Origin of the sequence: Vibrio sp. CCB-PB317, from assembly GCF_022808245.1 — a bacterium.
In the GTDB taxonomy this organism is placed as follows: Bacteria; Pseudomonadota; Gammaproteobacteria; order Enterobacterales; family Vibrionaceae; genus Vibrio; species Vibrio diabolicus.
In genome coordinates this window covers 980,418-1,038,088 of the sequence record NZ_JALGNU010000001.1, presented here as the reverse complement: position 1 = coordinate 1,038,088, position 57,671 = coordinate 980,418, and the positions used below count along the sequence as shown (strand labels likewise).

Annotated in this window: 55 protein-coding genes (2 of these 55 cut by a window edge); 26 read left to right on the top strand and 29 right to left on the bottom strand. The window is 44.5% G+C overall.

Features of this window, described 5'->3' with window-relative positions:
• Nucleotides 1-609, top strand: the 3' portion of a protein-coding gene (locus tag MTR11_RS04895; RefSeq protein ID WP_243327074.1) for a DUF1853 family protein. It extends 165 nt beyond the left edge of the window; the window shows 609 of its 774 coding nt (coding positions 166-774); its start codon lies off the left edge, out of view; it ends in the stop codon at nucleotides 607-609.
• 62 nt (nucleotides 610-671) lie between these two features.
• Here MTR11_RS04895 and pgm read toward each other — a convergent pair whose 3' ends face one another.
• Together pgm and seqA are read right to left on the bottom strand one after the other, a co-directional pair.
• Nucleotides 672-2,318: a phosphoglucomutase (alpha-D-glucose-1,6-bisphosphate-dependent) gene (gene pgm, locus MTR11_RS04890; protein ID WP_134647996.1), complete on the bottom strand. Its 1,647-nt coding sequence runs from the start codon at nucleotides 2,316-2,318 to the stop codon at nucleotides 672-674.
• A gap of 92 nt (nucleotides 2,319-2,410) precedes the next feature.
• Nucleotides 2,411-2,953 carry a replication initiation negative regulator SeqA gene (gene seqA, locus MTR11_RS04885; protein WP_005393026.1) on the bottom strand — a complete coding sequence of 181 codons (543 nt, stop codon included), beginning with the start codon at nucleotides 2,951-2,953 and terminating at the stop codon, nucleotides 2,411-2,413.
• A gap of 92 nt (nucleotides 2,954-3,045) precedes the next feature.
• On the opposite strand from seqA, the gene MTR11_RS04880 reads away from it, so the two are divergent.
• The 3 genes from MTR11_RS04880 to fldA all read left to right on the top strand — a co-directional run bounded on the left by MTR11_RS04880 (nucleotide 3,046) and on the right by fldA (nucleotide 4,729).
• Entirely contained in the window at nucleotides 3,046-3,813 is a 768-nt protein-coding gene (locus MTR11_RS04880; protein ID WP_134647994.1) for an alpha/beta fold hydrolase, read from the top strand.
• Nucleotides 3,814-3,925: 112 nt separating this feature from the next.
• Nucleotides 3,926-4,147: a DUF2788 domain-containing protein gene (locus MTR11_RS04875; protein WP_005393038.1), complete on the top strand. Its 222-nt coding sequence runs from the start codon at nucleotides 3,926-3,928 to the stop codon at nucleotides 4,145-4,147.
• 48 nt (nucleotides 4,148-4,195) lie between these two features.
• Nucleotides 4,196-4,729 carry a flavodoxin FldA gene (gene fldA / locus MTR11_RS04870; protein WP_005393040.1) on the top strand — a complete coding sequence of 178 codons (534 nt, stop codon included), beginning with the start codon at nucleotides 4,196-4,198 and terminating at the stop codon, nucleotides 4,727-4,729.
• 50 nt (nucleotides 4,730-4,779) lie between these two features.
• On the opposite strand, the gene MTR11_RS04865 is transcribed toward fldA, so the two are convergent.
• Nucleotides 4,780-5,283, bottom strand: coding sequence for a DUF4442 domain-containing protein (locus MTR11_RS04865; RefSeq protein ID WP_046874259.1), 504 nt, complete (start codon nucleotides 5,281-5,283; stop codon nucleotides 4,780-4,782).
• A gap of 200 nt (nucleotides 5,284-5,483) precedes the next feature.
• Here MTR11_RS04865 and fcrX point away from each other — a divergent pair, with 200 nt between their 5' ends.
• Nucleotides 5,484-5,933, top strand: coding sequence for a ferric iron uptake transcriptional regulator FcrX (gene fcrX / locus MTR11_RS04860; RefSeq protein WP_005382141.1), 450 nt, complete (start codon nucleotides 5,484-5,486; stop codon nucleotides 5,931-5,933).
• Between the two features lie 289 nt (nucleotides 5,934-6,222).
• Here fcrX and glnS read toward each other — a convergent pair whose 3' ends face one another.
• Complete coding sequence (glnS, locus tag MTR11_RS04855; RefSeq protein ID WP_005393044.1) at nucleotides 6,223-7,893, bottom strand: glutamine--tRNA ligase; 1,671 nt, start codon at nucleotides 7,891-7,893, stop codon at nucleotides 6,223-6,225.
• 235 nt (nucleotides 7,894-8,128) lie between these two features.
• Nucleotides 8,129-9,700: an N-acetylglucosamine-specific PTS transporter subunit IIBC gene (gene nagE / locus MTR11_RS04850; protein WP_006742711.1), complete on the bottom strand. Its 1,572-nt coding sequence runs from the start codon at nucleotides 9,698-9,700 to the stop codon at nucleotides 8,129-8,131.
• Between the two features lie 489 nt (nucleotides 9,701-10,189).
• Between nagE and nagA the strand changes: the two genes are divergently transcribed.
• From nagA to asnB, 4 genes are all read left to right on the top strand, one after another.
• Complete coding sequence (nagA, locus tag MTR11_RS04845; protein ID WP_047009534.1) at nucleotides 10,190-11,326, top strand: N-acetylglucosamine-6-phosphate deacetylase; 1,137 nt, start codon at nucleotides 10,190-10,192, stop codon at nucleotides 11,324-11,326.
• Nucleotides 11,327-11,328: 2 nt separating this feature from the next.
• Nucleotides 11,329-12,543 carry a DNA-binding transcriptional regulator NagC gene (gene nagC / locus MTR11_RS04840; protein WP_005393050.1) on the top strand — a complete coding sequence of 405 codons (1,215 nt, stop codon included), beginning with the start codon at nucleotides 11,329-11,331 and terminating at the stop codon, nucleotides 12,541-12,543.
• Nucleotides 12,544-12,624: 81 nt separating this feature from the next.
• Nucleotides 12,625-14,214 (top strand): cation:proton antiporter family protein, encoded by a 1,590-nt coding sequence (locus tag MTR11_RS04835; protein ID WP_006742714.1) that lies wholly within the window; start codon nucleotides 12,625-12,627, stop codon nucleotides 14,212-14,214.
• A gap of 230 nt (nucleotides 14,215-14,444) precedes the next feature.
• The gene (asnB, locus tag MTR11_RS04830; RefSeq protein ID WP_005393054.1) at nucleotides 14,445-16,109 is read left to right on the top strand and encodes an asparagine synthase B; all 1,665 of its coding nucleotides are present in this window, start codon (nucleotides 14,445-14,447) and stop codon (nucleotides 16,107-16,109) included.
• Nucleotides 16,110-16,257: 148 nt separating this feature from the next.
• Here asnB and rfaH read toward each other — a convergent pair whose 3' ends face one another.
• Nucleotides 16,258-16,758, bottom strand: coding sequence for a transcription/translation regulatory transformer protein RfaH (gene rfaH / locus MTR11_RS04825; RefSeq protein WP_145532364.1), 501 nt, complete (start codon nucleotides 16,756-16,758; stop codon nucleotides 16,258-16,260).
• A gap of 334 nt (nucleotides 16,759-17,092) precedes the next feature.
• Here rfaH and MTR11_RS04820 point away from each other — a divergent pair, with 334 nt between their 5' ends.
• On the top strand, nucleotides 17,093-18,481 hold the full coding sequence (locus MTR11_RS04820) for a peptide MFS transporter (protein ID WP_046874263.1): 1,389 nt from the start codon (nucleotides 17,093-17,095) through the stop codon (nucleotides 18,479-18,481).
• A gap of 43 nt (nucleotides 18,482-18,524) precedes the next feature.
• On the opposite strand, the gene hemH is transcribed toward MTR11_RS04820, so the two are convergent.
• The 3 genes from hemH to htpG form a co-directional block, all read right to left on the bottom strand.
• Nucleotides 18,525-19,487 (bottom strand): ferrochelatase, encoded by a 963-nt coding sequence (gene hemH, locus MTR11_RS04815; RefSeq protein ID WP_243327073.1) that lies wholly within the window; start codon nucleotides 19,485-19,487, stop codon nucleotides 18,525-18,527.
• 169 nt (nucleotides 19,488-19,656) lie between these two features.
• Nucleotides 19,657-20,301, bottom strand: coding sequence for an adenylate kinase (gene adk, locus MTR11_RS04810; protein WP_005393061.1), 645 nt, complete (start codon nucleotides 20,299-20,301; stop codon nucleotides 19,657-19,659).
• A 321-nt stretch (nucleotides 20,302-20,622) separates the two neighbouring features.
• Entirely contained in the window at nucleotides 20,623-22,527 is a 1,905-nt protein-coding gene (htpG, locus tag MTR11_RS04805; RefSeq protein ID WP_005393063.1) for a molecular chaperone HtpG, read from the bottom strand.
• A gap of 271 nt (nucleotides 22,528-22,798) precedes the next feature.
• Here htpG and MTR11_RS04800 point away from each other — a divergent pair, with 271 nt between their 5' ends.
• The 4 genes from MTR11_RS04800 to MTR11_RS04785 are packed head-to-tail and all read left to right on the top strand — an operon-like array spanning nucleotide 22,799 to nucleotide 25,305.
• Nucleotides 22,799-23,677 carry a transcriptional regulator gene (locus tag MTR11_RS04800; protein ID WP_006742717.1) on the top strand — a complete coding sequence of 293 codons (879 nt, stop codon included), beginning with the start codon at nucleotides 22,799-22,801 and terminating at the stop codon, nucleotides 23,675-23,677.
• Between the two features lie 10 nt (nucleotides 23,678-23,687).
• Nucleotides 23,688-24,203 (top strand): transmembrane regulator ToxS, encoded by a 516-nt coding sequence (toxS, locus tag MTR11_RS04795; RefSeq protein WP_005393067.1) that lies wholly within the window; start codon nucleotides 23,688-23,690, stop codon nucleotides 24,201-24,203.
• A 46-nt stretch (nucleotides 24,204-24,249) separates the two neighbouring features.
• Complete coding sequence (locus tag MTR11_RS04790; protein WP_243327072.1) at nucleotides 24,250-25,005, top strand: sulfite exporter TauE/SafE family protein; 756 nt, start codon at nucleotides 24,250-24,252, stop codon at nucleotides 25,003-25,005.
• Nucleotides 25,006-25,026: 21 nt separating this feature from the next.
• Nucleotides 25,027-25,305, top strand: a complete 279-nt coding sequence (locus MTR11_RS04785) for a SelT/SelW/SelH family protein (protein WP_005382088.1) — start codon at nucleotides 25,027-25,029, stop codon at nucleotides 25,303-25,305.
• Between the two features lie 39 nt (nucleotides 25,306-25,344).
• Here MTR11_RS04785 and yfcE read toward each other — a convergent pair whose 3' ends face one another.
• The 6 genes from yfcE to MTR11_RS04755 form a co-directional block, all read right to left on the bottom strand.
• The gene (gene yfcE / locus MTR11_RS04780; protein ID WP_243327071.1) at nucleotides 25,345-25,890 is read right to left on the bottom strand and encodes a phosphodiesterase; all 546 of its coding nucleotides are present in this window, start codon (nucleotides 25,888-25,890) and stop codon (nucleotides 25,345-25,347) included.
• Nucleotides 25,891-25,954: 64 nt separating this feature from the next.
• Complete coding sequence (locus tag MTR11_RS04775; protein WP_005393073.1) at nucleotides 25,955-26,164, bottom strand: hypothetical protein; 210 nt, start codon at nucleotides 26,162-26,164, stop codon at nucleotides 25,955-25,957.
• 150 nt (nucleotides 26,165-26,314) lie between these two features.
• The gene (locus MTR11_RS04770) at nucleotides 26,315-26,722 is read right to left on the bottom strand and encodes a CBS domain-containing protein (protein ID WP_005393075.1); all 408 of its coding nucleotides are present in this window, start codon (nucleotides 26,720-26,722) and stop codon (nucleotides 26,315-26,317) included.
• Nucleotides 26,719-27,069, bottom strand: coding sequence for a P-II family nitrogen regulator (locus MTR11_RS04765; RefSeq protein ID WP_005393077.1), 351 nt, complete (start codon nucleotides 27,067-27,069; stop codon nucleotides 26,719-26,721). Before MTR11_RS04765 ends, MTR11_RS04770 begins: the two co-directional genes overlap by 4 nt.
• Nucleotides 27,059-27,850, bottom strand: coding sequence for a DUF1538 domain-containing protein (locus MTR11_RS04760; protein WP_046874269.1), 792 nt, complete (start codon nucleotides 27,848-27,850; stop codon nucleotides 27,059-27,061). Before MTR11_RS04760 ends, MTR11_RS04765 begins: the two co-directional genes overlap by 11 nt.
• Nucleotides 27,847-28,581, bottom strand: a complete 735-nt coding sequence (locus MTR11_RS04755) for a DUF1538 domain-containing protein (RefSeq protein ID WP_046874270.1) — start codon at nucleotides 28,579-28,581, stop codon at nucleotides 27,847-27,849. Before MTR11_RS04755 ends, MTR11_RS04760 begins: the two co-directional genes overlap by 4 nt.
• Before the next feature lie 252 nt (nucleotides 28,582-28,833).
• On the opposite strand from MTR11_RS04755, the gene MTR11_RS04750 reads away from it, so the two are divergent.
• The 7 genes from MTR11_RS04750 (at nucleotide 28,834) to MTR11_RS04720 (ending at nucleotide 34,290) form a co-directional block, all read left to right on the top strand.
• Nucleotides 28,834-29,748 carry a TIGR01777 family oxidoreductase gene (locus tag MTR11_RS04750; RefSeq protein WP_005393083.1) on the top strand — a complete coding sequence of 305 codons (915 nt, stop codon included), beginning with the start codon at nucleotides 28,834-28,836 and terminating at the stop codon, nucleotides 29,746-29,748.
• 40 nt (nucleotides 29,749-29,788) lie between these two features.
• A complete protein-coding gene (locus tag MTR11_RS04745; RefSeq protein ID WP_047009542.1) occupies nucleotides 29,789-30,616 on the top strand; it encodes an SDR family oxidoreductase in 828 nt (275 codons plus the stop codon).
• A 479-nt stretch (nucleotides 30,617-31,095) separates the two neighbouring features.
• Entirely contained in the window at nucleotides 31,096-31,950 is an 855-nt protein-coding gene (locus MTR11_RS04740) for a co-chaperone YbbN (RefSeq protein WP_048626123.1), read from the top strand.
• Nucleotides 31,951-32,105: 155 nt separating this feature from the next.
• On the top strand, nucleotides 32,106-33,023 hold the full coding sequence (locus tag MTR11_RS04735; RefSeq protein WP_005393087.1) for an SPFH domain-containing protein: 918 nt from the start codon (nucleotides 32,106-32,108) through the stop codon (nucleotides 33,021-33,023).
• A gap of 3 nt (nucleotides 33,024-33,026) precedes the next feature.
• Entirely contained in the window at nucleotides 33,027-33,488 is a 462-nt protein-coding gene (locus tag MTR11_RS04730; protein WP_243327070.1) for an NfeD family protein, read from the top strand.
• Nucleotides 33,489-33,813: 325 nt separating this feature from the next.
• Complete coding sequence (locus MTR11_RS04725) at nucleotides 33,814-33,993, top strand: hypothetical protein (protein ID WP_074191004.1); 180 nt, start codon at nucleotides 33,814-33,816, stop codon at nucleotides 33,991-33,993.
• A gap of 114 nt (nucleotides 33,994-34,107) precedes the next feature.
• The gene (locus tag MTR11_RS04720; RefSeq protein ID WP_109168626.1) at nucleotides 34,108-34,290 is read left to right on the top strand and encodes a hypothetical protein; all 183 of its coding nucleotides are present in this window, start codon (nucleotides 34,108-34,110) and stop codon (nucleotides 34,288-34,290) included.
• Nucleotides 34,291-34,331: 41 nt separating this feature from the next.
• On the opposite strand, the gene MTR11_RS04715 is transcribed toward MTR11_RS04720, so the two are convergent.
• From MTR11_RS04715 to zipA, 3 genes are all read right to left on the bottom strand, one after another.
• Nucleotides 34,332-35,741 (bottom strand): hypothetical protein, encoded by a 1,410-nt coding sequence (locus MTR11_RS04715; protein ID WP_006742721.1) that lies wholly within the window; start codon nucleotides 35,739-35,741, stop codon nucleotides 34,332-34,334.
• Between the two features lie 510 nt (nucleotides 35,742-36,251).
• Nucleotides 36,252-38,264 (bottom strand): NAD-dependent DNA ligase LigA, encoded by a 2,013-nt coding sequence (gene ligA / locus MTR11_RS04710; RefSeq protein WP_048626121.1) that lies wholly within the window; start codon nucleotides 38,262-38,264, stop codon nucleotides 36,252-36,254.
• 90 nt (nucleotides 38,265-38,354) lie between these two features.
• The gene (gene zipA / locus MTR11_RS04705; protein ID WP_074191002.1) at nucleotides 38,355-39,311 is read right to left on the bottom strand and encodes a cell division protein ZipA; all 957 of its coding nucleotides are present in this window, start codon (nucleotides 39,309-39,311) and stop codon (nucleotides 38,355-38,357) included.
• A 251-nt stretch (nucleotides 39,312-39,562) separates the two neighbouring features.
• Here zipA and cysZ point away from each other — a divergent pair, with 251 nt between their 5' ends.
• From cysZ to crr, 5 genes are all read left to right on the top strand, one after another.
• Nucleotides 39,563-40,306, top strand: a complete 744-nt coding sequence (gene cysZ, locus MTR11_RS04700; protein WP_031780324.1) for a sulfate transporter CysZ — start codon at nucleotides 39,563-39,565, stop codon at nucleotides 40,304-40,306.
• A 164-nt stretch (nucleotides 40,307-40,470) separates the two neighbouring features.
• Nucleotides 40,471-41,439, top strand: a complete 969-nt coding sequence (gene cysK / locus MTR11_RS04695) for a cysteine synthase A (RefSeq protein ID WP_005382045.1) — start codon at nucleotides 40,471-40,473, stop codon at nucleotides 41,437-41,439.
• A gap of 300 nt (nucleotides 41,440-41,739) precedes the next feature.
• Nucleotides 41,740-41,997, top strand: a complete 258-nt coding sequence (locus MTR11_RS04690) for an HPr family phosphocarrier protein (RefSeq protein ID WP_005382043.1) — start codon at nucleotides 41,740-41,742, stop codon at nucleotides 41,995-41,997.
• A gap of 140 nt (nucleotides 41,998-42,137) precedes the next feature.
• The gene (gene ptsI, locus MTR11_RS04685) at nucleotides 42,138-43,862 is read left to right on the top strand and encodes a phosphoenolpyruvate-protein phosphotransferase PtsI (protein ID WP_005393100.1); all 1,725 of its coding nucleotides are present in this window, start codon (nucleotides 42,138-42,140) and stop codon (nucleotides 43,860-43,862) included.
• A gap of 121 nt (nucleotides 43,863-43,983) precedes the next feature.
• Entirely contained in the window at nucleotides 43,984-44,493 is a 510-nt protein-coding gene (gene crr, locus MTR11_RS04680; RefSeq protein ID WP_005382041.1) for a PTS glucose transporter subunit IIA, read from the top strand.
• Nucleotides 44,494-44,573: 80 nt separating this feature from the next.
• Here the strand turns inward: crr and MTR11_RS04675 are convergent, their stop codons facing one another.
• The 11 genes from MTR11_RS04675 to flgE form a co-directional block, all read right to left on the bottom strand.
• A complete protein-coding gene (locus tag MTR11_RS04675) occupies nucleotides 44,574-45,698 on the bottom strand; it encodes a flagellin (protein WP_053807086.1) in 1,125 nt (374 codons plus the stop codon).
• A 117-nt stretch (nucleotides 45,699-45,815) separates the two neighbouring features.
• Nucleotides 45,816-46,949 (bottom strand): flagellin, encoded by a 1,134-nt coding sequence (locus tag MTR11_RS04670; RefSeq protein WP_005393103.1) that lies wholly within the window; start codon nucleotides 46,947-46,949, stop codon nucleotides 45,816-45,818.
• Nucleotides 46,950-47,455: 506 nt separating this feature from the next.
• Complete coding sequence (locus tag MTR11_RS04665) at nucleotides 47,456-48,610, bottom strand: flagellin (protein ID WP_006743025.1); 1,155 nt, start codon at nucleotides 48,608-48,610, stop codon at nucleotides 47,456-47,458.
• Between the two features lie 423 nt (nucleotides 48,611-49,033).
• Nucleotides 49,034-50,227: a flagellar hook-associated protein FlgL gene (gene flgL, locus MTR11_RS04660; protein WP_243327069.1), complete on the bottom strand. Its 1,194-nt coding sequence runs from the start codon at nucleotides 50,225-50,227 to the stop codon at nucleotides 49,034-49,036.
• A 13-nt stretch (nucleotides 50,228-50,240) separates the two neighbouring features.
• On the bottom strand, nucleotides 50,241-52,181 hold the full coding sequence (flgK, locus tag MTR11_RS04655) for a flagellar hook-associated protein FlgK (protein ID WP_012842055.1): 1,941 nt from the start codon (nucleotides 52,179-52,181) through the stop codon (nucleotides 50,241-50,243).
• Nucleotides 52,182-52,338: 157 nt separating this feature from the next.
• Nucleotides 52,339-53,265 carry a flagellar assembly peptidoglycan hydrolase FlgJ gene (gene flgJ / locus MTR11_RS04650; protein ID WP_048626116.1) on the bottom strand — a complete coding sequence of 309 codons (927 nt, stop codon included), beginning with the start codon at nucleotides 53,263-53,265 and terminating at the stop codon, nucleotides 52,339-52,341.
• Between the two features lie 16 nt (nucleotides 53,266-53,281).
• Complete coding sequence (locus MTR11_RS04645) at nucleotides 53,282-54,373, bottom strand: flagellar basal body P-ring protein FlgI (RefSeq protein ID WP_145532375.1); 1,092 nt, start codon at nucleotides 54,371-54,373, stop codon at nucleotides 53,282-53,284.
• A gap of 43 nt (nucleotides 54,374-54,416) precedes the next feature.
• Nucleotides 54,417-55,196: a flagellar basal body L-ring protein FlgH gene (flgH, locus tag MTR11_RS04640; protein WP_006743029.1), complete on the bottom strand. Its 780-nt coding sequence runs from the start codon at nucleotides 55,194-55,196 to the stop codon at nucleotides 54,417-54,419.
• A gap of 30 nt (nucleotides 55,197-55,226) precedes the next feature.
• Nucleotides 55,227-56,015: a flagellar basal-body rod protein FlgG gene (gene flgG / locus MTR11_RS04635; RefSeq protein ID WP_005382032.1), complete on the bottom strand. Its 789-nt coding sequence runs from the start codon at nucleotides 56,013-56,015 to the stop codon at nucleotides 55,227-55,229.
• Nucleotides 56,016-56,033: 18 nt separating this feature from the next.
• Nucleotides 56,034-56,783 (bottom strand): flagellar basal-body rod protein FlgF, encoded by a 750-nt coding sequence (gene flgF / locus MTR11_RS04630; RefSeq protein ID WP_005382031.1) that lies wholly within the window; start codon nucleotides 56,781-56,783, stop codon nucleotides 56,034-56,036.
• Between the two features lie 289 nt (nucleotides 56,784-57,072).
• Nucleotides 57,073-57,671: the 3' end of a flagellar hook protein FlgE gene (gene flgE, locus MTR11_RS04625; protein ID WP_005393123.1), read on the bottom strand. 715 nt of this gene lie beyond the right edge of the window; only the last 599 of its 1,314 coding nucleotides appear in the window; its start codon lies off the right edge, out of view; its stop codon occupies nucleotides 57,073-57,075.

Below are 57,671 nucleotides of genomic sequence, written 5' to 3'. Positions count from 1 at the left end.
ACTGCAGTTCTCTCTAGTTCAGAACGATATCAGGTTATCGCGGAAGAGGTTCAGTTAAACGACATCGAAGGTAAGACTATTGGTGCTATCGACTTGATGTTGCGGAATACAGAATCAAATCAAATAGAACACTGGGAAGTAGCGATTAAGTTTTATCTTCTTTATAACGGCGTTTGGTATGGTCCGAATGCTCACGACCAGCTGCATACAAAACTGAATAGAATGCTTACTCATCAGTTGAAAATGAGCGATCGCCCGGAATTTCAAAAAATAATTCCGTTAAACGACGCTCCACAAGAACGTCTATTGATGCAAGGACGACTCTATATTAATCCGTTTACTCCAGAGCCAACTCCTAGCGAGTGCTTGGGTTATGAACTAAATCCAAGTCAGATTAGTGGTTACTGGTGCTACCAGAGCCAATGGGAGTTAATCGGTAAGCCACTTTATCATTTACACAAACCATGCTGGGCGATTGGTACGGACGATTTATCTCAACCCATTGAAAAGCCTTCAGACCGATTTGTACATGCACAAACGGAGGACGGTCAATTCTGGTTTGTGGTACCGGATTCCTGGCCCGGAAACAACTCAGTTCAGGAATATTAAAACGCAAAAGGGTTGATGCTTGCACATCAACCCTTTGTTTTCTAAATCGACTATTGAATGGTTTACAGGCCGGCAGCTGCAAACACTTGATTAACGATCTCTTGTGCTTCTGCTTCGATTTGTTTTAGGTGCTCTTCACCTTTGAAGCTTTCACAGTAAATCTTGTAGATGTCCTCTGTGCCTGATGGACGAGCAGCAAACCAGCCGTTGGCAGTCGTTACTTTTAGACCACCGATTGCAGCACCATTACCAGGCGCATGCGTGAGACGAGCCGTAATTGGATCACCCGCTAGTGTTTCAGCCGCGACCATTTCTGGTGACAACTTCTTCAGTACGTCTTTTTGAGGGCCATTCGCTACAGCTTGAATACGGTTGTATTTCGACTCACCGTGTTTCGCCGCTAGCTCTTCATAGTAGTCTTGTGGGTTCTTACCCGTTACCGCAGTGATCTCTGCCGCTAGAAGACATAACAAGATGCCGTCTTTGTCTGTTGACCATGGCGTACCATCTTTACGAAGAAAAGATGCCCCGGCACTTTCTTCACCACCAAAACCGAATTTACCAGTGTACAGACCATCAACAAACCATTTGAAGCCTACTGGTACTTCACATAGCTCACGACCTAGATCCGCCACAACACGGTCAATCAGTGCACTTGATACTAGTGTTTTACCAACCGCTACATCTTTACCCCATGCGTCACGATGGCGGTATAGGTAGTCGATACAAACGGCTAAGAAGTGATTCGGGTTCATCAAACCTTTTGGCGTAACGATACCGTGACGGTCGTAGTCAGGATCGTTACCAAATGCTAGATCGTACTCATCTTTCAATGCCAATAGACCCGCCATTGCGTATGGAGAAGAACAGTCCATACGAACCACACCGTCTTTATCGAGAGACATGAATTGGAAAGAAGGATCAATCGCTTCACTTACTAGCGTTAGGTCTAGGTTGTATGCCTGACCAATTTGACGCCAGTAATCGATGCCGCTGCCACCCAATGGATCTACACCAATCTTCAGGTTTGCTTTTTGGATTGCTTCCATATCGATAACGTTCACTAGGTCATCGATGTAGGGTTTAACCAAGTCCATCTCCACAAACAGATCCGATGCTTTTGCTTCTGCTAGTGGTAAGCGTTTAACACCTTGTAAACCTTCGGAAATCAGTGCGTTCGCACGATCTTCGATAGCTTGAGTCAACTCAGCTTCTGCTGGACCACCGTGAGTCGGATTGTATTTGATACCGCCGTCTTGTGGTGGGTTATGAGATGGTGTAATCACAATACCGTCTGCTTTTTCATCGTGCTTGATGTTGTAAGTCAGAATTGCGTGCGAGATACCTGGTGTTGGCGTGTAGCCGTTATCCTGCTGTACGATGACTTTTACGCCATTCGCAATCAAAACTTCAATCACGCTAGAAAATGCAGGTTCAGACAAAGCATGCGTGTCTTTACCGACAAACAAAGGACCTGTGGTCCCTTGCTGGGCACGAACTTCTGCAACCGCTTGAGCAATAGCCAAAATGTGGTTTTCGTTAAATGTATGCTTATCAGCGGTACCACGGTGACCTGATGTGCCGAATTGAACCTTGTGATCGGAGTTCTTAGCATCAGGTTGAAGCAAGAAGTAATTGGCAACGAGTGCCGGAATATTATGAAGATCTTCCTGCTGCGCTTTTTGCCCAGCACGAGGGTGCATAGCCATGTTTGACATCCTTTCTTTAAATACAAATAAAATTAAAAAAGCCTCATAATATCCGCTCACTGCGACACATTATGAGGCTTCTATCAGGTTTCTTAGATTGAACCTGTTACTTTTTCTATTAAGTCAGGTTGGTACCCCATGTGTGTCATCACTTGTTCAACCATCTGTCTTTTACGACTGGTATTGTTGTTCGTGATAACCCAAAACGGTGTGCCAGGAATGGCTTTTGGCTTGGTCGTGTTGCCATTTGCCAACAAGGTTTCTTCATTATCTGCAAAGTACACGCGTTTGCGCCCCTTTACATTCGTAGCCTGCGCGAAACCTTCTGGATTTAATTTATGTAAGGTCGATAGTACTAACATAAAGCGATCAATCGCTTTTTTTAGACCGGCAAACTCATCAGAAATAAGCAGCGAACGCATTTCTTTCACTACATCAACAGATTCCGTTTTACCCGCATCTTTACTTACTACAATCCCTTGTGGCTTCTCTACTACAGGCGCGGCTTCAGCTTCCTGCAACTGACCATCAAGGTTTAAAAGGCGTCGCAAAATATCCGAGGCGCTTTCACCGATATGCTTAGTTTGGCTAGCAATGTAACGGTATAGATCCTCATCAACCTCAATTGTTTTCATTCGCTTTTCACATTCTCAATGTTTAAACTCTGGGGGATTATAACGAGATCCTCTCGGATACTCCACGTTAAACCCATCACGAATAAGATAAAATGTCAGCATTACTCAACTATAAGCAGGAAGGCCAAGGCCAAACAGTTGTTTTGATTCACGGATTGTTTGGTAGTTTAAGTAATCTGGGTCTACTAGCCCGCGATCTTATTAAAGATCACACGGTGATCAGTATTGATCTGAGAAATCACGGCCTCTCTTTTCACTCAAACATTCATAATTACGCCGACATGGCAAAAGATGTGGCACAACTCCTACAACACTTAAATGTAGATCCATCTATTATTATTGGGCATTCAATGGGTGGAAAGGTCGCGATGACACTGGTGGACATTGCTCCAGAGCTCGTCAAACAGTTGGTTGTACTCGACATGGCACCTGTCGCCTACACAGCAAACCGTCACGACAATGTGTTTAACGGTTTACACGCAGTAATTAACGAAAAGCCAGCAAGCCGTCAACAAGCGATGGATATCCTAGCTCAACATGTTGAGATCGACGGTGTAAGACAATTTCTCTCTAAGTCACTATACAAAAATGGCGATAAAATGGACTGGCGGTTTAACGTACCGAGCCTTTATGAGAATTACGCACAAATTATCGGCTGGCAGGAAATTGCCCCAACAGACATACCCACTCTGTTTGTTAAAGGTGGTGATTCCGATTACTTAATGCCAGAGCACCAACCTGCGGTGCAAAAACAGTTCAAACAAGCAAAAGCACATATTATCGCTAATACTGGCCACTGGCTTCACGCCGAAAAACCGGCTGAAGTAATGAGAGTCATTCGGAAATACATTTCGAGTTAACAAATTCGAAAAGCAACAATAGATTATTGAAATAACCCTTCTTGTAGTGCATTAACTTTACCGTTTAACAGTGGTATAGTGCGCCCAAGATTTTTCGGCATGAAGGGCTAAAATGCTTTACGACTATATGGATATGCTCGAGTCTATTGGGCTCGATCTTCTTTTTGCTGCTATCTTCTTTTTCATCGGGATGGCAATAAAAGATGTGCTAAAGCAAGGCAATGTACCTGTTTTTGGTCGTCGTATTGTGTGGTTAGTCCTTTTCCTAGGCTGTGCTGGCTTTATTGCAAAAGGTGTAATTCAGCTAACTTGGGAAGGCTCTGGGTTAGGTTAAACCCTTAGTACCATCGCCAATAACAAACAATGTAAAGGTATAGACTCTATGGCAAGTGTAGGTATCTTCTTCGGTAGCGACACAGGTAATACTGAAGCCGTTGCAAAGATGATTCAAAAGCAACTAGGTAAGCATCTAGTTCACGTTCAAGACATCGCGAAAAGCAGCAAAGAAGACATTGATAACTTCGATCTTCTTCTTCTAGGTATCCCAACTTGGTACTACGGCGAAGCGCAATGTGATTGGGATGATTTCTTCCCTGAACTTGAGCAAATCGACTTCTCTACTAAGCTAGTGGCTATCTTTGGCTGTGGCGACCAAGAGGACTACGCAGAGTACTTCTGTGACGCGATGGGCACAGTACGTGATATCGTTGAGTCTAAAGGTGGCACAATTCTTGGCCATACTTCAACAGAAGGCTACGAATTTGAAGCGTCTAAAGCACTTGTTGAAGGTGACGACAGCCAATTCGTAGGTCTATGTATCGATGAAGACCGTCAACCGGAACTGACTGACGAACGTGTTGAGAACTGGGTTAAACAGATTTACGAAGAAATGTGTTTAGCTGAGCTTGAAGGCTAAATAAATCGAATTATACAAAGACCTCCGATTGGAGGTCTTTTTGTATATTTTCACAAAGCATCGGTGAGCACTTCCTCTTCACGATACTGAGGTTTCTTTCTTACATAAAGTTTGCGTTGAACCTCTGAAACCACGTTCCCCTGTTTATCTTTTACATGGGTAATAAATTCAGGAAAACACTTTTCTCCATTCCGTGTCATTTGATAAATGTTTTCTAGCATTCCTTCAGTGACCTCGAATTCTGCAAATAAATCACTTTGCCCTGGCTTAATAAAGTTAATACTCGCCTCTTTATCCCACACGTAATACTCCTCGCGTAGAATCCCCATCAGCATCAACGAGTAAATGGGATCAGTTAAAGAGAAAATACTGCCACCATACTGAGTACGATTGGCGTTTTTATTCCACCAGCGAAGTTTCAAACGCACCTTGACGGTACGAAAGTCTTCAGAAATATGTAAGATTTTAATACCAGCGCCCCAAAAAGGTGGCCAAATATTGAGTGCTAATTTTACAATTCCTGGTTTGTATATCTTCGCAAGTCGCTTATTCATCGCAGTCCGTGCCCTCTCCAAGCTCAATGTTACATAATTGTAACTGGTCAGATCTGTAATATAATCGACCTATTTCTAATTTACAAAAAGATTCTATTAACCCTTTGAAGTTCGTGGTTTAATGTTCTGAGCGCTTATCCTATAATGGTAGGAAGATTGAATTCTGTTAAATCGCTGCAGATGATCCAACGGGAAAGTATATGTCAGATAATAATCAGGCGCTGAAGGATGCGGGTTTAAAAGTAACCCTTCCAAGGCTAAAAATTCTAGAAGTACTTCAGCAGCCAGACTGCCAGCACATCAGTGCTGAAGATTTGTACAAAAAGTTGATTGATCTAGGTGAAGAGATTGGCCTAGCAACTGTTTACCGAGTTCTAAACCAATTCGATGATGCTGGTATTGTAACTCGTCACCACTTTGAAGGTGGTAAGTCAGTCTTCGAATTATCGACTCAACATCACCACGACCATCTAGTGTGCCTAGACTGTGGTGAGGTAATTGAATTTTCTGACGATCTTATTGAAGAACGTCAAAAAGAGATTGCAGCTAAGTACAATGTCACGCTAACAAACCACAGCTTATACTTGTACGGCAAGTGCAGTGATGGTGGTTGTAAAGACAATCCAGATGCACACAAACCAAAAAAATAACGGTTTGTTGATTTAAAATAAACGTCAGCTCATGCTGGCGTTTTTTGTTTCTGAGGGCGATATCTTTCAATAGCTGAATTGCCGTACCAACTTTTGTAAAGCGTCGATTAGACTTACCAATTCAAACCTTAATAAACATCATTGTTTTGCTTCCAAACCGAACATTTATCAAACGTCCCTCGTTCTTAAGCAACTCCCTACATTACCTATAACCGCCGCATTACGATAATGAGAATAAAAAAATGCCAGCATTTGCTGGCATTTTTATCGGTTTTTGCATTAATCGAGATTATTGGTTCTCAATTTTTGCCCAAGTATCACGTAGGCCAACCGTGCGGTTGAATACTAGTTTATCTGCTGAAGAATCTTTCGAGTCTGCGCAGAAGTAACCCATACGCTCAAACTGGTAGCCTTTTTCTGCTTCTGCTGACGCTAAGCTAGGCTCTACAAAACCATTGATCACAACTAATGATTCAGGGTTGATTGTAGAAGCAAAGTCTTCTGCTGCACCCGGGTTTGGAACCGTAAATAGACGATCGTACAGACGGATTTCCGCTGGTAATGCTTTATCAGCTGAGACCCAATGAATCACACCTTTTACTTTACGGCCATCAGCCGGGTTCTTACCTAGTGTGTCTGCATCGTAAGAACAGAAGATAGTCGTGATGTTGCCTTCGGCATCTTTTTCAACGCGCTCTGCTTTGATCACGTAAGCACCACGTAAGCGAACTTCTTTACCTAGCACTAAACGCTTGTACTTTTTGTTCGCCTCTTCACGGAAGTCTTCACGCTCAATCCACAACTCACGAGTGAATGGTACTTCACGCACACCCATCTCTGGTTTGTTTGGGTGATTAGCGACCGTCAAGTTTTCTACTGCACCTTCTTCAAAGTTTTCGATAACAACTTTAACAGGATCCAACACAGCCATTGCACGCGGAGCGTTCTCGTTTAGGTCATCACGAATACAAGATTCTAGTGAGCTAAACTCGATCATATTTTCTTGCTTCGTTACACCAATACGCTTACAGAACTCACGGATAGATGCTGGCGTGAAGCCTCGACGACGCAGACCTGAGACTGTTGGCATACGTGGGTCATCCCAACCGTTAACCAGTTTTTCAGTGACGAGTTGATTAAGCTTACGCTTAGACATCACTGTGTATTCAAGGTTTAAGCGACTAAACTCGTACTGATGTGGACGGCTTTCGATCGTGATGTTGTCCAGAACCCAGTCGTACAGACGACGGTTATCCATAAACTCAAGCGTACAGATAGAGTGTGTAATGCCTTCTAATGCATCAGAGATACAGTGCGTGAAGTCGTACATTGGGTAAATGCACCACTTATCACCAGTTTGGTGGTGCGTAGCAAAACGCACACGGTATAAAACTGGATCGCGCATAACCATGAATGAAGAACCCATGTCAATCTTGGCACGAAGACACGCTTTACCTTCTTCAAATTCACCAGCGCGCATTTTTTCAAATAACGCTAAGTTCTCTTCAACAGAACGGTCACGGTATGGGCTTGGTTTACCTGGCGCCTTTAGCGTGCCACGGTATTCACGAATCTGCTCTGGACTTAGCTCATCTACGTACGCTAAGCCTTTGTTAATCAATTCAATTGCATATTCGTAAAGCTTATCGAAGTAGTTTGATGAGTAACATACTTCACCACTCCACTCAAAGCCCAACCAGTTTACATCTTTCTTGATAGACTCAACGTATTCGATGTCTTCTTTTTCAGGGTTCGTATCGTCGAAACGTAGATTACATTGACCCTGGTAGTCCTGAGCAATACCGAAGTTCAAACAGATAGACTTAGCATGACCGATATGCAGGTAGCCATTTGGCTCCGGCGGGAATCGAGTATGCACGCTAGTGTGTTTACCATCCGCTAGATCTTTATCAATGATCTGGCGAATAAAGTTTGATGGACGAGCATCAGCTTCACTCATCTATAGCACCTCAAAAATATTAGTATTGTCAGAGAAAACGGAACTCTGCATCCAAGTATGGTTTTGCAGAGTACATTGTTTCTAATGATCCACAATTCTAAGCAATTAGACAACAAGAACTCGCGCTAAAACGACAATATTTATCGAGTTAGTGCGAAAGCACAGCAGATTCAAAGTGCCAAAACAAAAAAAGACCTCCCGAGGGAGGTCTTAGTCAGATATCAGTTCGATGTAATTAAGGCAGTTTTACATTCGATAGGTCTTCATTAGCACCGATTGCTTTCATTTCGCCAGCAACGATTTCAGCTAGAGGACCAAGGATAACTTGAAGGTTGTTTTCACCAAGTTTAACCACACCTTTCGCACCCAATTTCTTCAGTACTTCCTCATCAGCGACTGAACGATCTTTTAGCGTTAAGCGTAGTCGAGTGATACATGCGTCGATTGAAGTTAGGTTGTCATGACCGCCAAGTGCTTTTAAGTATTGGCGAGCTAGGTCACCACTTTTCTTCTCACCAGCAGGCGCTGCAGCTTCGCTGTCGTCATCTTCACGACCAGGCGATTTCAAGTTGAATGCGCGGATTGCGAAGCTGAATGTGAAGAAGTATAGAGCACCAAAGCCAAGACCAACTGCACCAAGTAGTAGCGGTTTAGTTGCTAGACCGTAGTTCAACAAGTAGTCAATTAGACCAGCTGAGAATGTGAAGCCGTGTAGCGTACCAAGCATGTTAGCAACAACTAGCGACAGACCAGTGAACACTGCGTGAATCGCGTATAGTGCAGGCGCTAGGAATACGAACATGAACTCTAGAGGCTCTGTGATACCAGTTAGGAATGAACAGAATGCAACAGAGAACAATGCACCACCAACTTGGCTACGTTTCTCAGCAGGAGCCGCTAGGTACATTGCAAGCGCCGCACCAGGTAGGCCGAACATCATTACTGGGAAGAAACCGTTCATGAACACACCAGCGCTCTTATCGCCGCCGAAGAAACGGTGTAGGTCACCAGATTTAACTGTTTCAGTTACTTCCTTCACTGTTGCAGTGATTTCAGGAGTGACAGAGTTAGCGAATTCAAATGTATGAGTTTGACCAGCCACAAGCGTTTTCGCTAGCGCAGGATCAACACACAGTTGTTGTAGAGCAGGAAGCGCTTGACCCGCAGCATTTGCACCAGTTACTAGCACTTCTTGACAAGACCCCATACCAAACCAGAAGAATGAGTTAAGTACGTGGTGTAGACCTACAGGAATAAGGGCTCGGTTCAGTGTACCGTAGATAAACTGACCAATAGCGCCAGAAGTTGAGATGCCATGAGCAAGCGCATCTAGACCACCTTGAATTGTTGGCCATACAATGCCACCAACTGCACCAGCAACTAAAGCGAATAGACCTGCCATAATCGGCACTAAACGTTTACCAGAGAAGAAAGCAAGCCACTCAGGAAGACGTGTAGCATGGAAAGCGTTGTAAGAGTGGCCAGCAATAATACCTGCGATGATACCACCAAAGAACGACATGTTTACTGATGCATCAATTGTTGACGCTGTCGCTGTCAGTACAAAGTACGCAACTGCACCAGCAAGGCCAGCTGCACCTTGACCATCTTTAGATAGACCGATCGCAATACCAAGGCCAAATAACAATGGAAGGTTAGAAAAGATTGAGTTACCTGCTTGTGCCATAAATGCGATGTCAAAAACATCCGGCTGGCCCAAGCGCAGTAACAAGCCTGCGATTGGCAAAGTCGCAATAGGAAGCATAAGAGCTTTACCTAACTTCTGCGCGTATCCGAGAATATTCACCTTAAGTTCCCCCTATAGGATTAGATGTTATGTTGAATGACTTATTTCAGTCGTCCAATTTAGTCATCCTCAGTTTATGACATTAATTTTGCCCCGCAAATTAAAAGCTCACCGTTTGTGATCATAATCACCACAATTTGCCCTTTCGGAAGGTTTTTGCTAGCGAGATCATAAAACTTATTTTATTATACGAAAAAATGGCGTTTTAAAGATAATATTCTCGCACTTTATGCAAGGCAGAATCAGTGTTATTTTGGTATCTAGGCGGGTAAATCACTGTAACTTTGCTCTGAAAAAGAATCATAAAAAACCATACAATTATTACTTTTCAGTTAGTTACTATGACAATAACATCGATAAAACGCGACTTGCTGTATGTGACTCGTTATCTAATTCAGTGATACAAACTAAGTACCCATATGACTAAAGCAGTCTCCACTTAGGTAACGATATAGAAATTGAATTCTCATCTATAAGGACTAGCTGACTATGTACGCGCTAAGTAACTGTAAAATTTATACCGGTAGTGATGTTCTTACCGATCATGCGGTCATCATCGAAAACGACCTTATTCAATCTATTGTGCCGGTTGCAGAGCTACCTCAGGGCATCGAAGTGAAAGACCTCGCAGGCGCAAACCTAAGTCCGGGCTTTATCGACCTGCAACTGAATGGCTGTGGCGGTGTAATGCTAAACGATGCAATCACACCGGAAACCATGCAAATCATGCACGAAGCAAACCTCAAGTCCGGCTGTACTAGCTTCTTACCAACGCTCATTACTTCATCAGACGAAGATATGCGAACTGCAATTTCTGCCGCTCGTGAATATCATAACCAATATCAAAACCAATCACTTGGCCTACACCTAGAAGGCCCTTATCTTAACGTCGCGAAAAAAGGTATCCACAACGTCGATTTTATTCGCCCGTCAGATGAAAGCATGATTGATCTTATCTGCGCAAACGCCGATATCATCGCTAAAGTAACGCTTGCACCAGAGCAAAACGATCCAGAGCATATTGCACGATTAAAAGCAGCCGGCATCGTAGTTTCTATTGGTCATACAAATGCGACCTACGCCGAAGCGCGTAAAGGCTTTGAAGCAGGTATTACTTTTGCCACACACCTATTTAATGCGATGACACCAATGGTTGGTCGTGAACCTGGAGTTGTTGGTGCAATTTACGATACTCCTGACGTTTATGCTGGCATTATTGCTGATGGTTTCCACGTAGACTACGCAAACATCCGAATTGCTCATAAAATCAAAGGTGAAAAGCTTGTTTTGGTGACGGATGCCACAGCTCCAGCAGGTGCTAACATTGATCACTTTATTTTTGTCGGTAAGAAAGTATATTACCGAGATGGTAAGTGTGTTGATGAAAACGGCACACTAGGCGGCTCAGCTTTGACAATGATAGAAGCAGTTCAGAATTCAGTTGAGCACGCGGGGATCGCTTTAGACGAAGCTCTACGAATGGCCACGTTATACCCAGCAACTGCAATTGGTGTTGAGGATCGCCTTGGCCGAGTTCGAAAAGGGATGGTTGCAAACCTGACCATTTTCGATCGTGACTTCAAAGTAAAAGCGACGGTTGTTAACGGACAATACGAGCAAAATTAAGCATGAATGGCGGACAGATTGGTAATGTAGATTTAGTAAAACAGCTTAACAGCGCTGCGGTATATAGGCTGATTGATCAGCAAGGTCCTATCTCCCGTATTCAAGTCGCAGATGTGAGCCAGCTCGCACCTGCTAGTGTTACCAAAATAACCCGCCAACTTTTAGAGCGCGGCCTTATTAAAGAGGTCGCCCAGCAAGCTTCAACTGGTGGTCGTCGTGCAATCTCTCTGACCACCGAAGTCAAACCCTTCCACTCTATTGCGGTTCGTTTAGGTCGAGATTACGTACAATTTTGTTTGTACGATTTAGGTGGCACTGCACTTGCGGAAGATCAACACGAACTGCATTACACCAACCAAGCTGACTTGATCGCTGGGCTTATCGATTTACTTAAAGAATTCGTAAACCGTTGCGAAGACAAAATTGATCAGCTCATCGCAATTGGTATTACGCTACCGGGCCTTGTAAACCCAACAACAGGCGTAGTTGAGTACATGCCGAATACCGATATCGATAATCTGGCGCTGGGTGAAATTGTTGGAGAGAAGTTTAATACCGCATGCTTTGTTGGGAATGACGTACGTGGCATGGCGTTAGCGGAGCACTACTTTGGGGCAAGCCAAGACTGTCAGGACTCCATTTTAGTTAGCGTTCACCGCGGTACTGGCGCAGGTATTATCGTTAACGGCCAGGTTTTTCTTGGCTTTAACCGCAACGTCGGTGAAATTGGTCATATTCAAATCGATCCGCTTGGTGAACAGTGCCAATGTGGGAACTTTGGTTGCTTAGAAACCGTAGCAGCGAACCCAGCCATTATCCAACGAGTAAAACAACTGATTGCTCAAGGCTATGAGTCAAGCTTGACTGACCTTGAAAACATCACGATTGAAGCTGTGTGTCAGCATGCAATGGATGGTGACGAACTTGCAAAGCAAAGTTTAGTGCGAGTGGGTAACCAGTTAGGTAAAGCGATTGCAATTACCGTTAACTTGTTTAACCCTCAGAAAATTGTCATTGCGGGCGACATTACTGCCGCACAAGACATTGTCTTCCCTGCAATTCAACGTAATGTCGAAAATCAATCTCTCAAAACTTTCCATAACGACCTTCCTATCGTGGCTTCACACATTGATAAGCAGCCAACGATGGGTGCATTTGCGATGATTAAACGCGCAATGCTAAACGGAGTTTTGTTACAAAAGTTACTTGAAGACTAAGTTTATACAACTAATTGAGTTACAATCTCGGGCTGTGTTTTCACAGCCCGTTTTTGTATATCAGGAATACAGCTCAACAGTATGGAAATTATTCTAATTACAACAGCTTTTTTAGCTGGCTTTATTGCGCTTAAATGTAGCCTCCCTCCCCTCGTTGGTTTTCTACTGGCAGGATTTGGTTTGCATGCATTTGGCTATCAAAGCAATGACGTTATCGTCACTCTTGCAGATCTTGGTGTCACTCTTCTTCTATTCACGATCGGACTCAAGCTTGATGTCAAAACGCTACTGTCCAAAGAAATATGGGGAGGAGCGACCGCCCACAACATACTGTCTACCGCTTTTTTTGCACTAGCGCTATCAGGTTTAAAACTACTGGGCTTAACTTCGCTCGCCAGTATGGATAGCGGTCAAATCCTACTTTTAGCTTTTGCACTATCGTTCTCCAGTACCGTTTTTGCCGTAAAAGCATTGCAAGAAAAAGGGGAAATGAACGCGACCTACGGCACACTCGCGATCGGTATCTTGGTTATGCAAGATATTTTTGCCGTGGTATTCCTGACTGCTTCAACCGGCAAAGTCCCAGAATGGTATGCCATTGGTTTGTTCGCATTGCCTTTCCTTCGTCCACTATTCTATAAACTGTTAGATAAAGTTGGCCACGGCGAAATGCTGGTGCTGTTCGGTATTTTCTTCGCGCTTGTTGTTGGGGCAGGGCTATTCGAACTGGTCGGAATGAAACCAGACTTGGGCGCGCTGATTTTAGGCATGCTACTCGCTGGCCACCCTAAAGCTTCAGAGCTATCCAAATCGCTATTCAATATGAAGGAGCTGTTCTTAGTCTGCTTCTTTTTAAACATTGGCTTGTCCGCTTCATTGAGCGTCAATGGCGTCGTACTCGCCCTACTATTTATCTTACTGCTGCCAATAAAAGGGCTCTTGTACTTCGTCACGATTAATCACTTTAAGTTTCGAGTACGTACCTCTTTGCTCGCCTCTTTATCGCTGTTCAACTACAGTGAGTTTGGCCTTATAGTCGCAGGGTTGGCTTACAAAATGGGCTGGATGCCAAGCGATATGCTCGCTGCGATTGCGGTTGCGGTGTCTGTGTCCTTTATTATTTCTGCGCCACTTAACCGCCTTAGCCACAAAATTTATCAACACTCCGGCAAGTGGCTGCAAGAAACAGCCGCAGAAAAGCTTAACCAGCGTGACCAACTCATTAACCCTGGGCATGCCCAGGTATTGATCTTAGGCATGGGCCGCATCGGGACAGGGGCCTATGATGAATTACGTGCGCGCTATGGCAAAATTTCACTAGGCATAGAAATTCGTGAAGATGCAGCACATCAGCACCGTTCAGAGGGAAGAAACGTGATCGCTGGCGATGCCACAGACCCAGATTTTTGGGAACGAATTTTAGATACAGGTCATGTCAAACTGGTGCTGCTTGCCATGCCTCATCATCAAGGTAACCAAACCGCACTTGAGCAGCTTAAACGCAGAAAATATAAAGGGCAAATAGCTGCTATCGCCGAGTACCCAGATCAGTTGGAAGGTTTGCTGGAAAGCGGAGTTGACGCCGCATTCAATATATACAGTGAAGCAGGTAGTGGTTTTGCTCGACATGTGTGTAAACAACTTGAACCTCAGTTCACACCAATAAAATAAGCAACCATACTAATATTTTTTAAAAGCCTTTCTATCAATAGAAAGGCTTTTTTGTATGGTTTTTATACCAAACCTTGATTCCATTCACCAAACCAGCCATTAAATTAAATAATATTTACACAACAAGGCTTTTTATCATTTTTATAATCACAAAACGTTGCTTTTTTTACTAGTAATGGCAAATTGAAGCCATACCGATTAGAAATTATTTAGTTTAGTAAGGATGTAGTATGTGTTCAGTATTTGGCATTTTAGACATTAAAAGCGATGCAGCCGCATTGCGCCCTATCGCATTAGAAATGTCGAAAAAACTTCGTCATCGTGGCCCTGACTGGTCTGGGATTTACTCTTCAGAGCGCGCTATTTTAGCGCATGAACGCTTGGCGATTGTTGGTCTAAATAGTGGTGCACAACCGCTATACAGCCCTGATAAAAAGCTCATCCTTGCAGTCAATGGTGAAATCTACAACCATAAAGAAATTCGTGCTCGTTACGAAGGAAAATACGAGTTTCAAACCGATTCAGACTGTGAAGTCATTCTTGCACTGTACCAAGATATGGGTGCAGATCTCCTTGAAGAACTAAACGGTATTTTCGCTTTTGTTCTGTACGATGAAGAAAAAGACGAATACTTAGTCGGTCGCGATCACATTGGCATTATCCCTCTTTATCAAGGTCATGATGAGCATGGCAACTACTATGTTGCATCAGAGATGAAGGCACTTGTTCCAGTATGTAAAACAGTGAGCGAGTTCCCTCCTGGTAGCTACTACAGCTCAAAAGATGCCGAGCCAACGCGTTACTATGTTCGTGACTGGAACGAATACGCTGCCGTTCAAGGTAACACCACCAGCAAAGAAGAACTGACTGAAGCGCTAGAAGCGGCTGTTAAACGCCAACTAATGACTGACGTGCCTTACGGTGTACTTCTTTCAGGTGGTCTAGATTCTTCTATTACATCTGCGGTAGCAAAACGCTTTGCAGCGATGCGTATTGAAGATGATGAAAAGTCTGAAGCTTGGTGGCCACAACTGCACTCTTTTGCTGTGGGTCTAGAAGGTGCACCAGATTTAAAAGCAGCTCGAGAAGTTGCCGACCAAATCGGTACCGTTCACCATGAAATGACTTATACAATTCAAGAAGGTCTCGACGCGATTCGCGACGTGATTTACCACATCGAAACGTACGATGTGACCACCATCCGCGCATCAACACCTATGTTCTTAATGGGTCGCAAGATCAAAGCGATGGGCATTAAGATGGTACTTTCTGGTGAAGGTGCAGATGAGATCTTTGGTGGTTACCTATATTTCCACAAAGCACCAAACGCGAAAGAGTTCCACGAAGAAACAGTACGTAAGCTGCTTGCTCTGAACATGTTTGACTGCGCGCGCGCAAACAAATCGCTAGCGGCATGGGGGGTTGAAGGCCGAGTACCGTTCCTTGATAAAGAGTTTATTGATGTTGCAATGCGCCTAAACCCAGCAGATAAGATGTGTGGCAACGGCAAAATGGAAAAACACATTCTACGCGAGTGTTTTGAGCATTACTTGCCAGAGTCGATCGCATGGCGTCAAAAAGAACAGTTCTCTGATGGTGTAGGTTACAGCTGGATTGATACGTTGAAAGAAGTCGCAGAGCAAAAAGTGACGGATCAGCAGATGGAAACGGCTCAATACCGATTCCCATACAACACGCCAACCACAAAAGAAGGTTACGTGTACCGAGAAATCTTTGAAGAGCTATTCCCACTACCTTCAGCGGCTGAGTGTGTGCCAGGTGGTCCTTCAGTAGCTTGTTCATCAGCGAAAGCGATTGAATGGGATGAGTCATTCCAAAACTGTGTAGACCCGTCAGGTCGTGCGGTGCAAACCGTCCATAACGACGCTTACTAAGCGACTAAGTAGAGTGTCATGCCCTACTCCTAATCGGTAACCATCGTTGTTTTGCTAAGCTCGCTAAACAGCGTCCCACTGCTGGTGATTACCAGCAAGATTAAAAAAGAGGTGCCAAAGCACCTCTTTTTTTGTTTGTACGTATTGGCTATTGCAAGTCTAAATCGCTGTTGTCAATGCTGACAGGCACTCGTTTAGTGATCATCTGCACTAACATGATTGAGCGTTTCTCACCATCTTGCTCTTGGAAGATAGCATCTATACCTGCAAACTGACCGCTCTTAACTCGGATTTGATCACCTGGTTTTGGCATACACTCAGAAGCGGTATTTTCATTACAGCATTTTTCTAGCTGCATCAATTCAAAGACTAAGTCACCTTGGACTTCTTTCGGTTGAGCACCAAAACGCACGAAATCAACAACCCCTCGAGTGGAGCGGACTGAGGTGAAGTTAGGTCCCTGTTCATAATCAAAGTAAGCAAACACATAACAAGGAAACAGCGGCTCTTCGACTTTTTGTCTTTTCCCGCGCAAAATCTTCTCAACTTCTACAGTTGGATAAAAGCACTCTACACCTTGGTTTTCAAGGTGCTGTTTCGCCCTAACCTGCTCCCCACGTTTACAATAAAGTAGATACCAACGTTTCATCTTTTTTACTAGCCAATTCTATTTTGTTTTTATCCTAGCATTAAGCCCAAGTTGAGTCATTGACATTCAGTTTATCTATAAAAGTATGATTATACATCGCTCGCATTAACAGTATCTTTTCAAGAGCTTACGAGAAGAAGTCCATAGACAAAAATGGAAATTAAGTTTGTAGCACAGCCAACACGCCATCATATCATCTGCAAATCCACTCAAAAACAGTCACTTAACAAACAACTTTAGTCGTAAGGCAAAATTTTATTGTTTGTCACTCATTAAATTGCAATGTATACGTAGAAGTCGTTAAAAAATGTAATAACTATTATTAGAAGAGCTTATGTCAAACCAACATCAATATTTCGGCCATCCTCGTGGCTTGTTCTTATTGTTCGGTACTGAACTGTGGGAACGCTTTTCTTACTACGCAATGCGCGCCATTCTAGTACTTTACCTTACAGATACAACGATGAATGGCGGCCTTGGCTGGTCAACCAAAGACGCACTAGACCTATACGGTATTTATACTGGTCTTGTGTATATCACACCTCTCATCGGAGGTTACTTAGCGGATAACTATCTAGGTCAACGCCGTTCAATTTTGCTTGGTGGCGCGTTAATGGCTATCGGCCAGTTTACACTCGCACTTCCTGCTGACGCTCTGGGTATTGGTTCGCTACACAGTTTCTATTTAGGTCTTGGTCTGCTTATCACTGGTAACGGCCTCTTTAAGCCGAATATCTCAACCATGGTTGGCGATTTATATAAAGAGGGTGACAACCGTCGTGACGGTGCATTCACCATCTTCTACATGGGGATCAACTTAGGTGCATTACTTGCCGGCGTCGTTTCTGGCTCTGTGACAACCTCTTACGGTTGGAAAGCAGGTTTTGTGGCCGCTGGTGTGGGTATGCTGGTTAGCCTAGTGATGCAAATGGTACTGGCTCAATCATGGCTTGGTGACATTGGCCGCGAACCGGCGGCGAAACGAGATCTAAACAACAAAAACTCAACCACGAAGCAGCCACTCACCAAAGAAGAAGTAAACCGACTAAAAGTAATTCTGGTCATGAGCTTATTCACTATTGTCTTCTGGGCAGGCTTTGAACAAGCTGGTGGTCTGATGAACATCTACACTCAACAATATACTGATCGTATGATTGGTGGTTTTGAAGTACCTGCTGCGTGGTTCCAATCGCTAAACCCATTTTTCATTATTACCCTAGCACCAGTTCTGGCGGTCCTTTGGGTAAAACTGGGGAAACGCGAACCTACGTCGCCAGTGAAATTTGCGATGGCACTATTTTTCTTGGCAATTGGCTTCCTATGTATGGTTGGCGCTGTGCTAGAACAAGGTGGAGACACAACGGTAAAAACATCAATGTTGTGGCTGGTGGGAGCTTTCTTCTTCCATACATTGGGCGAACTGTGCTTATCTCCAATTGGTCTTTCACTGGTGACCAAGTTAGCACCGCTTCGCTTAGCTTCACTCATGATGGGTGCGTGGTTTGGCTGTAATGCAATTGCAAACTACGTTGCGGGCTATGTGGGATCTCACGTAGGAGAATTGGGCGCAATGGCTATCTTTAGTGGCATTGCCGTCAGCGCTACCGTGAGTGGTGTCATCCTACTTCTATTCTCGAATACGCTCGTTCGCTGGATGCATGGTGCAGAGAATACTCACAGCACAGCAGAACAAGTCGAAGAGCAGCAAGTACAAGTCGCTTAATCGCTCTACAAAAAAGGGTCGCTTTTGCGACCCTTTTTTGTACCTAAAGCTTAGAGTGAACTAACTCAGCCATCATTTCTATATGAAGCTCACTATCGTTCAAACAAGGAATGTAGGTAAAGTTTTCACCACCTGCTTCAAGGAAAACCTCTTTACACTCTTCCGAGATTTCTTCCAACGTTTCTAAACAATCCGAAGAGAATGCTGGTGTCACTACATTGATATTTTTTACCCCTTTTGCAGGAAGTGCCTCTAGGGTTTTATCGGTATAGGGCTGTAACCACTCTTCTCGGCCAAATCGAGACTGATACGTCATACCTATCTGTTGCTCGTTTAACCCTAACGCTTCAGCGAGTAAGCGAGTCGTTTCTTCACAGTGCTGAGGGTAAACATCTCCATTATCAGCGTAACGTTTTGGAATACCGTGATAAGAACATAGCAAGTAGTCTCCCTTACCATACTCTTGCCAATGTTCACGAACTGAATGCGCTAACGCTTCAATGTATTTCGGGTGATTGTAGTAATCCCGAATAAAGCTAAAGCCCGGTATCACGGGCAGGTTTTTAAACGCTTTAGTGATTCCGTCAGAAACCGCTGCCGTTGTTGTGCCCGAGTATTGCGGATACAAAGGTAATACGATGACTTCCCCTACCCCTTGAGCCAACAGCGCTTCAAAACCTGATTGCAAACTTGGATTTCCATAAGTCATGCCAAGTTCGACTGGCATATCAAGCTTTTGAGCCAACTTTTCTGTTTGACGCTTAGAGTACACCATCAGTGGCGAGCCCTCTTCCATCCAAACTGATTGGTAGAGTTTAGCAACCTTGGGAGCTCGGATTGGAAGGATAACGCCGTGCAATAGCGGACACCAAAGCCATCGAGTCATATCTACCACTCGGTGATCATGAAGAAACTGACTTAAAAAGCGCTTTACGGCAGGAGCGGTTGGTGCGTCAGGAGTACCCAGGTTCACGAGGAGTACACCCTGTTTATTATTCTCTTTCATAACATCCTATTCATGGTAAACGGCTTAGTTCATATACTTAAATAGCCTCACAGCGCTGCATCGCTGCCACTTGAAGTCATTTAGATATATGTTTACGAGTAAACTAAAAAAAGCGACCACTTGGGTCGCTTTCAATATATCAAAATATTAAATTTTTGACTTCAGCAAATTAAGAGAGTGCTTTCTCGATATCTGCACTAACTTCAGCTACTTGCTTAGTACCATCAAACTTAAGGTACTTAGTGTTGCCTGCTTCAGCTTCTTTACCGTAGTAGTTGATTAGTGGTGCAGTTTGCTCGTGGTAAACACCTAGACGTGCACGTACTGTTTCTTCTTTGTCGTCATCACGAACAACAAGATCTTCACCAGTTACGTCATCTTTACCTTCCACTTTAGGTGGGTTGTAAACAACGTGGTAAGTACGACCAGAAGGAAGGTGAGCACGACGACCTGCCATACGCTCAACAATCACATCATCTGCAACGTCAAATTCGATAACGTAGTCTACATCAACGCCCATTTCTTTTAGGCCGTCAGCTTGAGGAATAGTACGTGGGAAACCATCCAGTAGGAAACCGTTCGCACAGTCTTCTTGAGCGATACGCTCTTTGATAAGGCCAAGGATGATTTCATCAGAAACTAGCTGACCAGCGTCGATAACAGCTTTAGCTTGTTTACCAAGCTCTGTACCTGCTTTGATAGCAGCACGAAGCATATCACCAGTAGAGATTTGTGGAATACCGTATTTTTCCATGATGAAGTTTGCTTGTGTGCCTTTACCTGCACCTGGAGCACCTAGAAGAATGATGCGCATGATTTATCCTCTTTAATATTTAAGATTTATACCGAAGCTCACAATAGCTGGGCTTCTTAGACATCAAACCCGAGAAGCACTCGCAACGATAAGTTTCGGTATAACGTATATAGGCGAGCAAAAATACACGCCTTATTACTCACATTCAAGTCGCAGATTCTATCACAGGTTCGCCGCGCAAAGAGTGTATTAAGACTAAAGAATGTTAACGATACCCTCTTTCACGCCCTATTGATTATTAACTCAACACCTGAGATGCAAAATTTTGCGACAACAAACAAAAAGCTCGCGAAATGCGAGCTTTTTGATGTACTGAGGTTATTACACCTTAGTCAAAAGTTTATTAACAGCTCCTAAGAACTCCGTTGGGTCCTCAATTGAGCCTCGCTCTGCAAGCATTGCTTGACCAAGCAGGACTTCTACCCAACGACCAAATGCCTCTTCATCCGCTTCGTCAGCCATGCGCTTAACCAGCTCGTGCTCTGGGTTTAGCTCAAAGATGTACTTCACTTCTGGCACTGCCTGACCCGCTGCTGCAAGAAGCTTCGCCATTTGAGTGCCCATTTCGTAGTCGTCCGTTACCACAACAGCAGGTGTAGACGCGAGTTTAAAGGTCGTACGAACTTCTTTCACACGATCGCCTAGGTAAGACTTCGTGCGTTCTACAACCGACTTAAACTCTTCTTCAGTTTCTTTCTGCTTCTCTTTTTCTGCTTCATCTTCAAACTGACTTAGATCGAGCCCAGCTTTTGTGATTGATTGGAACTGCTTGCCGTCAAACTCAGTTAAGTAGTTCATCAGCCACTCATCAATGCGGTCGTACATCAAGATAACTTCAATGCCTTTCGCTTTGAACTGCTCTAAGTGAGGGCTGTTTTTCGCAGCTGCATAGCTGTCTGCCGTCAAGTAGTAGATCTTATCTTGACCTTCTTTCATGCGCTCAACGTAAGCAGCTAGACCCACGGTTTGCTCCGCAGAATCCACTTCAGTTGAAGCAAAGCGCAATAGGCCTGCAACTTTCTCTTTGTTTGCGAAGTCTTCTGCCGGCCCCTCTTTCATCACAAGGCCAAACTCTTTCCAGAATGATTGGTATTTCTCTTCATCATTCTTAGCCATGCGCTCTAGCATCGTTAGCACACGCTTAGTACAAGCATTACGTAGAGACTGAGTCACTTTGTTGTCTTGTAAGATCTCACGCGAAACGTTGAGTGGCAGATCATTGGAGTCTATTAAGCCACGTACAAAACGTAGGTAAGACGGCATGAACTGCTCTGCATCGTCCATAATGAACACGCGTTGTACGTACAGTTTCAAACCTGATTTGTGGTCGCGGTTCATCATATCCCATGGCGCTTTAGATGGGATGTAAAGCAAGCTCGTGTAATCGTTTTTACCTTCTACACGGTTATGGCTCCAAACCAATGGATCGGCAAAGTCATGTGATACGTGCTTGTAGAACTCTTGATACTCTTCATCTGAGATATCCGATTTATTACGCGTCCACAGAGCTTGAGCTTTGTTGATTTGCTCCCACTTCTTCTCATCCGTTTCTTTGCCTTCGTCATCGCGAACAACAGTTTGGATGGAAACTGGGATGCCAATGTGATCCGAGTACTTGCTGATCACATCACGTAGACGCCATTCATTTAGGAATTCTTTACCTTCTTCACGCATATGAAGAATAATGTCAGTACCACGCGATTCTTTAGTGATGTTTTCGATGGTGTACTCACCTTCACCGGCTGAGTGCCATTGTACTGCTTCATCAGCGGCTAGGCCCGCAGCACGAGTTCGTACGGTGACGGCATCAGCAACGATAAACGCCGAGTAGAAACCAACACCAAACTGACCAATAAGCTGAGAGTCTTTGCTCTGCTCTTCAGACAGCTTTGAGAAAAACTCCGCGGTCCCAGATTTTGCGATCGTACCTAAGTGCTCGATCACATCATCGCGGCTCATACCGATACCGTTATCAGAAATGGTTAAGGTATTTGCGCTTTCATCAAACGACAGTTTCACGCAAAGGTCTGCATTACCTTCATATAAGTCTGGGTTAGATAGCGCTTGGAAGCGCAGCTTGTCCGATGCATCTGATGCGTTAGAAATCAGCTCGCGCAAAAAGATCTCTTTATTTGAATAAAGAGAATGGATCATTAAATGCAGTAGTTGTTTTACTTCTGATTGAAAACCACGAGTTTCTTTGTTTTGAGATACGGTTTCGCTCATGTGTGCTCCATAACATCTAAACTAATTGGCTTTTTCATGGAGATAAGTTTGTGACTTTCCCCTTGAAATTACCTTACTGAGATGTCATTTAACATGTGGCTGACAAATGTAAATTCAAGGTCAATATTGCTAAAAACGGTGTTTTTTTAGAAAAATTTAATTATCCTACCAGCCTAAAAGCATCTAAAATGTCGTGCGCACTCCATGCGCTTCGGTAATTTTGTGACATAAATCACTATAATTACAACATCATCCATCTAAGAAGAACTAAATGACTAACATCGGCACCAAATTTCTACTTGCTCAAAGGTTCACCTTTGATCCAAATAGTAATTCGCTCGCTGACCAACAAAACGGCAACGACGTTGTACGATTAGGAAGCAACGAAAGCCGTATACTTCTGATGTTGGCAGAGAGACCAAACGAAGTTTTAACCCGTAACGAGCTTCACGAGTTTGTTTGGCGTGAGCAAGGTTTTGAGGTGGATGACTCAAGCCTGACTCAAGCGATCTCTACTCTGCGTAAGATGTTGAAGGACTCAACAAAATCTCCAGAGTTTGTTAAAACGGTTCCTAAACGCGGTTATCAACTCATTTGTTCAGTGGAACGCTTAAGCCCATTATCTGCTGACTCTAATACTGACGTTGAAGAAGCCACTTCTGAAAATGAAGTGCACGCAGCGGAAATAGAAACAAGTGACGCGCCGTCAGCAGAAGCGGCGACAGACACCACGACTGAAGTAGAGCCTCAAGTAGAACCACCTAAGGCACAGCCAAAACCAGCAGCTAACACTAATAACTGGCTGCCGCGTATGATCGTTCTTTTGTCTCTGCTGCTTCCTATTTGTGTATTGCTCTTCACCAATCCTGCAGAATCCCAATTCCGTCAGATTGGTGAGTATCAAAATGTACCTGTGATGACGCCAGTGAACCATCCGCAAATCAATAGTTGGTTGCCGTCCATTGAGCAGTGCATTGAACGCTACGTAAAATACCATGCAGAAGATTCAATGCCGGTAGAAGTGATTGCTACAGGTGGCCAGAACAATCAGCTAATTCTGAACTACATTCATGACAGTCAACATTCATATGAGAATGTGACATTGCGTATTTTCGCTGGTCAAAATGACCCAACCGATATCTGTAAATAAGGAGGCCAGAATGAAGATAAAATTAGCATCTGCGGTTTTGGCCGTATCCGTTCTTTTCAGTGGTTGGTTATATTGGGGTAGCGACCTAAAAGTGGAACAGGTCCTCACTGCCAATGAGTGGCAGTCAACCATGGTGACGGTCATTACAGACAGCTTACCTGACGATCCTGTCGGCCCACTGCGTCGTGTTAATGTTGAATCAAATGTGAAATATCTCCCTAATGGAGACTATATTCGCGTAGCAAATATCAAACTATTCGCTCAAGGTTCAACGGCAGAATCCACGATTAATATCTCGGAAAAAGGGCGCTGGGAAGTCAGTGACAACTATTTGTTGGTTTCGCCTTCTGAGTTTAAAGATATTTCATCTTCTCAATCAAAAGACTTCTCCGAAGCACAGCTACGTTTGATCACTCAAATCTTTAAGCTTGATGCCGAGCAAAGTCGCCGTATTGATGTCGTGAACGAAAAAACGCTATTGCTCACTAGCTTGAACCACGGTTCTTCGGTGCTGTTTAAAAACTAACTTTGATTTGATGATAAGGGGGCAAGACGCCCCCTTTATTTTGCTTATGGATTGGTTAGATACCCTCACCCTCTTTTTCGGCTCACTTATCGCCAATACTCTGGCTTCGCTTTCTGGCGGCGGTGCAGGCTTACTTCAATTCCCTTTGCTCATCTTTCTCGGCTTGCCATTCTCGGTTGCGCTAGGGACACATAAAGTGGCTTCCGTCGCTTTAGGCTTAGGGGCAGCAAGCACACATTTAAAAGCAGGCACAATTAAGTGGAAGGTCGCGCTCTACCTTATAGTCTCTGGCAGCATTGGCGTAGTCTTAGGGGCAAACCTAATTGTCCAAATACCTGATGGTATGGCGGAAAAAATGCTAGGGAGCATGATTCTCGCGCTCGGCATCTATTCACGGTTTAAGAAATCATTAGGCCAAGAAGAAATAATACGTAACCGTCACCCAATCGGTGGGGTCATCGGCGGTGTCGGACTAATGCTCATCGGTATCATCAACGGGTCGCTGACCGCAGGTTCTGGTTTACTAGTGACACTATTTTTAGTTCGCTGGTTTGGGTATAACTATAAACAAGCCGTTGCTTACACCATGATTTGTGTCGGCCTGTTTTGGAATGGCATTGGAGGCATTGCCGTCGTTCAAGCTGGCGCTCCGATACATTGGGCTTGGTTGCCTGTTTTATTGTTAAGCTCATTTCTAGGCGGCAGTTTAGGCGCATGGGCCGCGACTCGATACAGCAACCGAGTGATTAAAATTGCATTCGAAATTCTCACGTTTGCCGTGGGCATCAAGTTGCTAGTTTAAACCGATTAAAAGGAAAGTTTCATGGATAAAGCGATCATTGATATTTATTACTGCCGCCAATGCAACTGGATGTTGCGTTCAACTTGGCTATCGCAAGAACTACTGCATACTTTTAGCGAAGAAATAGAAACGATCAGCTTACACCCAGATACGGGTGGTCGCTTCGAAATTTTCTGTAATGGCCAGCAAATTTGGGAACGGAAAAAAGACAGCGGCTTTCCTGAAGCAAAGGTGCTAAAACAGCGCGTAAGAGACATTATCGACCCAGAACGCGATTTAGGACATTCAGACACAAAATAGGGAGCAATTCGCTCCCTATATTTTTACTTAGTGAAAGCGTTAAATCATGGTTTGTGCTAGGACTTCGCCTTCTGGCGTTTTTACCGTTAGCGTATTGTCTTCTAAAGTACCAAAGCTTCTTGGTAAACCATTACGTGGAAATGTCATCGAGCCTGGGTTAAATATAACGGCTCCATCTTGCATCTCTGCGACAGGAACATGCGTATGACCGTGGGCGATGATATCACCTTCACGCAGTGGCGGCCGTTTTTCAGAGTTGTACAAGTGACCATGAGTCAAAAAGATTCTCTTACCAGATTCAAGTAGCACCCACGAGTAATCCATCATCATTGGAAACTTCAATAGCATTTGGTCCACTTCACTATCGCAGTTACCACGCACAGAAATAATTTGATCACTGTATTGGTTCAATAGCTCCGCCACCTGAGGTGGGTTGTAACCTTCTGGAATCGGGTTTCTTGGCCCGTGGTTTAGCGTATCCCCCAACAAAATCAGGTGCTCCGCACCAGAGGCTAAAAATAGCTCAATAGTTTCTTTAGTTGCTGGCAAAGAGCCATGCAGATCTGAGGCAAAAAATAGTTTCACGACATCGTCTCCTCACAAAGTACGAGGTCATTCTACGGCATTTTTATGACAGCTCAACCAACGACTACTGATAGCGCAATGATTCAATGACCATAGGCAAAATATAGAACCATGCTGCATACGCAGTTCCAACCAACACCAGTATCCAAAACACCATCGACATAAATTTTGACTTAGCTAGGTGGTGCAGCGGGTCTGGCTCTCCGCATCCTGGACATGCGTGAGCGCGCTTTGAGATTTGTTTCTCACACACAGGGCAAGAGACTAAAGGCATGATACAAATTCCTCGACAATAGACTTAGGGCGCAAAGAATAATGGTGAATTAACACATATGCAACCTAACATATATTAAATATTTTAGTTCTTTGTAACAGTCGCTGACTTGAGAAAAAAATGCGTTGATTTTTCATTTATATCAACCTATTACACTTCTTCTCGCACCATGCCATTGATGACAATATTGTTATAACTCACCATGCCAATGACCTCCCCATCTTCAATGACCGGAGCTCGGCTAATGCCAAATCGTTCAAATAGGCGCGCACAATATTTCACATTCATATCAGGGTCGACACACAAAGCGGGCTTGGTCATGATCTCATAAATATTCGTGCGCTGTGGAGAGCGATTATTCGCCAGCACCTTTTTGGCGATATCATTCATCAAGACGATGCCATATTCATCGTTGTCATCTCGCTTTTTCACCACCAGCGCTTTGACTTGGTATTTTTTAGCCAACGTTATGCCTTCATAAACTGTCATTAGCCCATCAACCATGACATAAGTAGCCGCCATTACATCTCGAACTCTAATTATCGTTTGACTGCTCATAACTCATCCTCGACCACTTTGGTCAACGTCTCTACTTGATGCGCGACACCGACTGCATCCTCAATATCGATCTGAATAGCAATGCCCTGCCCCGACTCTCGGTCGAACTCACCAACTTCATTGATGGTTTCTAATATGTGTCGAGAAAGGTGCTCCTCAACGACAAACAGCAGCACATCTTTTTGTACTTCCAGCGTTAAGCCAAAAAACGTTCGCTTTTGATTTAAACCTTGTCCACGAGCGTTATTAATCACCGTCGCACCAGTCGCGCCAGCTTCGCGAGCAGCGTCCAGTACCTTGTCTGTTTTGCTGTCTTCAACAAACGCAAGTATCAATTTAAAGCGCATTTTCTTCGTCCTCCGAGACATCTTTATTCAGCCATTGGGTTATTTGCGCATAGCCCATCACAGAGATCATAGGAAACAGACTGGCAAAGGCGATCAAGCCAAAGCCATCAATCATTGGGTTTCTTCCTGGGACGGTAGAAGCAAGCCCCAGCCCTAGTGCGGTTACAAGCGGAACAGTGACAGTAGAAGTCGTGACGCCTCCAGAATCGTAGGCGAGCGGAACAATAAGCTTTGGCGCATAAAACGTTTGAATCACAACCACGATGTAACCCGCGATGATGTAATAGTGAATAGGGTCACCGACAACAATCCGATAACTCCCTAGCGCGATGCCAATGGCCACCCCAAATGCAACGGCCACGCGTAAGCCGTTAATACTGATGCTGCCACCAGAAACTTGGTTTGCTTTTATCGCTACGGCTATGAGAGAAGGCTCAGCAATCGTGGTACTAAAACCGATAAAAAAGGCGAAGGTATACACCCAATAGTAGTCGACCCACACTAAGGCTTTTCCCACAGAGACTTTAAACTCTTGTAAAAATTCCGGTGCCGTCAGTTGCACGGCCATGGTCTCTCCGAGCGGAAACAGAGCCATTTCTAATCCGAGCAAAAAAAGAGCGAGCCCAAGAATCACATAAACAAACCCAAGCAAAACCTTCTTAAGGTTGTTAACTGGACGCCTTAACACCGCTAACTGAAAACCAAAAATAATGCTGGCGATGGGAATGACATCTCGAACGGTCGACAATAAAGTGTCTAGGAAATGTTCAATTGAAATCATGTTACGACCATTCCGTAAACCATCACAAACATCATCGGTAGCAGCGAGGCAAAAGCGATCAAACCAAAACCATCCACCATGGGGTTGCGCCCTTTAATCGCCGATGCTAAACCAACCCCTAGTGCAGTGACCAAAGGCACGGTGATAGTCGACGTCGTCACACCTCCAGAATCATAAGCAACGCCAATAATGGCTTCCGGTGCAAACCACGTCAGGACTACAACGCCGACGTAACCGCCGATGATCATGTAATGAATTGGCCACCCTTTTAAGATGCGCAGAACGCCAATAACGATAGCGATCCCCACAGAAAGTGCCACCGTTACTCGTAGCCCTTGTCCATAATCCTGCATGGATTGCTCTGAGTTTGTGATCATCCCTCCTTCTGCCGCAACTTCTGATGCTTCTTCTGCTACGGCCGTTAATGCAGGCTCGGCGATCGTGGTGCCAAAGCCTAGACAAAACGCAAAAACTAGCAACCAGAATACGCTGCCTTTTTTTGCAAAGGCTTGAGCCATACTCTCTCCGATAGGAAAAAGACCAAGCTCTAGACCAAAAATAAAAAACGTTAACCCTAAAACCACAAGCAATAAGCCAAAAAGAATGGAGATGAGATTAGGAAGTGGCTCTTGCAAAACAACTAATTGAAAAAAAGTGATAACAACAACGATGGGTAGCAGATCGCGAGCACTATTAAGGAGCGCTCGAAAAAGAGCAACAAATGCTTCCATACCTATCCTCCTTGATGGTGCAAACTGATTACGCTTGTTCCGGTAGCGATGTTTTTAGTCTGGCATAGATTTAGTTCTCCTACCGTGAACGAATTAGCGCCATGCATAACATTTAGTTACATTTTTTCAATATGTGAAGTCAGTAGCCTCGCTACAGGCTTGCCACTATCCTAGAAATAATAGTGTTGAGATGATCAAGCTCAGCACAAAACGACTATAATGTTCTAATACGTGTACATTCAAAGAGATAACATGAAGATATTACTCACAGGTGGCACTGGGTTTATTGGTTCGGAGTTGCTCAAGCTGCTATCCACTCACCAAGTTATGCTACTTACACGCTCTCCAGAGCAAGCAAAACAACGCCTCCAACACGCTGATTTGGGTAATATCGAATACCTTGACTCGCTTGAGTCATTCGCCGACCTCAATCACATTGATGCCATAATTAATCTTGCGGGTGAGCCTATCGCAGATAAAAGATGGACCAGCGAGCAGAAAGAAAAAATCTGCAAAAGTCGCTGGAAAATTACCGAACAAATCGTTGAGCTGATCCACGCCAGCACAGAGCCTCCCGCAGTTTTTATTAGTGGCTCGGCCGTTGGTTACTATGGCGATCAACAAGACCACCCGTTTGATGAGTGCCTGCATGTTAACAGTGAAGACTTTCCTCACGAGGTTTGTGCAAAGTGGGAGCAAATAGCCAAACGCGCAGAGTCTGAACAAACACGTGTTTGTCTATTGCGAACTGGCGTAGTACTCGGCCTTAATGGCGGGGCTTTGGCGAAAATGCTCTTACCTTACAAACTTGGCGTAGGCGGCCCGCTCGGGAACGGTAATCAGTACATGCCTTGGATTCACATTCTGGATATGGTCCGCGCCATCATGTACTTGCTTGAAACACCACATGCCCATGGTGCGTTCAATATGTGTGCACCTCACCCTGTGACTAACCGTATCTTTAGCGGCACGTTGGCAAAAACGCTGAAACGACCACATATCTTGTTCACGCCTAAATGGGCGATGGAACTCCTAATGGGTGAATCTTCCTGTTTATTGTTCGATAGCATGAGAGCCAAACCCAAAAAGCTCACCGAACTTGGCTTCAAATTTAGCTACTCCAGAATAGAGCCAGCACTCAAGCACTTGCTTCATGACCGGAGCTGATGAATGATCACCTCATTCAATGTTGCTTGAGGCTTAATTTATGAAAAAGTCGATTCTTATTACGGGTTGCTCAACCGGTATCGGTTACGTGTGCGCTCACGCCCTGCAAAACGAGGGATTTCATGTCATAGCATCTTGTAGGAAAGAGCAAGATGTCCAACGTCTAATTAATGAAGGGCTAACCTGCATCAAGCTAGACCTAAACAGCCCTGAAAGTATTTCTTCGGGCGTAAAGCAAGCATTAGAGCTAGCAGAAGGTAAGCTTTATGCCGTGTTCAATAATGGTGCCTATGGCCAGCCCGGTGCATTGGAAGACTTGCCCACCGAGGCTCTTCAAGCTCAATTTCAGACCAACTTTTTTGGTTGGCACCAGTTAGTCAGAGAAGTGCTTCCTCACATGCGCATACAAGGCGAAGGACGCATAATACAAAACAGTTCTGTTCTTGGCTTTGCTGCAATGAAATACCGCGGCGCCTACAATGCGTCAAAGTTTGCCCTAGAAGGCTGGACTGACACACTACGGCTAGAGCTTGCGGATACGAATATCAAAGTGGCATTGATAGAACCTGGGCCTATCGAAACTCAATTTAGAAACAATGCATTAAAAGCCTTCGAGAAGTGGATTGATATTGAATCCAGCCCTCACCGCCTCGCCTATGAAGGACAAAGAGAGCGACTCAACAAAGACAAATCTAATAATCGATTTGTTTTACCTGCAGAGTCCTGCGTCGCACCTGTTCTTCATGCATTAACTAGCGCTTCACCTAAAATTCGCTATCGAATTACTACGCCGACTAAATTATTCGCAATCTTGAAAAGGTTATTACCAACCCGTGTGCTTGATAAAATTTTGCGACAAGCTGCATAAAAAAGTTTTGTCACAATGTAATTTCATCGTAACAATGTGATGTCATTATGAGCATGTAGGTTAAAAAAACCTCAAGCAAACGAATCAATTTCTACGCAATTCAGTGAGCACTATTCAACCTAAAGTGAATGAGTTGCTTAGATTTGGTATCGCCACCCATTACGTTTTGTAGCAATGTTTTTACTACTGCGAGGCAACAATGACATTAAATCAGCTTAACTGGCTTAGTGTGGGTGTAGTGTTGACCATGTTCATCCTATTTTGATACCGCACTAACAAATAGCATTAGAACTGCGCTGCTTCGGCAGCGTTTTCTTTTTGCCTTACACCTATTCAGCAGTAACACCATTCTCTTACCGCATCCTTTCACAAAATAGAATGATTCATTATTGATGACGATTAGCAACCATCGCTTGAATTTCCCTTAAATCAACTCCATATCTATTATCAACGACAAGACACAAAGCAAGGATACTCTGATGCAATCCCCATTTATCGTTGAGATAACAGAACAGAACTTTCGCGAAACTCTTGAAGGATCAATGAACACGCCCGTTCTGATCCACTTTTGGGCCAATGCTCAACCAGAAAGCGCACAGATACTCCCTGAGTTGCAATCTCTTGCTCAACAGTACAACGGTGCATTTACGCTTGCTTTATTAAATTGTGAAGATCAGCCGGCTCTAGCGTCTCAATTTGGTGTGCAAGTATTGCCAACTATCGCGCTGTTTATAAATGGTCAAGCCGTCGATGGATTGGGTGGCCCTCAGCCAATTGATGCCATTGCAACCATGCTACAAAAGCATTTGCCAAGCCCAGATGAACAGCTATTAAAGCAAGTCAGTGAACTTCTTCAGCAAGGTGAGCATGCTCAGGCTTTAAGCATCATCCACACTTTACCGCCAGAACTGCAAGAGCGTGGCGATGTGAAACTCGCGATGGCTGATTGTTTATTAGAAACCAAACAATTTGATGTCGCCCAAGAGCTACTGAACGCTATCCCTCTTGAGTATCAAGATAACTACTACAAGAGTCTAATAGCCAAGCTCGAGCTGCATTTGCAGGCTGCAGATAGCCCTGAGTTACAACGACTAGAACAAGCATACGCAGCAGACATGGCAAACTTCGAACTTGCTTGTGAATTGGCGGTACAGTACAACCAAGTGGGTCGTGATGAAGAAGCGCTGGAACTGCTGTGGAATATTCTTAAAAAAGACTTGGGCGCCCAAGACGGTGAAGTGAAGAAGACTTTTATGGATATTCTCAGTGCGCTAGGTCAAGGCAACGCATTAGCAAGCAAATATCGCCGTCAGCTGTATTCGATTCTGTACTAACTCGCTGAAAAGCGAAACTTCAACTAAAGGCCGGATATTCCGGCCTTTGTTATATAAAAAACCAATAACCTCTTAAGGTTCTCAGAACTTCAATTGTCTATTGTCTATAAATAGGTAAAAATGAATCGGACATTATGCACTTAAGGGAATAACTCATGCCAATTGATTCACTGATTACCATCGGTATTTTCGTCGTTCTTGCTGTAGTTATCTTATCTTCAGCCATTAAGACGGTGCCACAAGGAAATAACTGGACAGTCGAACGCTTCGGACGCTACACCCATACGCTAAAACCCGGCTTAAACTTGATCATCCCATTTGTTGATAAGATAGGGCAAAAAGTCAACATGATGGAGCGCGTTCTTGATATTCCAGCGCAAGAAGTTATTTCAAAAGACAACGCTAACGTAGTTATTGATGCCGTCGGATTTGTTCAAGTCATCGATGCTGCCAAAGCGGCTTATGAAGTCAACGATTTGGAACATGCCATTAGAAATTTAACTCTCACCAATATCCGTACCGTTTTAGGCTCAATGGAGTTGGACGAAATGCTGAGTCAGCGTGACATGATCAACTCAAAGCTGCTGGCAATTGTTGACCAAGCCACCAACCCATGGGGTGTAAAAGTCACACGAATTGAAATAAAAGATGTCCAGCCACCATCCGATCTAACGGCGGCGATGAATGCTCAAATGAAAGCCGAGCGAAATAAACGAGCGGAGATTCTCGAAGCAGAAGGGGTACGCCAAGCTGAAATTTTAAAGGCTGAAGGTCATAAGCAATCGGAGATATTAAAAGCTGAGGGCGAAAAGCAGTCTGCTATTCTCCATGCTGAAGCTCGTGAACGCGCCGCGCAAGCAGAAGCAAAAGCGACTTATATGGTTTCTGAAGCGATTGCCAAAGGCGATATGCAAGCCGTCAATTACTTCATTGCTCAGGGCTATACCGAAGCGATCAAAAGCATTGGTCAAGCCGAAAACGGCAAAATCATTATGCTTCCATTAGAAGCGACCGGACTAATGGGCTCGGTTGCAGGGATAGCAGAGATGTTTAAACAACAAGATAAAGAATAACTTATGGACTTTTTCAGTTTGCTGGAAGGCGTCTCTTTCTGGCATTGGCTAGCCTTCAGTTTTGCACTTCTAGCGGTAGAGCTACTTGGGACGGCGGGATATTTTCTCTGGCTCGGAGTTTCTGCACTTATCGTTGGGGCACTAATGACCGTTTTGCCAATGAACTGGCAATTACAATGGCTTTGCTTTGCAAGTTTCAGCTTAATCACCACTTGGTTATGGTGGCGACGACAATGGTCTAAAGACAAGAAAGAAGACCAAGAAAGAGATCTGAACCAAAAGTATAAGCAGTTAATCGGACGCACACTTACCATTGAAGAGGACTTTTCTGTTGGGCTCAATCGTATCAAGGTTGCCGATACCACGTGGTCGGCACAGTCGGATCAAGCACTTCCAGCAGGAACGCGCGTTAAAATAAAAGATATCGATGGTATTATTTTAATCATTGAGCCTGATTCTAAGTAATTTATGCCAAAGTAATGGGGCATAACTATGCTCCATTACTTTAATCTAAACAACCGCTTTTATTTCATTGATTTAATTAAAATCGAACAAAAAATAAGTAGCAGAAATATTATTAATATCCTACCCTCTTCTTCCAATTATTTAATTCTTCATCATACGATAATCAATAAGATAGAAATATATCGATAAAAATTATCTTTCTAAATTTATTTTAAAAAATAAAACTTTATTGAATTATTTTTTGATCTTTTTGCCCCCCCATACATACTTAACGCATAAGCATTTAAGTTGAATGCTTTTTATTTGGTAAGTAAGAGGATGTACTATGAAGAAACTTCTCTTTTTAATGTTATGCGGTATCTTTTCTTTTTCTTCCTTTGCCTACACCAACGGAAATGGTGGTACAACTAATTTAGGACCGATAGTCGAATGTAAATTGCCCAGTGGTGATGTCACTAATATTCCAAGTGAAATGTGTCGATTTAGAGGCGGGGAATGGAACTAATATAGAAGTCAGTAGTTAGTTCAATATTAAGAAACTATTGATACCTTACTTTTCAGTAAAGTCATTATTTATCCAAGCAAGTAGATATTCAATGTCTACATTAAGGTGATGATTATGAAATTTTTAGCTGGTCTATTGTTAGCATGTTTTGCCCTAGCTCCATTAACTACTCATGCTAATGGTGCTTCAGGTGGTCGTACGCTAGCCCCAGAGATAAAGTGTGAGTTACCAAACGGTAACGTGCATATGTTACCGCCGTTATATTGCAAAATATATGATGGTCGAGAAGTAAAATAAAAAAGGAGCCTAGCGGCTCCTTTTCATTATCTCACTAAGTATTAGTGGAAGCTGTAAGGGATAAGAACTTGTAGACGTAGGTCTGTTTCATCCGCATCACCAGCACCAGCGTACTCATCGCGCTCTAGGATTGTACCGTGTAGACGGATCGTAGAACCTTTCAGTGCACCACTCTGTAGAGAGTAAGATACTGTCGCGTTAACTGCGTATTCACTTTCGTAATCCCAGTCACCTGATGCACCGCTTGCTGCAGAATCAGCACCAGTACCGTAACCAAAGCCTAGGTAGTAGTTCCAGCCGTTACCTTGGTTGTAAGATAGACGGTTGTACCACGCTAGCTCACCCGCTTTGTTCCAGTCAGACAGTGCATCCCACCACTGAGACCAAGTACCGTTGTTCATACCGTAAGTATGAATTGTACGTGGAACGAAGTCAGCACGGTTGTCTGTGTCTGTGTAGCGTAGCTCAGACATCCAAGCTAGCTTGCCGAAAGATTGATTCAAAGATAGACCAGTGTGGAAACCTAGACCATCGTATTTCACATCATCGTCAACACCGTAGAAATCAAATGCTAGAGTTGTACGGTCACTCACAGTGTACTTCAAGTAAGCCTTGTAAGAAGTGTTGTCAGTTTCGTTGTGGTAGCTAGTTACTTGACCTGCACCCCAGTCGATACCATTTGCATATTGAACGCCAGTAGCTTGACCCAAACCAAGTTGCATAAACAAGCTGTCAGTTAGGTTACCGTTTAGGCCTAGAGAGTGTAGGTAGCTCCATGAAGTATCAGACCAAAGCGCTGGCGCGTAGTCATCTTCGTGAAGTAGCCAAGGTGCTGTAAATTGGTCTGCACCAAAGTAGCTTAGGTTGAAATCACCTAGTTTAGCGTTCAGTTCGAAACCACGGTAAGTACCAGGTACGAAACTCCAAACGTTACCAATAGTACCGTTACCACCCGCTTGTAGCATACCAAAGCGCGCGTTGAAGCTTTCGTTTGCTTTGAACTTCAGTGCTGCTTTGTAAACTTTAAGCTGTTGACCATCACCTGCACCCCAGTCTAGGTTGTTACAAGTTGAAATTTCATTACATAGGTAGCCTTCGTTTGAATTGTAAAGGCTATCGTTGTAAAGGTCGCCAGAATAGTAAGCCGCAACATCTGCACCAACCCAACCATCGTGGTAGCCAGAAGTAAAGTCTAAAATTGCGTTGTAAGAAGAGTAGTTTAGACGACTCCAACGGTCACCGTTTTCACCGCCAGGCTTACCTGTTGTACGAGTACGAGAACGAGTATCAACTAGAAATAATGCATTAAGACTAGAGTCTTGCATAAATTCGTTCACTTTCTCTACGTACTCGCCACCTGCTGCACTTTCAGTAGACGCTGTAGCTGGAGCAACAGCAACAACACCAAACATTGCTGCGGTTAACGCTGAAACCTTAAAAAATTTGTCCATGGAAAAACTCCTAAAAATGGATATAGCTGTATTTTTCTATCTCACCTTTAGTTGGCCGCCGAAGGAGAGAAGTAAATTCCTGATCAAACCTCATTATTTCTAATTTGGCTTTTTTTAGTTCCTGCATACACACCGTGTATCCACGTGATTAAGACTAACTTCGCAGCTAAAAACATCCAAACGGAACTTATTTTTTTTCTAAAAAAATATGAGCCAGTCCAAAGTTCCATATAAGTTGTTGATCCAGATCTTACTTTTAACAACACCAACACAAAAAGACAGTTAAACATTGAATATCAATAACTTAAACCACACCCTAGAATTCCAACTTGAAGTCACTCGCAGACTAAAGAAGTAAAAAACCTTAATAATTCAATGGGAGATCTTGATCACTGAAAAGATAAAAAGCACAAATAACTCAATCAAAAAGCACTTAATTATGAGCAAGAAAAAGCCCCACATGCTTACCATGTGGGGCTTTTAGTTATTTTTTAGCTTTTTTGATAAGACTTAATTCATCAACTCGAGTAAGTCTTGTTCTGTTTTGATCTCGATACCCAGTTCTTGTGCCTTTGCCAACTTCGAGCCTGCATTTTCACCAGCAAACAAAATATCTGTTTTCTTAGAAACACTACCTGTCACTTTTGCACCTAGTGATTGAAGGGCTTCTTTAGCCTCTGTGCGACCTAATTGAGAAAGTGTTCCTGTCAATACAACTGTCTTACCTTCTAACGGTAGCTCTCCTACCTGCTCAGTCGTATTAATCTCTGGCCAGTGGATCCCTTGTTCAAGCAAATCTTTAACCACTGCTTGGTTCTGCTCTTCACTGAAGAAAGTCGTAATATGTTGAGCAACCACAGCACCGATGTCTTGCACTTCAATTAACTGCTGTTCGTTAGCATTTTGGATGGCTTCCAACGTTTTAAAGTGCATTGCTAGGTTTGCGGCGGTTGCCTCGCCAACTTCACGAATCCCAAGCGAATACAAAAAGCGAGGTAACGTTGTCTCTTTTGATTTTTCTAACGCATTCACAATGTTCTGCGCAGACTTTGGCCCCATGCGATCTAATACCGTTAAAATCCCCGCAGATAACTTAAATAAGTCAGCAGGAGTTTTCACCATCTCACGGTCAACAAGTTGCTCGATCACTTTATCGCCTAGACCGTCAACGTCTAACGCTTTACGAGACACAAAGTGTTTTAGCGCTTGTTTACGTTGGGCTTGGCAAACTAAGCCACCCGTACAACGTGTTACCGCCTCTCCTTCGATTCGTTCAACATGCGAACCACAAACAGGACACTGAGTTGGAAAAATAATATCTCGCGCTGTTTCTGGTCGACGCTCTTTGATGACAGAAACGACTTGAGGAATAACATCACCCGCTCGACGAATCACAACGTGATCACCGATCTTAACTTGCAGACGTTCTATCTCATCTGCGTTATGAAGCGTCGCATTACTTACCGTTACCCCGCCAACAAATACAGGCTCTAGTTTAGCAACAGGTGTAATCGCACCAGTACGACCGACTTGGAATTCCACCTCATTCAACGTCGTCATTTCTTCCTGAGCCGGGAATTTGTAGGCAATCGCCCAACGTGGAGCGCGAGCAACAAATCCAAGACGCTCTTGCACGGCAATATCGTCAATTTTAATGACGACACCATCGATCTCATAAGGAAGGGCATCACGACGCTGCAAGATATCTTGGTAGTAAGCTTTTACATCAGCCAAGCTTTCAACTCGCTTGGTCTCCGGGCACATTGGTAATCCCCAAGATTTAATTTGCAAGAAGCGTTCGTAGTGACTTGCCGCCAATTCAGCGCCTTGCACCACGCCCACACTGTATGCATAGAAGCTAAGCGGACGAGAAGCCGTAATGCGTGAATCCAATTGTCGTAAGCTACCAGCCGCAGCGTTACGTGGGTTGACAAAGATTTTTTCGCCTTTCTTCCTTGCTAATTCATTGAGCTTTTCAAACCCAGCTTTCGGCATAAAGACTTCACCACGAACTTCAAGACGATTTGGCCAGTCATTACCTCTGAGTTTTAAAGGAATGGCTTTAATCGTGCGAACATTCTCTGTGATGTTCTCGCCGGTAGTGCCATCACCTCGTGTTGCCGCCTGCACTAACACTCCGTTCTCATACAGTAAACTAACTGCAAGTCCATCCAATTTCGGCTCACAACAGTATTCTTTTACACTCTGACTGCCCACCCGCTCTTGTGCTCGCTTATGGAAACTATCAAGTTCGCTGTCATCAAACGCATTATCAAGCGAAAGCATCGGTACTTCATGTGTCACTTGGCTAAACGCAGAGAGAGGTTGTCCACCGACACGTTGACTTGGTGAATCTACGGTAATTAAATCAGGGTTCTCAGCTTCAATATCCAGGAGCTCTCGCATTAAGCGGTCGTACTCGGCATCAGGGATCTCTGGGTTATCTTCCACGTAGTAACGCACAGCGTGGTAATGCAACGACTCTTTTAGTTCTTCTAATCGCTGAAGTACTGATTCAGACATAGTAAAGCCCCGTGTATTTTCAATCGGTGAGGTTGGGAAATCCAAGAAAAAGGGCTCCATCCGGAGCCCTATTATTATTTGCTGTTAAGATTATGCGTTAGCGGCATTAAACTCAACTATTTGACGTCGATAAGACGCTAAACGGTCTGGCGTCATTAAGTTACGCTGGTCATCAAGAACGTTGCCACCTAAATCATCAGCAATTTGCTGCGCAGTTCGGAGCATTAAGTTGAAGTTCTGTTCAGCCTCGCCATAACAAGGCAATGTCATGAAGAATGAAATACCCTTCGTTGTAAACTCAGCAGGATCAGCATGCTCAAACGTACCAGGGTGCATCATATTAGCGACGCTAAACAACACTTTGCCGTTACCGGACAAGTCGACATGACGGTGGAAAATATCCATCTCGCCATAAATTAAGCCGTTTTGTTGCATACTTTCAAATAAAGCAGTACCAACAAATGGCTCTTCACCCGCACAGTGCACATTCAATACAATCACTTGCATTTCAGGTTCTGGCTTTGGCTCTTCCTTAGGCTCTGCAACGACAGGCTCACTAACCGTTTCGACTTGCTGTTCTTTCTCAGTAATATCAAACGCGGCGGGAATAGCTTCTTCTTCCACAGCAAGCTGGAATGGCTCTTCAGCTACTGGTGCTTGAACAACAGGCTCAACGTCCTCTTCTTTATCTTTTTCTGCAACAAATGAAGGGATGTCATCCGGCTCCTGCTGCGTCTGTTTTACTTCAGAAGGACCACCGAATAACGGGTCAGATTCAAACTTGTTGTCGAAAGAACTCGCCATCCCAAAATCTGGCTCTTTGCGATCTTTACGAATGATCTCAAAGTCATCTTCAGGAGCGGGAGCGAAGTCTCGTTCTTTCTCGACAAGATCATTTTTGTCCCCTTGGTCAACATCCAGCTTACCAAGCGGCTTGTTACCAAACTTTGCTTTGCCTTCTTTTTTACTGCTCCACAAACCATGAAACAGCAATGCCGCGATGGCTAATGCGCCAACAACAATGAGTACGAATCGCAATTCCTGCATTATTTACTCTCAATATACTTGTTTTTACTACTCGCAGTTCCTTGAGCAGCTACCCAAGTGCAATAAATCTGAATGATACGTTTACTTTACCAAAACTATATGTAGATTTAGAACAACTTAATGCAAGAAGTTCCGTTTTTTGTTGTGATTCTTGCCACGATTCCACTTAACAAGACGTCATTTGTCAGGGCATTGAAAGAAAAGCCCTCACAGGTACAATGAGTTTTCATTTACACGAAGCCAAAATAGACATGAAGCAAAACAATCAGCAGAGAACCGGATTCGGTTATTTTCTATACGGGATACAATTGGCACTTGCCCCTAAAATCAGACGCTTTGTCATCTTACCTCTACTTGCAAATATCTTGCTTGTGGGTGGTGCCATCTTCTATCTATTTTCAAACCTTAATATATGGATCGAAGACTGGATTGGGCAGCTGCCTGAGTTTTTATCCTGGTTAACTTACATTCTTTGGCCTTTACTCGCTCTGACGATACTCGCTACCTTCTCCTATTTTTTCAGCACGCTCGCGAACTTTATCGCCGCGCCATTCAATGGCCTCTTAGCTGAAAAAGTTGAAGAATACTTAACGGGACAAAAAGTGAATGATGATGGTTTCACTGCCGTTCTGAAAGATGTTCCTCGCGTTTTAGCTCGTGAATGGAGAAAGCTGCTTTACATCTTACCTAAAGCAATAGGCCTATTCCTGTTATTGCTCATCCCTGCCCTTGGGCAAACAGTAGGCCCATTTTTATGGTTTATTTTTACCGCTTGGATGCTCGCGATTCAATATTGTGACTACCCGTTTGATAACCATAAAATCCCATTTAACGACATGCGTTACAAATTGAAACAAAAGCAAGGTAAGGCCTATGGCTTTGGGGTATTGGTGTCTGTGTTTACGACGATCCCAATTTTGAACCTCATTGTCATGCCTGTAGCAATATGTGGCGCAACCGCTATGTGGGTGGCGGAGTTTAAGCACCAACGATAGTCGATTAGAGATTAAGGAAAGGGATCTGCGCCAGCTTTTCCCTTTTCTTTTATCGAGTTCTGGGCCAACCTAATAAGATATAACTTTTTAATCCTTTTCCCTTTTTTTCATACCGCATATTCTTCTATCCATATTCACACAACGTGTAATGAAGGAACATCACTATGAGCAAAATCTACGAAGATAACTCTCTTACTATCGGTAATACACCTCTCGTTCGTCTAAACAAAGTGAGCAAAGGCAAAGTTCTCGCGAAAATTGAAGCGCGTAACCCTAGCTTCAGTGTTAAGTGCCGTATCGGTGCAAACATGATTTGGGAAGCAGAGAAAGCGGGGCTTCTTAAGCCAGGTGTAGAGCTTGTAGAACCTACCAGTGGTAACACAGGTGTTGCTCTAGCATTCGTAGCGGCTGCTCGCGGTTACAAGCTAACATTGACCATGCCTGAATCAATGAGCCTAGAACGCCGTAAGCTACTTAAAGCACTAGGCGCTAACCTTGAGCTGACTGAAGCGGCGAAAGGCATGAAAGGGGCGATTGCTAAAGCAGAAGAAATCGTAGCAAGCAACCCTGAGAAGTACCTACTTCTTCAACAATTTGACAACCCTGCGAACCCAGAGATCCACGAAAAGACTACGGGCCCTGAGATTTGGGAAGCGACAGACGGTGAAATCGACGTATTCGTTGCTGGTGTCGGTACGGGCGGTACTATCACAGGTACAAGCCGTTACATCAAAGGTGAAAAAGGCAAAGCCATCACTTCTGTCGCAGTTGAGCCAGCAGAGTCTCCAGTTATTGCCCAAGCACTTGCTGGCGAAGAAATCCAACCTGCTCCGCACAAAATCCAAGGTATCGGCGCTGGTTTTATCCCAGGTAACCTCGATTTAGACATTATTGACCGCGTTGAACAAGTCACCTCAGAAGAAGCGATTGAGATGGCTCGTCGCCTAATGGAAGAAGAGGGTATCCTAGCTGGCATTTCATCCGGCGCGGCTGTTGTTGCAGCTAACCGACTTGCAGAACTCCCTGAATTTGAAGGAAAAACAATTGTAACCGTTCTACCAAGTTCAGGTGAGCGTTACCTAAGTACAGCACTCTTTGCAGGTATCTTTACCGAAAAAGAGAACCAACAATAATATGTGTTCAAATCAATTTTTAGTTTAAAAAAGCCCCGTTTAGGGGCTTTTTTGTTGATCCCTGCCCTACCTTTGGTAATATCAGGGTGTTTTATTTCTAGCTTCAAAATAAAGAAGCAGAACACAAAAAGGTTTCAAAGTGATTACGCACGCAAACAGTTGCGTAGTTACCAAACTTTTGACTAGTATCAGAACTGACGCGCTTTGAACTCTTCCCGTGCTAGCGCACAAGATGTAAAGCAGTTAAGCTAAAATCTAGTCACAAACTAACAAAAAAATACATTTATTGGGGTATATCACATGTACGAGAAGCAAGTAGAAATCACAGCAGAAAACGGCCTTCACACTCGTCCAGCTGCACAGTTTGTTAAAGAAGCAAAAGCATTCGACGCAGACATCACTGTGACTTCTAACGGTAAAAGCGCTAGCGCTAAGAGCCTATTCAAACTACAAACACTAGGCCTAGTAAAAGGTACTCAAGTAACTATTTCTGCTGAAGGCCCACAAGCTCAGCAAGCAGTTGACCACCTAGTTGCTCTAATGGACCAACTACACTAATCCGGTCTCCTACTCCAGAAGCCATTTTGTGAAAGCAAAATGGCTTCGTTGGAAATAGGCTCAAAACTAAGCTAAAACTATTCGTTAGCGCACCCATTATTCTCCCGTTTTATAAAGTTGACCAAACTTAAGGTAAGGCTATGATTTCAGGCATCCTAGCATCTCCTGGTATTGCAATCGGTAAAGCACTACTACTTCAAGAAGATGAAATTGTCCTAAACACAAACACTATTTCTGACGATCAAGTAGAAGCTGAAGTTCAGCGTTTCTTCGACGCTCGTAACAAATCTGCAGCTCAGCTAGAAACTATCAAGCAAAAAGCGCTTGAAACGTTTGGTGAAGAAAAAGAAGCGATCTTTGAAGGTCACATCATGCTTCTTGAAGACGAAGAGCTAGAAGAAGAGATCCTAGCACTTATCAAAAACGACAAGATGACTGCGGATCACGCTATCCACTCAGTTATCGAAGAGCAAGCATGTGCTCTTGAGTCACTAGATGACGAATACCTAAAAGAACGTGCAACTGACATCCGCGATATCGGTTCTCGTTTTGTGAAAAACGCACTGGGTATCAACATTGTTTCGCTTAGCGACATCAATGAAGAAGTTATCCTAGTTGCTTACGACCTAACGCCATCTGAAACGGCACAAATTAACCTAGACTACGTACTTGGTTTTGCTTGTGATATCGGCGGTCGTACATCTCACACTTCAATCATGGCTCGCTCTCTTGAGCTTCCAGCTATCGTTGGTACTAACGACATCACGAAAAAAGTTAAGAATGGCGATATGCTGATTCTTGACGCGATGAACAACAAGATTGTTGTTAACCCATCAGAAGCTGAACTAGAAGAAGCGAAAGCGGTTAAAGCGGCATTCCTAGCTGAAAAAGAAGAGCTAGCGAAACTGAAAGACCTGCACGCAGAAACGACTGACGGTCACCGTGTAGAAGTTTGCGGTAACATCGGTACAGTGAAAGACTGTGACGGTATCCTCCGTAACGGCGGTGAAGGTGTTGGTCTGTACCGTACTGAATTCCTATTTATGGACCGTACTGCACTTCCAACTGAAGAAGAACAGTACCAAGCGTACAAAGAAGTTGCGGAAGCAATGAACGGTCAAGCTGTGATCATCCGTACTATGGATATCGGCGGCGATAAAGATCTCCCATACATGGATCTTCCAAAAGAGATGAACCCATTCCTAGGCTGGCGTGCTGTACGTATCAGCCTGGATCGTCGTGAAATCCTTCGTGATCAGCTACGTGGCATCCTACGTGCTTCTGCACACGGCAAACTGCGTATTATGTTCCCAATGATCATCTCTGTCGAAGAAATCCGTGAGCTTAAGAAAGCGATCGAAGAGTACAAAGAAGAGCTACGCGCTGAAGGCCACGCGTTCGACGAAAACATCGAAATCGGTGTTATGGTTGAAACTCCTGCTGCTGCTGCGATCGCACACCACTTAGCGAAGGAAGTGTCTTTCTTCTCTATCGGTACAAACGACCTAACTCAGTACACGCTAGCGGTTGACCGTGGTAACGAGATGATTTCTCACCTATACAACCCACTATCACCAGCTGTACTTACTGTGATCAAGCAAGTTATCGACGCTTCTCACGCAGAAGGTAAATGGACTGGTATGTGTGGTGAACTTGCAGGTGACGAGCGTGCAACACTTCTACTTCTAGGTATGGGTCTGGACGAGTTCTCAATGAGCGGCATTTCAATCCCTAAAGTGAAGAAAGTAGTTCGTAACTCTAACTTCGCAGAAGTGAAAGCAATGGCGGAAGAAGCCCTTTCTCTACCAACAGCTGCAGAAATCGAAGCAGTGGTAGAAAAGTTTATTGCTGAGAAAGCTCAGTAATCGGTAGTACCAAGTAATTCAATACTTAATGGCCATTAGACGGCGAAAAAAGTCGTCTAATGCGCTATATTGGTATACTATAATTCGACAGAATAAAACCAAACCTTAGGAGCATGACACAATGGGTCTGTTTGACAAACTTAAGAAGCTTGTATCTGATGACAGCGCTGACGCTGGTGCTATCGAAATCATCGCGCCACTTTCTGGTGAGATTGTAAACATCGAAGACGTGCCAGATGTTGTTTTCGCTGAGAAAATCGTTGGTGACGGTATTGCTATCAAGCCAGCAGGCAACAAAATGGTAGCTCCTGTAAACGGTACTATCGGTAAGATCTTCGAAACTAACCACGCATTCTCTATCGAGTCTGACGACGGTGTTGAGCTTTTCGTTCACTTCGGTATCGACACAGTTGAACTAAAAGGCGAAGGCTTCACGCGTATCGCTGAAGAAGGTCAAACTGTTAAAGCTGGCGACACTGTAATTGAATTCGATCTAGCTCTTCTAGAAGAGAAAGCGAAGTCAACGCTAACTCCAGTTGTTATCTCTAACATGGACGAAATCAAAGAGCTGAACAAGCTTTCTGGTTCTGTGACTGTTGGTGAAACTCCAGTTCTACGTGTAACTAAGTAATTTTTACTTAGCCGAACACGAAAAAACGCTGCCATTGGCAGCGTTTTTTATTACCTGAAGTTTATGCTTTCTTACCAGATTCAACTGAGTAGACCAAGTGCCGAACTCGGCCTTTGTTTTGCCTGAGCCAATAACGCAGTTGTCGCATCTTGGAGCACTTGAGAACGCACCATTTCCGTAGATTCTCTTGCGAAGTCTGTATCTCTTATTCGACTCTTGGATTCCGTAACACTCCGATTCACGGTATTTAAGTTATCCACCGAACCATTTACACGATTCTGAAAGCTGCCAATTTCACTTCGGTGCGAATCAACGTACTTAATTGCTGCATCAATCACCCCAATTGAAAGCTGCGCCTTACCAGCCGTCGACATATCGATGTCATCCATTGTGACTAATTGACCAGTGCTTATATCAAGCTCATCCGCTAAACTGCCTTCTAACTCCACTCCTTCTGGCGTATTCATCGTAGAGGCAAAGAATTGCAGTTCATTGTTTTCCGTTACTGAGGCACTCACTACCGATTGTTGAGCATTGATGTAAGTGGCGACCTGTTCTATGCGATCACCCAATTTGAGCCCAATGGATTCCGTTTGGGTTTGCCCTTTACTGTCTTGGTATTCGACTTTTAGAGTTTGGTTATCTTTAGTGACTCGCCAATCTTTATCAACCGCATCACCAACATAATGCTGCCCTCCCATCTCTGGGATATGGCTACGCATATTACGTAACGTCAAAGAGATTGAATTAGCGTTCGCTCCAATATGGAAACTTTGTGAACCGTAAGATCCATCAAACAGGTTTTTATCCGCAAATGTTGTCGTGATCGCGACACGATCAAGCTCATCCTGCAGCGCTACGACCTCATATTGGATGCTTTGTCGGTCACTGGTATCGTTACTACCATTTGCCGCTTGAAGCCCTAGAGAGCGTAACCGTTGCAAAATATCACTGCTCTCATGTAACGCGCCTTCCGCGGTTTGCGCGACCGAATAAGCATCGTGCGCATTTCTTAAGGCGACATCAAGCCCTCTCGTTTGCACATGGAGAGTATTGGATATCTGTAAACCTGCCGCATCATCACTCGCCGAGTTAATTCGAAAACCAGAAGTGAGGTTCCGTTGTGACTCGACGTTTTGCGCTGCCGCTTGACTCAGGTGTCTCTGCGCCACCATCGCGGCAACATTGGTATTTAAAGAGACCATCTAATCGATATGAGTGCCTTGTCGAACATCCTGTTGGGACGCATCTAAATCGTTATAGCCGATAAGCAAAAAAGCCAGGGATGAGCCTGGCTTTTGTATCTTGTCTTATTAAGGTGATTAACCTAGCAGACTTAGCGCTGAGTTTGGCGCTTGTTTCGCTTGCGCAAGGATTGAGCTTGACGCTTGCGATAGAATTTGTGACTTGGTCATTTGAGTCGTTTCTTTCGCGAAGTCAGTATCTTTGATACGGCTCTTCGACGCATTCACGTTCTCGTTGATGTTATCCAAGTTGCTGATTGCATGGTTGAAACGGTTCTGGAATGCACCCAGCTCTGCGCGGTGGCTGTCTACGTATTTCAGTGCCGCATCGATGATAGCGACAGATTCTTGTGCGCCACCAACTGAGGTTACGTCGATTGTATCTACCGTTACTTTTTTACCTTCGCCTAAACCCAGCTCGCCAGATAGGCCGCCTGAAAACTCGACTTCGCCTTCGACTTTGTTGTTGCCAGCAAAGATTTGCAGTTTACCGTCTTGGTCTACTGAGGCTTTCACTAGGTCAGTTTGACCGTTAATGTAAGTCGCAAGCTCTTCGATATCGTCACCTGCTTTTGCGCTGATGTTGATTTCTTGCTCTTGACCGTAGCTGTCCGTTAGGTTGATTTTTAGGTCGTTTTTACCTTCAGCAACGTTCCAGTCTTTACCTTTACCACTTTCAGCTTGGTAGCTCACACCGCCCATCATTTTGTTGTCTGAACGCATGTCTTTTAGCTCAAGCATCACTGCTTCACCGTTATCCGCACCGATTTGGAACGATTTCGCACCGTGTGTGCCGTTTAGTAGCTTGTTACCACCGAAAGACGTGGTTTCTGCGATACGGTTTAGTTCGTCATTTAGCGCGGTCACTTCTTCTTGAATCGCCACACGCTCTGATTTCGAGTTTGAGCCGTTTGCTGATTGTAGAGACAAGTCACGCATACGTTGAAGAATGTTAGTGGTCTCGTTCATTGCACCTTCAGCGGTTTGTGCAATTGAGATACCGTCGTTCGCGTTGCGAACCGCCACATCCAGGCCACGGCTTTGTACGTTCAAACGGTTCGAAATTTGAAGACCCGCAGCGTCATCTTTTGCGCTGTTGATTTTGAACCCCGAAGACAAACGCTCCATAGAAGTTTGTTGAGCTGAGTTTGCGTTGTTTAGGTAACGCTGAGCCGTCATCGCTGATACGTTAGTGTTTACATTCACTGCCATGGTGATTTCTCCAATTGATTTTCCGGTATAGCGGTTTCCGACGTATCGGAAAACCAAGTAGTTCTCTCAAAGTTACCCCTATTAACGACACCAAATTCAGAAGCTTTAGAAAAAAATTTAAAAAAATAACATTGCGAGATTTAGCTAATAAAATTGAAGAAAAGTAAGAAAAAGTGCTCAAGTTTCCACAAATCGAGCCGAGAGGGCTAAATTGTATAGAAAACCAGCAAAAGGAAACAATTAAAGGTAAGTTCGCAGACGATAGACGTGAGAATTAGAAAAGAAAAAGCCCCTTTTCCTTTGAGAGAACTGGGGCTAGGTTGGTCGCCAGAGCCTATGTGGAGATCAAGAGAAATGAACACATTTCCGGCATACCGAGTGCAACTTTACATTGAAAATAATTGGCAGGTGAGAGATGAGAGAGCCGCTCATTCTATTATAAAGTTGCTTGCCAAAAGCCTGCATTCCCATCCACGTCTGAATGTATTGAGTACAGGCTAAGTAAACTACTGCAATAGTGACATTGCGGAGTTTGGCAACTGTTTCGCTTGAGCAAGAATCGATGTACCTGCTTGTTGCAAAATTTGTGCTTTGGTCATTTGCGTGGTTTCTTTCGCAAAGTCCGTGTCTTTAATTCGGCTGTTCGACGCGTCAACGTTTTCTTGGATGTTTGCCAAGTTGTTGATGCTGTGGCTCAGACGGTTTTGCTTCGCACCCAAGTCCGCACGTTGTGAATCCACGTATTTCAGTGCCGAATCCAGCACAGAGATAGCGTTTTGAGAACCTTGTACGGTTGTCATATCAATATCTTGTACTGATGTTCTAAGAGGTTCATCGCTCAAACCAAGCTCAGACGCCAATCCACCCGAAATTGAAATCTCACCCTGAACGTTTGGATGTGCAACAAAAACTTGTAACTTGCCATCTTCACTTACGGACGCGTTGATCATATCAGACTGACCATTAATGTACGTAGCAAGCTCTTCGATGTCGTCACCTGCTTTTGCATTAATGTTGATTTCTAGATCATCGACATTGCCGTCTTCGTCTTCACCCATACCTGGCAAAGTGATTTTTAGGTCCGATTTAGCTGGGTCAACGCCCCAATCTTTATCTTTACCGTTTTCCGATAAGAAGGTCACACCGCCCATGCGAGTATCGTCCGCACGAATGCTGGTTAGCCCCATGATCATTGCTTCACCTGAGCTCGCACCAATCTGGAATGCCGCTTCACCGAATGAGCCGTTCAATAGACGACGGCCACCGAATGACGTGGTTTCTGCGATACGGTTTAGCTCGTCAATCAATGCCATTGACTCTTCGTTGATCGCCTGACGCTCAGCCGGAGAGTTAGTACCGTTCGATGATTGGATAGCAAGGTCACGCATACGTTGCATGACAGATGTTGCCTCATTCATCGCACCTTCAGCGGTTTGTGCAATCGAGATACCATCGTTCGCGTTACGCATTGCGACATCTAGACCACGAGACTGTGCAGTTAAGCGGTTAGAGATCTGTAGACCTGCCGCATCATCTTTTGCACTGTTAATCTTATGTCCTGAAGATAAGCGCTCCATCGACGTGTTTAATTCGTCAGTCGCTTTGTTTAGGTAACGCTGCGCGGTCATCGCGGAGACGTTAGTACTAACTGTTACAGCCATTTTGCTCTCCTTTTGAGTTCGCAAGCTTTTGCGAAGCGGCCAGCTTTACTCTCATTTGGATAAGCACTGACCGTAAAAATTACTTGCTAAATCTGCCTTAAACGCAGGGTTTAGAATCTCTAAATCTGTTCTGATATTTTCAATACAATTTGTGTGCCAACTTATAAAATTTATTTCACCGCTTTTAAAAGAATCACATAAACAATAAGTTAGCGTTAGCACCAAACCATTTCAGGATAATGAGGCTCATCTTGCTTCATGGATATTGACCGCTACTTTGTTGCCGCCCGACTTGCCTCTTGCGTCATTGCCGCTTTGGGTAAAATCGTGCCGCATAGCATGACTCTCAATTTACGTCGATTTATCGCACTTAAGGCTTTGCACATAAGGCATCAAAAATCAGACAGTGTGTCTTAAGTCAGACTAAATATAGTTAAACAGAGTTAGATCTTTGGTCTTACCGAATGCTTGTTGCGATGCCTGTAACGCTCGTGAGTTTTCACTGAACTCGATAACGGCTTTAGAGTAATCCAAATCCTCAAAGTTGCTCTTCGCTTTCGCCAGAGACAAATTAAAGTCTTCGTGGTTTTGCTCTTGGATATCGAGCGTGCTCAATCGAGCGCCAGCATCAGTACGCGCTTTATTCAAATGGATAAAAGCAGCGTGAAATTCTTCTGTCATTTGGTGCAATTTGGCGGTCGCCGACGTATCCGACACCGATTTATCTGACCACGCCATTGCATCCTTGAAGGTATCGAAAATGCTGAACTCAGCCCGCTTTTCGATCTCGATGCTGTCGCCAGGCGTAATTTGACCTTTTACGTGCACTTTCAAGCCTTTGTACTCAATGCCTTTTTCTGGAGAAAACTCATCGGCATCCACGACTTTACCGTTACGCTCTAGTTGGTAACCAAATTTGCCGTTGTTCATATCGACAAATGTCACGCGATACGCCGCATCATCCTTCGTATCAACGTTAGTGGCTCTGTTTAATAGCAACTCAGAACCGTTTTGTAGATCGTAATTCGGCTGGTAGTCGCCAAATGGGTTTGGTATCTCCATAAACAGCTTGCTGCCAGGATCGTTCATTGGCATCTCAAGCATGCTGGAGACTTTCATTTTGCGCTGGTAATCGTCTCCAGCGTACTGAACACTACCGTCTTTATCGCGATAGAATGGTTGGCTGTTTGGCTTAGTGCCAGCAAACACGTAGTTACCAGATTCATCTTGCGAGTTCACTAAGTTAAGGAAGTTGTTCGCAATCTCTTCTAGCTCACGCTTCTTTGCTTGTCGGTCTTCCGCAGAAAACGCACCGTTAATCATCTCCATCGTTAAGCGCTTCGACTCGTCGGCAAAATTCTCTGCATTGGCGATATTAACTTCGTGGTTTTCTAGACGATTACGCACCAACACTATTGAGCTAAGGTATTGTTGTAGCTGCTCTTGTTGCTGACTAATATTTTGAATGTAATGCGACGCAAGGGGATCGTCGCTAGGTTTCAGTAACTTTTTCCCTGAAGCAAGTTGCTCTTGGTTATGGTGAACCTTATTCTCTTGACGACGCAAGTCATTTTGTACGGACTGATAGTTATGGAAACTAGAAATTCGGGTTAGCACTTATCTCTTCTCCTTACCTCAGTTGTAAAATGGTATTGAAGGTGTCATTCGCCGCTTGCATCACACGTGATGAAGCCATGTACGCTTGTTGAAACTTCATCATGTTGGCCGCTTCTTCATCGAGGTTAACGCCAGAGATAGAAGCAACGCGCTCTTGTGCCGCCTCATGCTCTAAGCGAGCGACAGAAGCTAATCGGTTTGCTGTAGAAGATTTCAATCCGACTTCGGTATTGAGGTTGTGATAAACATCAATCAAAGTACTGGATTTTCCGTCCATCATCTTGTCTGTTTGGATCTTCTGCATTTTTCTCAAGTTGCCATTACCACCTTCCGAAGGCACCAAGTTCGCGGTGAACTTGTCATTCATCAGCGCACCTTCGCTCAGCTCAAATACAGTCGCATCGCCATTTTTATACAGCGGATGACTTTTCGGCACTGAGATTTCAATCATCGGGTTATCTTTGTCTAGCGGGTATGAGTATTTGTCCGATAGCAAATTGCCTTTGTTGTCCGTGATCTTTAACCATGGCTTATCATGTTTCTCGTCGGCTGGTTGTACGGTGACCTCAAACTCTTTGACATCCCCCGCCTCACGAATTTTGAACTTGGCGTTACCTTGAGCAAAAGTGGTTGAAGCTTCATAACTTTGCGCTGCAATGGCTTTTGCATCATTGGTTTCCATCTTTATGATGGCTGCGCCACTTCGTGTTGGGCGCAATAATACGCGCTCACCAGCGGCAAGACCTTCACCGATTTGCACTTTCATACCATCCAGAACAAACGAAGAATCTGATTGATCAATGTTCAACGACATTTGCTCACCTTTCGGTGTTGTCACGCTATACTGGTCGCCATCATAACGTAGCGAATATTCACCACCTTTGATCGCTGAAATATCATCAATGTAAACCGCAACATCTGCTTGAGAGTCAGGCGCAGCAAAAACTCGAGATTTTGCCACCAGCTCAGAGTTCACGTCGGTAAATACGTCTTTACCTATCTTACCGTTAAGATCCAGGCCTTGAGATTGCAGCTGATTAATTTTGTAGGAAAAGCCCGTCGCTAAACGGCCCATTTCATCCTGAAGTTGCGGAATGTGTTTGTCGCGCATTTCAAGCAAGGCACCGATTTTGCCATCCATGTCGTCAGACTTGATCGCTTTAATGCCATCCCCTTCCACCATTGCTAAGCGTCTTTGGTGAACATCAGGATAGCCGTCAATCATTTTGAGCTGGCTTGCTTCCGTGCCAGAAACAAGTGTGTGTCCATTGCCGATGTGAACATTAAACCCTTCCGCATTTTTGCGTGGGGTGACGGTAACTTTGGTGTACTCAGATAACTCAGTAACCAGCTTTTCATGCTGGTCCATCAAATCATTGTGTGGACCGGGTGTGCGCATCATTAACCGATGCACATCGCGGATTTCCAACGCAAGTTGGTTCACGCGTTCAATACCCATATCCAATTTTTTATTGGTCACATCAGATTGCAATCGCACGGTTTCATGGAAGTCATTTAATGTATCAGAGAAGATTTTCGCCTTTTCCAATACCACTTTCCGTGCCCCCAAATCGTTCGGGGTATCTGCCATGGTTTTGACCGCATCGAACCACTCGTTCAAGTTCTCTGGAATTTTCTTCGATGCAACTGAGCTCAACATGCTAGAGAGCATATCAAGATTGTCTTGGGTATCCGTTTTGTTGGCATTGTTGGTTGACGACAAGTTCAGTTCATTCACGGCAAACTGATCCCACGAGCGGCGAACATTTTCCACATGCACACCCATGCCGTAAGTAGAGCCACCAAACATGCGCGGATCATTCGTACCTTGGATAACAGACTGGCGGCTATAACCCTCGGTATTAACATTAGAAATGTTATGACCAGTGGTGTTTAATTGTCTCTGAGCAGTAAGCACACTTTGAGTACCTACATTCAGAAGATCTGACGCCATACATGCCCCCAAAAACGAAATAAAATCGGCAAAACCGATCACCTAGACACATCATAGCAAAAGATGTGCCAAGTAAGAGAGAGGTGAATACTCAGAAAAAGTAAAGGCTTGCACTGTGGCAAGCCTTCGAAAGCAACATGAACTGGCGAAGAGTAAATTACATACTTTCGATTTTCTGCTTCACCTGAAGGACTTTGTCTGCGTAATTCGGATCGGTCGCGTAACCCGCGCTGTGGATGCCGCGAATGAAGGACTCTGAATTCCCTCGCTGTTGCAATGCCGTCTCGTAACGTGGGTTGTCATTTAAAAAGCGCACAAAGTCATTAAAGCTGTCTTCGTAATTTGAGTAGGCGCGAAACGCTGCCGTCTCTTTCACTGGCGTATTATCGTGGAACTCTAGCGTTTGAGTCGTTACTTTGTCACCCTGCCAGCTTCGATCTGCTTTGATGTTAAATAAGTTGTTGCTGCTGCCACGCGCGTTCTTCACTACCTTTTGTCCCCACCCGGTTTCCAAAGCCGCTTGCGCAAGTAGCAGAGATGGCTCGACACCTAGGGCTTTCGCGGCTTTCTCCGCGTATGGCTTCATCGAGTTAACAAAAGATTCTGGCGAATCGAATCGAGTTGGTTCATTGCTTGGTCGAGATAGCTGACCAGATTCAATCAAGCGCTGTTCAATCTCACGCGCTTTTTTCGGGTCAATACGACGATATTCCACGGCATTATTTGCCGCATCACGCATTGCCGTTTCACTCTTGTCGTTACCTTGCCCAGCCGTTAATTGCTTAACAATCATATCGGCCAAGCCCATTGAACCAGACGAACTGAGCTCACTCGCCATCTGCTCATCCAGCATTTGTCGGTAGAACTTCTCGTTCTGGCTGTTCATCATGTTGGACTCAAAGCCCTCATTGGCTTCTCGCATGGATTTCAACATCATGGAGGTGAAAATAGATTCGAACTGACGAGCCGCTGCACGCAGTGCTTCTTGCTCGCCATCTTTACCTTCTTTCACTGCTTTTTGACGCAGGGTATCCAGCGAACTGATGTCATGAATAAAACCAATGTCGTTAGGATTGTTCATTATACCTACCTCCTAACCATTAAATGATGATCAACTGGCCTTCAATGGCACCAGCTTGTTTCAATGCTTGCAAGATAGCCATCAAATCCGACGGCGCTGCGCCGACTTGATTCACTGCACGGACCAAATCATCCAACGTTAAGCCTGGCTCGAACTTAAACATCTTGCCCTGCTCTTCGCTGACTTCGATATCCGAGTCTGGCACGACAACGGTTTGCCCACCAGAAAAGCCGTTCGGTTGGCTAACATTCAGGTTTTCTTTGATCGCAACCGTCATGCCACCATGCGTTACCGCAGCAGGTTTAAGGCGAACATGTTTACCAACTACGATGGTACCCGTGCGAGAGTTAACGATGATTTTGGCTGCGCCATCTGCTGGGTCGAACTCTAGGTTTTCAATTGCCGATAAGAACGCCACACGCTGGCTGACATCACGAGGGGCACGTACACGTACCGACGTCGCGTCTACTGCACTCGCCATTTGTGGGCCAAGGAAGTTGTTTACCGCATCCGCCATACGTTGAGCCGTTGTGAAATCTGACTCAAGCAAGTTGAACGTGATGTAATCGCCACGACCAAATGGGTTTGGAATTTCTCGCTCTACTGTCGCACCACTAGAGATAAGACCAACGGTTGGATTGTTACCTACGATTTTTGAACCGTCAGCGCCTTCAGCACTGAAGCCGCTCACTACTAAGTTACCTTGAGCAACCGCGTAAACTTGACCGTCTAAGCCTTTCAAGAAGGTTTGTAGTAGCGTACCACCACGCAAACTTTTGGCACTTCCGATGGAAGAGACTGTCACGTCTACTTGCTGACCCGGTTTAGAGAAAGGCGGCAACTCTGCCGTTACCATGACTGCAGCAACGTTTTTAATTTTTGGCTTTGTGCCCGGCGGCATCTGAATGCCGAAGTTTTGCAGCATAGCGGCGAAACTTTGCTCCGTAAACGGGTTCGCTTCGCCTGTGCCAGGTAAGCCTGAAACCAAACCATAACCCACGAGTTGGTTGCTTCGTACACCTGCCACTTGCGCGACGTCTTTGATACGTGCAGCTTGGGCAGCGGTAGCAAACAGAGCAACGCTCATCAGTATTAAAAGGAGTTTTTTCATGCTTACTTATCTCTTGCAGTCAAATTGCCGTCAGCACGGCGTGTTATAGCGCTACATTAAAAAATCGTGCCAAGAAACCCGGCTCTTGCATATCTTGTTGTACACCAGTGCCAGAATACTGAATTCTTGCGTTAGAAACGCGGTTTGATGCAATAGTATTGTCGAAACTAATGTCATCCGGACGAATAGTGCCGCTTAAACGTATGTACTCATCACCCGTATTAAGCGTCATCCATTTTTCTCCACGGATAACGAGGTTGCCATTTGCCAAAACTTCAATCACCTCAACAGTAATGTAACCACTGATGCTGTTACTCTGCTTAGCAGAAGAGTCACCCGCAAATGAGTTTGAGTTATTTAAGTCATAAGAGAAATTGTATTTGCCACCAATTTGCAGCTCTTCGCCACCCACTTGAAGCGGGTCCATTTGCGCTTCATTGGTTTTCGATAAATCGGCATTGGCGCTTTTCGTGGCGCTGGTAGTCTCATCCAGTGTCACGGTAATAATGTCGCCAATACCACGTGGCTTGGAATCGTCGTAAAGATCGGTAATGTGCTCGGCGCTAAACAGTGAACCTGTTGCAGCAGCATAATGCTCAGGTTTCTTTTTCGGATGAATAGGAGCCCATGCAGGATCACCCGCAACCGGATCGCTTCTGCCACGCAGTGTATCCACGATACCGCTGCTCTCTTCTTTCGATTTATCGCCTTCTACCGCATCAACCACCGTCGTTGCTTGTGTCACTTCATCCGTTTCAATCGGCTCTAACATGGCACAACCCGACATCGTGGCAATCAAAGCAAGTAGACAAATACGTTTCATCGTGAGCTCCTCAATTCTTGCTCTTAACCGTTATAACTGCTGGTTAACGAAGCTCATCATCTTATCGACTGATGAGATCACTTTTGAGTTCATTTCGTAAACACGCTGGGCTTCGATCATGTTGACCAACTCTTCCGTTACATTCACGTTAGACGCTTCCAGCATGGATTGACGGATTTCACCCAAACCGTCCAAACCAGGAACACCTTCTTGTGGATCGCCACTGGCACCCGTTGGTAAGTAAAGGTTCTGGCCAATTGGCTCTAGGCCACCTGGGTTAACAAAGTCTGTAATGGTTAGCTGACCAACGACTTGGTTGTCTTGCTGACCACGGACGCGAACCGATACTTCACCATCCGTACCGACAGTGATAGAAATCGCATCTTCTGGAATCACAATTTCAGGTTCTACAGGGTAGCCAGAACCCGACGTGACTAACGTGCCTTCACCATTTAACGTGAACTGACCGTTACGGGTGTAACCGATGTTGCCATCCGGCAACGTCACTTGGAAGAAGCCGTCGCCTTCAACCATCATGTCTAGTGCGTTGGTCGTTGTCTGCGCATTACCATGCGTGTGCACTTTTTGCGTTGCAACCACTTTAGAACCCGCACCTAGCATCAAGCCACTCGGAAGCTCAGTGTTCTGAGATGATTGGCCGCCAGGCTGGTTGATGTTCTGATAGAACAAATCTTCGAATACCGCACGGCTCTTTTTGTAGCCCACAGTAGAGGCGTTCGCCAAGTTGTTCGAAATCGTGGCAATGTTGGTTTGTTGGGCGTCTAGACCTGTTTTACTTACCCATAGTGCTGGATGCATAGTGAACCTCTAACTCTGTTAACTCATACGAAGCAGTGAATCTGAAGATTTATCCATCTCTTCAGCAGTGCTCATCATCTTGACTTGCATTTCAAACTGACGCTGTAAGTCAATCAATGCGGTCATTTCACCTACGGCATTCACGTTACTGCCTTCAATCGCTCCTGTCTGGAGGCTAACAGTAGCGTCTGCTTCGTAAGGTTGGTTTGGAGTTTTATGGCGAAATAAGCCATTGGTGTCTTTAAATAAGCTTTGATCATTAGGCTTAACAAGCTTGATGCGATCAACCGCTTGGAATTCTTCTGCCGGGGCACCTTGAGGAAGCACAGAGATGGTGCCATCTCGACCGATTTCAATTTTGGAGAGAGGAATAGGCAAAGTAATCGGCGCATCATTTTCACCTAGCACTAAATGGCCACTTGCGTTAGTAAGCATGCCATTTTGATCGACTTTTAGGTTACCGTTACGGGTCAACCCTTCTTTACCCGTGTGATCGAGTACCGAAATCCAGCCGCTGCCTTCAATCGTCACATCCAGATCACGCCCTGTTGTAATCACGCTACCTTGAGCAAAGTTATGCCCTGGACGCTCTGTCATGCTGAACACACGTGAAGGATGGCCTTCACCATAAGCCTGCATTGAGCGAGCCTGCGCTAAATCCGCACGAAACCCTGTCGTGCTTACGTTAGCCAAGTTATTAGCACGCAATTGTAGTGCCTGCATATTTTGCTTGGCCCCACTCATTGCGAGAAACAGTGCGCGATCCATAAATTACTCCAAAAACTTCTCTGTACACGGAGTAAAAGCAATAGTTATGCCAACATAAAATGAGCTTATTTATCAAATATTTAAATAAGAAATAAAAAATTAAGAGGGGTTTCAGTGGCAGAAAACTGCAACAAGGGGCAAGGTTTTGATCCACATGGCGGCAACGGCGGCAAATCAGAGATCAAAGCATGCTTAACCTGAACTGAGGTATTTTCAGGCTAAGCAACAGATGAATGTCATGATGTTATCAAGCCAAGCGGCGAAAGCTCGCCTAACTTGATGATGCAGATTATCGGATCTGCAGGATATTTTGTTGTAGCTGGTTGTGCACTTCTAGCGAACGTGAGTTTGCTTGGAAGTTACGCTGAGCAGAAATCAGGTCCACCAGCTCCTGCGTCATATCAATGTTTGACTGTTCCAGCATACCGTTGTTGATGGTGCCAAAAGAGCCTTTGTTTGATTCACCCCAAATCTTGTCACCAGAGAACTGAGTTGAATCCCATTGCGTACCGCCCTTCTTATCCAGACCTTGCTCGTTTGGAACACGTACTAGCGCGACACGACCCAATGTGACGTTTTCACCGTTTGAGTAAGTCCCCATTACGCTGCCGTTTTCATCGAAGTCAACTTTGGTTAGGAAGCCCGTTGTTGCACCGTCTTCATCGAACTTAGTCAGTTCGAACGGAGCAGCAAACTGTGTTGCCGAGCCTAAACCGAAGTTAAGCGTCTGCGCGGGATCGGCACCATTCATATCGACTGGTGTCGTGTTCGTCGCCGGATCGCCTAATGCCACAGACGTAATTGGCTGACCATTGTTCAAGCTCGCCAACGTCCCATCGTTGTTGAACTTCATGGTATGACCCACATGGCCTGTTGGCGTTTGTGCAT

Bases quoted from the DNA above. Each gene is read 5' to 3' on its own strand.
- pgm (WP_134647996.1), bottom strand. From the start codon at position 2,318: ATGGCTATGCACCCTCGTGCTGGGCAAAAAGCGCAGCAGGAAGATCTT.
- seqA (WP_005393026.1), bottom strand. From the start codon at position 2,953: ATGAAAACAATTGAGGTTGATGAGGATCTATACCGTTACATTGCTAGC.
- MTR11_RS04880 (WP_134647994.1), top strand. From the start codon at position 3,046: ATGTCAGCATTACTCAACTATAAGCAGGAAGGCCAAGGCCAAACAGTT.
- MTR11_RS04875 (WP_005393038.1), top strand. From the start codon at position 3,926: ATGCTTTACGACTATATGGATATGCTCGAGTCTATTGGGCTCGATCTT.
- fldA (WP_005393040.1), top strand. From the start codon at position 4,196: ATGGCAAGTGTAGGTATCTTCTTCGGTAGCGACACAGGTAATACTGAA.
- MTR11_RS04865 (WP_046874259.1), bottom strand. From the start codon at position 5,283: ATGAATAAGCGACTTGCGAAGATATACAAACCAGGAATTGTAAAATTA.
- fcrX (WP_005382141.1), top strand. From the start codon at position 5,484: ATGTCAGATAATAATCAGGCGCTGAAGGATGCGGGTTTAAAAGTAACC.
- glnS (WP_005393044.1), bottom strand. From the start codon at position 7,893: ATGAGTGAAGCTGATGCTCGTCCATCAAACTTTATTCGCCAGATCATT.
- nagA (WP_047009534.1), top strand. From the start codon at position 10,190: ATGTACGCGCTAAGTAACTGTAAAATTTATACCGGTAGTGATGTTCTT.
- nagC (WP_005393050.1), top strand. From the start codon at position 11,329: ATGAATGGCGGACAGATTGGTAATGTAGATTTAGTAAAACAGCTTAAC.
- MTR11_RS04835 (WP_006742714.1), top strand. From the start codon at position 12,625: ATGGAAATTATTCTAATTACAACAGCTTTTTTAGCTGGCTTTATTGCG.
- asnB (WP_005393054.1), top strand. From the start codon at position 14,445: ATGTGTTCAGTATTTGGCATTTTAGACATTAAAAGCGATGCAGCCGCA.
- rfaH (WP_145532364.1), bottom strand. From the start codon at position 16,758: ATGAAACGTTGGTATCTACTTTATTGTAAACGTGGGGAGCAGGTTAGG.
- MTR11_RS04820 (WP_046874263.1), top strand. From the start codon at position 17,093: ATGTCAAACCAACATCAATATTTCGGCCATCCTCGTGGCTTGTTCTTA.
- hemH (WP_243327073.1), bottom strand. From the start codon at position 19,487: ATGAAAGAGAATAATAAACAGGGTGTACTCCTCGTGAACCTGGGTACT.
- adk (WP_005393061.1), bottom strand. From the start codon at position 20,301: ATGCGCATCATTCTTCTAGGTGCTCCAGGTGCAGGTAAAGGCACACAA.
- htpG (WP_005393063.1), bottom strand. From the start codon at position 22,527: ATGAGCGAAACCGTATCTCAAAACAAAGAAACTCGTGGTTTTCAATCA.
- MTR11_RS04800 (WP_006742717.1), top strand. From the start codon at position 22,799: ATGACTAACATCGGCACCAAATTTCTACTTGCTCAAAGGTTCACCTTT.
- toxS (WP_005393067.1), top strand. From the start codon at position 23,688: ATGAAGATAAAATTAGCATCTGCGGTTTTGGCCGTATCCGTTCTTTTC.
- MTR11_RS04790 (WP_243327072.1), top strand. From the start codon at position 24,250: ATGGATTGGTTAGATACCCTCACCCTCTTTTTCGGCTCACTTATCGCC.
- MTR11_RS04785 (WP_005382088.1), top strand. From the start codon at position 25,027: ATGGATAAAGCGATCATTGATATTTATTACTGCCGCCAATGCAACTGG.
- MTR11_RS04775 (WP_005393073.1), bottom strand. From the start codon at position 26,164: ATGCCTTTAGTCTCTTGCCCTGTGTGTGAGAAACAAATCTCAAAGCGC.
- MTR11_RS04770 (WP_005393075.1), bottom strand. From the start codon at position 26,722: ATGAGCAGTCAAACGATAATTAGAGTTCGAGATGTAATGGCGGCTACT.
- MTR11_RS04765 (WP_005393077.1), bottom strand. From the start codon at position 27,069: ATGCGCTTTAAATTGATACTTGCGTTTGTTGAAGACAGCAAAACAGAC.
- MTR11_RS04760 (WP_046874269.1), bottom strand. From the start codon at position 27,850: ATGATTTCAATTGAACATTTCCTAGACACTTTATTGTCGACCGTTCGA.
- MTR11_RS04755 (WP_046874270.1), bottom strand. From the start codon at position 28,581: ATGGAAGCATTTGTTGCTCTTTTTCGAGCGCTCCTTAATAGTGCTCGC.
- MTR11_RS04750 (WP_005393083.1), top strand. From the start codon at position 28,834: ATGAAGATATTACTCACAGGTGGCACTGGGTTTATTGGTTCGGAGTTG.
- MTR11_RS04745 (WP_047009542.1), top strand. From the start codon at position 29,789: ATGAAAAAGTCGATTCTTATTACGGGTTGCTCAACCGGTATCGGTTAC.
- MTR11_RS04740 (WP_048626123.1), top strand. From the start codon at position 31,096: ATGCAATCCCCATTTATCGTTGAGATAACAGAACAGAACTTTCGCGAA.
- MTR11_RS04735 (WP_005393087.1), top strand. From the start codon at position 32,106: ATGCCAATTGATTCACTGATTACCATCGGTATTTTCGTCGTTCTTGCT.
- MTR11_RS04730 (WP_243327070.1), top strand. From the start codon at position 33,027: ATGGACTTTTTCAGTTTGCTGGAAGGCGTCTCTTTCTGGCATTGGCTA.
- MTR11_RS04725 (WP_074191004.1), top strand. From the start codon at position 33,814: ATGAAGAAACTTCTCTTTTTAATGTTATGCGGTATCTTTTCTTTTTCT.
- MTR11_RS04720 (WP_109168626.1), top strand. From the start codon at position 34,108: ATGAAATTTTTAGCTGGTCTATTGTTAGCATGTTTTGCCCTAGCTCCA.
- MTR11_RS04715 (WP_006742721.1), bottom strand. From the start codon at position 35,741: ATGGACAAATTTTTTAAGGTTTCAGCGTTAACCGCAGCAATGTTTGGT.
- ligA (WP_048626121.1), bottom strand. From the start codon at position 38,264: ATGTCTGAATCAGTACTTCAGCGATTAGAAGAACTAAAAGAGTCGTTG.
- zipA (WP_074191002.1), bottom strand. From the start codon at position 39,311: ATGCAGGAATTGCGATTCGTACTCATTGTTGTTGGCGCATTAGCCATC.
- cysZ (WP_031780324.1), top strand. From the start codon at position 39,563: ATGAAGCAAAACAATCAGCAGAGAACCGGATTCGGTTATTTTCTATAC.
- cysK (WP_005382045.1), top strand. From the start codon at position 40,471: ATGAGCAAAATCTACGAAGATAACTCTCTTACTATCGGTAATACACCT.
- MTR11_RS04690 (WP_005382043.1), top strand. From the start codon at position 41,740: ATGTACGAGAAGCAAGTAGAAATCACAGCAGAAAACGGCCTTCACACT.
- ptsI (WP_005393100.1), top strand. From the start codon at position 42,138: ATGATTTCAGGCATCCTAGCATCTCCTGGTATTGCAATCGGTAAAGCA.
- crr (WP_005382041.1), top strand. From the start codon at position 43,984: ATGGGTCTGTTTGACAAACTTAAGAAGCTTGTATCTGATGACAGCGCT.
- MTR11_RS04675 (WP_053807086.1), bottom strand. From the start codon at position 45,698: ATGGTCTCTTTAAATACCAATGTTGCCGCGATGGTGGCGCAGAGACAC.
- MTR11_RS04670 (WP_005393103.1), bottom strand. From the start codon at position 46,949: ATGGCAGTGAATGTAAACACTAACGTATCAGCGATGACGGCTCAGCGT.
- MTR11_RS04665 (WP_006743025.1), bottom strand. From the start codon at position 48,610: ATGGCTGTAACAGTTAGTACTAACGTCTCCGCGATGACCGCGCAGCGT.
- flgK (WP_012842055.1), bottom strand. From the start codon at position 52,181: ATGGCGTCAGATCTTCTGAATGTAGGTACTCAAAGTGTGCTTACTGCT.
- MTR11_RS04645 (WP_145532375.1), bottom strand. From the start codon at position 54,373: ATGAAAAAACTCCTTTTAATACTGATGAGCGTTGCTCTGTTTGCTACC.
- flgH (WP_006743029.1), bottom strand. From the start codon at position 55,196: ATGAAACGTATTTGTCTACTTGCTTTGATTGCCACGATGTCGGGTTGT.
- flgG (WP_005382032.1), bottom strand. From the start codon at position 56,015: ATGCATCCAGCACTATGGGTAAGTAAAACAGGTCTAGACGCCCAACAA.
- flgF (WP_005382031.1), bottom strand. From the start codon at position 56,783: ATGGATCGCGCACTGTTTCTCGCAATGAGTGGGGCCAAGCAAAATATG.